The sequence below is a fragment of the Actinoplanes sp. ATCC 53533 genome (assembly GCF_003947245.1).
In genome coordinates this window covers 1-57,161 of the sequence record NZ_QHHV01000025.1, presented here as the reverse complement: position 1 = coordinate 57,161, position 57,161 = coordinate 1, and the positions used below count along the sequence as shown (strand labels likewise).

At 71.8% G+C, this 57,161-nt stretch carries 49 protein-coding genes and 2 pseudogenes; 30 read left to right on the top strand and 21 right to left on the bottom strand.

The genetic code is table 11. The annotated features are described in order from the left end of the window. The first annotated feature begins 16 nt into the window (after positions 1-16). Positions 17-487: a hypothetical protein gene (locus tag DMB66_RS09785; protein ID WP_125803710.1), complete on the top strand. Its 471-nt coding sequence runs from the start codon at positions 17-19 to the stop codon at positions 485-487. 318 nt (positions 488-805) lie between these two features. Here DMB66_RS09785 and DMB66_RS09780 read toward each other — a convergent pair whose 3' ends face one another. Next, positions 806-2,023: a serine hydrolase domain-containing protein gene (locus DMB66_RS09780; RefSeq protein WP_158647188.1), complete on the bottom strand. Its 1,218-nt coding sequence runs from the start codon at positions 2,021-2,023 to the stop codon at positions 806-808. A 29-nt stretch (positions 2,024-2,052) separates the two neighbouring features. Between DMB66_RS09780 and DMB66_RS09775 the strand changes: the two genes are divergently transcribed. From DMB66_RS09775 to DMB66_RS09765, 3 genes are all read left to right on the top strand, one after another. Beyond that, on the top strand, positions 2,053-2,658 hold the full coding sequence (locus tag DMB66_RS09775; protein ID WP_125803708.1) for a TetR/AcrR family transcriptional regulator: 606 nt from the start codon (positions 2,053-2,055) through the stop codon (positions 2,656-2,658). 427 nt (positions 2,659-3,085) lie between these two features. Continuing rightward, on the top strand, positions 3,086-3,568 hold the full coding sequence (locus DMB66_RS09770; RefSeq protein WP_125803707.1) for a hypothetical protein: 483 nt from the start codon (positions 3,086-3,088) through the stop codon (positions 3,566-3,568). Positions 3,569-3,640: 72 nt separating this feature from the next. Beyond that, entirely contained in the window at positions 3,641-4,417 is a 777-nt protein-coding gene (locus tag DMB66_RS09765) for an aminoglycoside phosphotransferase family protein (protein ID WP_158647187.1), read from the top strand. A gap of 353 nt (positions 4,418-4,770) precedes the next feature. Here the strand turns inward: DMB66_RS09765 and DMB66_RS09760 are convergent, their stop codons facing one another. Continuing rightward, a complete protein-coding gene (locus DMB66_RS09760) occupies positions 4,771-5,292 on the bottom strand; it encodes a GNAT family N-acetyltransferase (protein WP_125803705.1) in 522 nt (173 codons plus the stop codon). A 94-nt stretch (positions 5,293-5,386) separates the two neighbouring features. On the opposite strand from DMB66_RS09760, the gene add reads away from it, so the two are divergent. After that, positions 5,387-6,439, top strand: coding sequence for an adenosine deaminase (add, locus tag DMB66_RS09755; protein ID WP_125803704.1), 1,053 nt, complete (start codon positions 5,387-5,389; stop codon positions 6,437-6,439). A 12-nt stretch (positions 6,440-6,451) separates the two neighbouring features. Here add and DMB66_RS65795 read toward each other — a convergent pair whose 3' ends face one another. Next, positions 6,452-7,060 carry a biotin/lipoyl-containing protein gene (locus tag DMB66_RS65795; protein WP_370318352.1) on the bottom strand — a complete coding sequence of 203 codons (609 nt, stop codon included), beginning with the start codon at positions 7,058-7,060 and terminating at the stop codon, positions 6,452-6,454. 254 nt (positions 7,061-7,314) lie between these two features. On the opposite strand from DMB66_RS65795, the gene DMB66_RS09745 reads away from it, so the two are divergent. Further along, positions 7,315-7,989, top strand: a complete 675-nt coding sequence (locus tag DMB66_RS09745) for a hypothetical protein (protein ID WP_125803703.1) — start codon at positions 7,315-7,317, stop codon at positions 7,987-7,989. On the opposite strand, the gene DMB66_RS09740 is transcribed toward DMB66_RS09745, so the two are convergent. After that, positions 7,986-9,167 carry an alginate lyase family protein gene (locus DMB66_RS09740; protein WP_125803702.1) on the bottom strand — a complete coding sequence of 394 codons (1,182 nt, stop codon included), beginning with the start codon at positions 9,165-9,167 and terminating at the stop codon, positions 7,986-7,988. The genes DMB66_RS09745 and DMB66_RS09740 overlap by 4 nt on opposite strands. Before the next feature lie 559 nt (positions 9,168-9,726). On the opposite strand from DMB66_RS09740, the gene DMB66_RS09735 reads away from it, so the two are divergent. From DMB66_RS09735 to DMB66_RS62485, 3 genes are all read left to right on the top strand, one after another. Further along, positions 9,727-10,626: an MFS transporter gene (locus DMB66_RS09735; RefSeq protein ID WP_125803701.1), complete on the top strand. Its 900-nt coding sequence runs from the start codon at positions 9,727-9,729 to the stop codon at positions 10,624-10,626. An 88-nt stretch (positions 10,627-10,714) separates the two neighbouring features. Then, positions 10,715-11,560: an FAD-dependent oxidoreductase gene (locus DMB66_RS09730; protein WP_199752182.1), complete on the top strand. Its 846-nt coding sequence runs from the start codon at positions 10,715-10,717 to the stop codon at positions 11,558-11,560. Beyond that, a complete protein-coding gene (locus DMB66_RS62485; RefSeq protein WP_199752180.1) occupies positions 11,560-11,898 on the top strand; it encodes a hypothetical protein in 339 nt (112 codons plus the stop codon). The genes DMB66_RS09730 and DMB66_RS62485 overlap by 1 nt, the downstream gene beginning before the upstream one ends. Before the next feature lie 6 nt (positions 11,899-11,904). Here DMB66_RS62485 and DMB66_RS09725 read toward each other — a convergent pair whose 3' ends face one another. From DMB66_RS09725 to DMB66_RS09705, 5 genes are all read right to left on the bottom strand, one after another. Beyond that, positions 11,905-12,747 carry a hypothetical protein gene (locus DMB66_RS09725; RefSeq protein WP_125803700.1) on the bottom strand — a complete coding sequence of 281 codons (843 nt, stop codon included), beginning with the start codon at positions 12,745-12,747 and terminating at the stop codon, positions 11,905-11,907. A 16-nt stretch (positions 12,748-12,763) separates the two neighbouring features. Beyond that, entirely contained in the window at positions 12,764-14,362 is a 1,599-nt protein-coding gene (locus DMB66_RS09720; protein ID WP_233624427.1) for an alkaline phosphatase, read from the bottom strand. Between the two features lie 114 nt (positions 14,363-14,476). Further along, on the bottom strand, positions 14,477-15,190 hold the full coding sequence (locus tag DMB66_RS09715) for a hypothetical protein (RefSeq protein WP_125803699.1): 714 nt from the start codon (positions 15,188-15,190) through the stop codon (positions 14,477-14,479). Positions 15,191-15,259: 69 nt separating this feature from the next. After that, positions 15,260-15,679: a hypothetical protein gene (locus DMB66_RS09710; RefSeq protein WP_199752178.1), complete on the bottom strand. Its 420-nt coding sequence runs from the start codon at positions 15,677-15,679 to the stop codon at positions 15,260-15,262. A gap of 178 nt (positions 15,680-15,857) precedes the next feature. Continuing rightward, a complete protein-coding gene (locus DMB66_RS09705) occupies positions 15,858-18,944 on the bottom strand; it encodes an AAA family ATPase (protein WP_158647186.1) in 3,087 nt (1,028 codons plus the stop codon). 119 nt (positions 18,945-19,063) lie between these two features. Here DMB66_RS09705 and DMB66_RS09700 point away from each other — a divergent pair, with 119 nt between their 5' ends. Beyond that, a complete protein-coding gene (locus DMB66_RS09700; protein WP_125803697.1) occupies positions 19,064-19,918 on the top strand; it encodes a class I SAM-dependent methyltransferase in 855 nt (284 codons plus the stop codon). A 91-nt stretch (positions 19,919-20,009) separates the two neighbouring features. Here DMB66_RS09700 and DMB66_RS09695 read toward each other — a convergent pair whose 3' ends face one another. Further along, the gene (locus DMB66_RS09695; protein WP_233624426.1) at positions 20,010-22,550 is read right to left on the bottom strand and encodes an HAD-IC family P-type ATPase; all 2,541 of its coding nucleotides are present in this window, start codon (positions 22,548-22,550) and stop codon (positions 20,010-20,012) included. Between the two features lie 51 nt (positions 22,551-22,601). Continuing rightward, positions 22,602-23,399: a DeoR/GlpR family DNA-binding transcription regulator gene (locus DMB66_RS09690; protein ID WP_125803696.1), complete on the bottom strand. Its 798-nt coding sequence runs from the start codon at positions 23,397-23,399 to the stop codon at positions 22,602-22,604. A 110-nt stretch (positions 23,400-23,509) separates the two neighbouring features. Between DMB66_RS09690 and DMB66_RS09685 the strand changes: the two genes are divergently transcribed. The 5 genes from DMB66_RS09685 to DMB66_RS09665 all read left to right on the top strand — a co-directional run bounded on the left by DMB66_RS09685 (position 23,510) and on the right by DMB66_RS09665 (position 28,880). Then, positions 23,510-24,802, top strand: a complete 1,293-nt coding sequence (locus DMB66_RS09685) for an alpha-glucosidase/alpha-galactosidase (RefSeq protein WP_125803695.1) — start codon at positions 23,510-23,512, stop codon at positions 24,800-24,802. 82 nt (positions 24,803-24,884) lie between these two features. Next, on the top strand, positions 24,885-25,772 hold the full coding sequence (locus tag DMB66_RS09680; protein ID WP_125803694.1) for an SIS domain-containing protein: 888 nt from the start codon (positions 24,885-24,887) through the stop codon (positions 25,770-25,772). A gap of 17 nt (positions 25,773-25,789) precedes the next feature. Next, the gene (locus DMB66_RS09675) at positions 25,790-27,118 is read left to right on the top strand and encodes an ABC transporter substrate-binding protein (protein WP_125803693.1); all 1,329 of its coding nucleotides are present in this window, start codon (positions 25,790-25,792) and stop codon (positions 27,116-27,118) included. Then, entirely contained in the window at positions 27,118-28,062 is a 945-nt protein-coding gene (locus tag DMB66_RS09670; protein WP_125803692.1) for a carbohydrate ABC transporter permease, read from the top strand. Before DMB66_RS09675 ends, DMB66_RS09670 begins: the two co-directional genes overlap by 1 nt. Continuing rightward, entirely contained in the window at positions 28,062-28,880 is an 819-nt protein-coding gene (locus tag DMB66_RS09665; RefSeq protein WP_125803691.1) for a carbohydrate ABC transporter permease, read from the top strand. Before DMB66_RS09670 ends, DMB66_RS09665 begins: the two co-directional genes overlap by 1 nt. 35 nt (positions 28,881-28,915) lie before the next feature. Here the strand turns inward: DMB66_RS09665 and DMB66_RS09660 are convergent, their stop codons facing one another. Beyond that, a complete protein-coding gene (locus tag DMB66_RS09660) occupies positions 28,916-29,827 on the bottom strand; it encodes a carbohydrate kinase family protein (protein WP_125803690.1) in 912 nt (303 codons plus the stop codon). A 317-nt stretch (positions 29,828-30,144) separates the two neighbouring features. On the opposite strand from DMB66_RS09660, the gene DMB66_RS09655 reads away from it, so the two are divergent. The 4 genes from DMB66_RS09655 to DMB66_RS09640 are packed head-to-tail and all read left to right on the top strand — an operon-like array spanning position 30,145 to position 33,938. Next, positions 30,145-30,912, top strand: coding sequence for an endo alpha-1,4 polygalactosaminidase (locus DMB66_RS09655; protein ID WP_125803740.1), 768 nt, complete (start codon positions 30,145-30,147; stop codon positions 30,910-30,912). Positions 30,913-30,915: 3 nt separating this feature from the next. Next, positions 30,916-31,833, top strand: a complete 918-nt coding sequence (locus DMB66_RS09650; protein ID WP_125803689.1) for a 1-phosphofructokinase family hexose kinase — start codon at positions 30,916-30,918, stop codon at positions 31,831-31,833. Positions 31,834-31,844: 11 nt separating this feature from the next. Next, positions 31,845-32,696, top strand: a complete 852-nt coding sequence (locus DMB66_RS09645) for a class II fructose-bisphosphate aldolase (RefSeq protein ID WP_125803688.1) — start codon at positions 31,845-31,847, stop codon at positions 32,694-32,696. Continuing rightward, positions 32,697-33,938, top strand: coding sequence for a Gfo/Idh/MocA family protein (locus DMB66_RS09640; protein WP_125803687.1), 1,242 nt, complete (start codon positions 32,697-32,699; stop codon positions 33,936-33,938). 20 nt (positions 33,939-33,958) lie between these two features. Here DMB66_RS09640 and DMB66_RS09635 read toward each other — a convergent pair whose 3' ends face one another. After that, positions 33,959-34,687, bottom strand: coding sequence for a TetR/AcrR family transcriptional regulator (locus tag DMB66_RS09635; protein WP_125803686.1), 729 nt, complete (start codon positions 34,685-34,687; stop codon positions 33,959-33,961). 92 nt (positions 34,688-34,779) lie between these two features. Between DMB66_RS09635 and DMB66_RS09630 the strand changes: the two genes are divergently transcribed. Continuing rightward, positions 34,780-35,736, top strand: coding sequence for an ATP-binding cassette domain-containing protein (locus DMB66_RS09630; protein ID WP_305025138.1), 957 nt, complete (start codon positions 34,780-34,782; stop codon positions 35,734-35,736). 1 nt (position 35,737) lies between these two features. Further along, positions 35,738-36,502 (top strand): ABC transporter permease, encoded by a 765-nt coding sequence (locus DMB66_RS09625; RefSeq protein WP_233624424.1) that lies wholly within the window; start codon positions 35,738-35,740, stop codon positions 36,500-36,502. Here DMB66_RS09625 and DMB66_RS09620 read toward each other — a convergent pair. Further along, entirely contained in the window at positions 36,497-37,177 is a 681-nt protein-coding gene (locus DMB66_RS09620; RefSeq protein WP_199752177.1) for a TetR/AcrR family transcriptional regulator, read from the bottom strand. The two genes, DMB66_RS09625 and DMB66_RS09620, sit on opposite strands and share 6 nt — an antisense overlap. Positions 37,178-37,236: 59 nt before the next feature. Here DMB66_RS09620 and DMB66_RS09615 point away from each other — a divergent pair, with 59 nt between their 5' ends. From DMB66_RS09615 to DMB66_RS09595, 5 genes are all read left to right on the top strand, one after another. Continuing rightward, positions 37,237-38,718: an FAD-dependent monooxygenase gene (locus DMB66_RS09615; RefSeq protein ID WP_125803684.1), complete on the top strand. Its 1,482-nt coding sequence runs from the start codon at positions 37,237-37,239 to the stop codon at positions 38,716-38,718. Positions 38,719-38,847: 129 nt separating this feature from the next. Then, positions 38,848-39,693 (top strand): SMP-30/gluconolactonase/LRE family protein, encoded by an 846-nt coding sequence (locus DMB66_RS09610; RefSeq protein WP_199752190.1) that lies wholly within the window; start codon positions 38,848-38,850, stop codon positions 39,691-39,693. 188 nt (positions 39,694-39,881) lie between these two features. Further along, a complete protein-coding gene (locus tag DMB66_RS09605) occupies positions 39,882-40,313 on the top strand; it encodes a helix-turn-helix transcriptional regulator (RefSeq protein WP_199752175.1) in 432 nt (143 codons plus the stop codon). Next, positions 40,310-40,663: a hypothetical protein gene (locus DMB66_RS09600; RefSeq protein ID WP_125803682.1), complete on the top strand. Its 354-nt coding sequence runs from the start codon at positions 40,310-40,312 to the stop codon at positions 40,661-40,663. The genes DMB66_RS09605 and DMB66_RS09600 overlap by 4 nt, the downstream gene beginning before the upstream one ends. 38 nt (positions 40,664-40,701) lie before the next feature. Then, a complete protein-coding gene (locus DMB66_RS09595; RefSeq protein ID WP_125803681.1) occupies positions 40,702-41,175 on the top strand; it encodes an SRPBCC family protein in 474 nt (157 codons plus the stop codon). A gap of 39 nt (positions 41,176-41,214) precedes the next feature. Here DMB66_RS09595 and DMB66_RS09590 read toward each other — a convergent pair whose 3' ends face one another. Both DMB66_RS09590 and DMB66_RS09575 read right to left on the bottom strand, forming a co-directional pair. Beyond that, complete coding sequence (locus tag DMB66_RS09590; protein WP_125803680.1) at positions 41,215-42,219, bottom strand: NADP-dependent oxidoreductase; 1,005 nt, start codon at positions 42,217-42,219, stop codon at positions 41,215-41,217. Positions 42,220-42,606: 387 nt separating this feature from the next. Then, on the bottom strand, positions 42,607-43,065 hold the full coding sequence (locus DMB66_RS09575) for a hypothetical protein (RefSeq protein ID WP_199752173.1): 459 nt from the start codon (positions 43,063-43,065) through the stop codon (positions 42,607-42,609). Between the two features lie 40 nt (positions 43,066-43,105). On the opposite strand from DMB66_RS09575, the gene DMB66_RS09570 reads away from it, so the two are divergent. Continuing rightward, positions 43,106-44,323 carry a PP2C family protein-serine/threonine phosphatase gene (locus DMB66_RS09570; protein WP_125803679.1) on the top strand — a complete coding sequence of 406 codons (1,218 nt, stop codon included), beginning with the start codon at positions 43,106-43,108 and terminating at the stop codon, positions 44,321-44,323. 75 nt (positions 44,324-44,398) lie between these two features. On the opposite strand, the gene DMB66_RS09565 is transcribed toward DMB66_RS09570, so the two are convergent. Further along, complete coding sequence (locus tag DMB66_RS09565) at positions 44,399-46,660, bottom strand: catalase (RefSeq protein ID WP_125803678.1); 2,262 nt, start codon at positions 46,658-46,660, stop codon at positions 44,399-44,401. A gap of 153 nt (positions 46,661-46,813) precedes the next feature. Between DMB66_RS09565 and DMB66_RS09560 the strand changes: the two genes are divergently transcribed. Next, a complete protein-coding gene (locus DMB66_RS09560) occupies positions 46,814-47,665 on the top strand; it encodes a hypothetical protein (protein WP_158647185.1) in 852 nt (283 codons plus the stop codon). A gap of 4 nt (positions 47,666-47,669) precedes the next feature. On the opposite strand, the pseudogene DMB66_RS09555 reads toward DMB66_RS09560, so the two are convergent. The 4 genes and pseudogenes from DMB66_RS09555 to DMB66_RS09540 all read right to left on the bottom strand — a co-directional run. Beyond that, a pseudogene (locus DMB66_RS09555) lies at positions 47,670-48,353 on the bottom strand (alpha/beta hydrolase fold domain-containing protein); the annotation flags it as partial. Positions 48,354-48,586: 233 nt separating this feature from the next. Beyond that, positions 48,587-49,576, bottom strand: coding sequence for a DUF1152 domain-containing protein (locus tag DMB66_RS09550; protein ID WP_233624423.1), 990 nt, complete (start codon positions 49,574-49,576; stop codon positions 48,587-48,589). Between the two features lie 51 nt (positions 49,577-49,627). Then, positions 49,628-53,497 (bottom strand): ATP-binding protein, encoded by a 3,870-nt coding sequence (locus tag DMB66_RS09545; protein ID WP_233624422.1) that lies wholly within the window; start codon positions 53,495-53,497, stop codon positions 49,628-49,630. Positions 53,498-53,912: 415 nt separating this feature from the next. Then, positions 53,913-55,241: pseudogene (locus DMB66_RS09540) on the bottom strand (AAA family ATPase); the annotation flags it as partial. Positions 55,242-55,323: 82 nt separating this feature from the next. Here DMB66_RS09540 and DMB66_RS09535 point away from each other — a divergent pair. Further along, on the top strand, positions 55,324-55,758 hold the full coding sequence (locus DMB66_RS09535; RefSeq protein WP_233624421.1) for a PPOX class F420-dependent oxidoreductase: 435 nt from the start codon (positions 55,324-55,326) through the stop codon (positions 55,756-55,758). Between the two features lie 1,051 nt (positions 55,759-56,809). After that, on the top strand, positions 56,810-57,161 hold a 352-nt coding region (locus DMB66_RS09530), incomplete at its 3' end, for a hypothetical protein (RefSeq protein ID WP_199752171.1).

Below are 57,161 nucleotides of genomic sequence, written 5' to 3'. Positions count from 1 at the left end.
GGACTACCGTGCACGCGTGCCCAAGCCTGTGGACCTGTCGAGTCCGGCTTCGCGCCGGGAAGCGCTCCGGATGGTGGACGTCGGTGACCCCCGTCCCCACCACGCGATGCTGCGGGAGATCTTCGACCTCGAAAGGACCTGGCGCGAAGGCCGGGACAGTGGCGAGAGCGACGAGTACGAGCAGATCTACGTGACAGCCTTCCTGCTGTTCCTGATCGGTGATCCCGCAGACTCGCCCCGCCTGTACGCCGCGAAATTCCGCACCGGTGACATGGACTTGGGCATCGGCTTTGACGCCCAAGCCATCTTCGGTGCCGGCCGGCACGGAACGCTGCGGTGGCTCTCGGAGAACGGGTACACCGACGAGCGCGCACATCTTTCCGAGTGGTTGTCGCAGGCAGAAGACCCGAAGATCGAAGACTGGGCTCGGCAGGTACGCGACTACTTCTACTCACCGAATGGCGTTCTCCTTCTGGATGAGCTCTGATTGCGAATCCCGTAGCCTGGTGCAGCCGTCCTGCAGCGCGCCAAGCGCATGCTCTTCTGCCGCTGTCATCGCACGACGGCCAGCGTGGCAGTCGCTGTCCGTGCCGGCCGGGTTGATGATCGCGTGTACGACTTTGCCGAGAAGAGTTAATCCAAATAGCCGCGGGGGAATATGACGGCCTACCAGAATGCAATGGCAGCGAAGTGTGATAGCTGCCTGCGCATCATCGCGCAGGTCATGAACATAGAGGTGCCGGCCTGCTGGTGAGGTGCGTTGCCGTCCGCACCATTGCGCCGGTTCGGAGAAGATCGCGGACCATCAGCGTGCTGGCCATCGCCGAATGCCAGCGGCCGCGTAGACGGCTTCGGTGAGCGCCGTGAATCGGAATTGCGGTTGCCGGCCGGTGTGGCTGAGTTCGTTCCAGTAGTTCGGTGTGTAACCGAAGGCGAGCTCGTGTTCGGCGTCGGCGAAGGCGAGGGAACCGCTGGCTCCAGTGTGGCCGAATAGGCCGGCGATGCCGACGCTGGGCCACATGGGGCCGCCGGGGAGCTGGAATCCGAGGCCCCAGTCGGTGCGCATCCGGAGCACCTCGTCGCGTCCGCTGGCTTGCGGTTGGCGGGCGGTATTCATGAGATCGGCGGAGATGAGCTGGTTCCCGTCGACCGGTCCGATCAGCGCCGCGTAGAGGCGGGCGAGGGCGATGCCCCTGCCGACACCGCCGGCGGAGGCATCCTCCACCTCGTAGCGGATGAGTTCGGCGTGGTCGTTGAAGCCGGTGTCGCTGCCGCCGAAGGTGGCGTGGTAGGAGACCGACCGGCGGTCGAGCACGCCGAGCGCGTAGGGCAGCCACATAGGGTTGAGCAGCGATCGGAACGCCTGGCCCTGGGAGGGCCCGATCATGGGGGCGACCCGGTCGTGCTGGTCGACGGGCAGGCCGAGGTGGAGATCGAGTTGGTAAGGAGCGGCGACTTCCTCGGCGAAGAATCGCCCGACGGTACGTCCGGTGACGGCTCTCACGAGCCCGCTGAGGATGTAGCCATAGGTGACGGCGTGGTATCCGTGCCGGTTGCCGGGGTTCCACCACAGCCGTTGCCGCTCGAGCCGGCGCAGCACCGTGTCCAGCGCGACCGCATCGTCGTTGCTCACCGACCGATCCAGGGCGGCGAGGCCGGAACGATGCGCGAGCACCAGGTGCACCGGGATCTCGGCCTTGCCTGCCTGTCCGAAGTCAGGCCAATACTCGGCGACGGGTCGTTCCAGGTCGATGACGCCGCGCTCGATCAGCAGCAGCACGGCCGCGGTCGCCAGCGACTTGCTGATCGAGGCGATCGGCGTCACCGTGTCCCGTTCCCAGGGCCGGGTTCGTTCACGGTCGACGTGACCGCCCCATATCTCCACCACCGGCCGGCCACCTCGATAGACGCCCAGTGACGCACCGATCTCCCGCCCCGAGTTCAGGAAGCCGGCGAAGAGGTCCCCAACCGGCCCGAAGCCATCCTCGCAATGTCCCTGAACCACACTGCTGCTGATAGTCACTATCAAAAGATAGCAGGTATCATTGCGGCATGGAAACGAGGGACCACCGCGACCCGACGACGAAGAGGGACGGACTTCGGGCTCGCAAACGACGACAGGCCGAGCGCCGCATCCAGACCGCCGCACTCGACCTGTTCGAGCGGCATGGATTTGACGCCGTCACCGTCGAGCAGGTCGCGGCCGAGGCCAGCGTCTCGGTCATAACGATCTATCGATACTTCGGCACGAAGGAGAACCTGGTCCTCCAGGACCCCTCGGAGGGCGAGCTGACCGATGCCATCATCGAAGCGATCCGTACCGGCTACGACATCCCCGCGGCGGTCGAACACGTCCTCGAGCGGCTGCCCGCGGAGCGCGCGGAAGACGCCGAGCGGGATGCCCGGGTTCGCATCCGCCTCGCCAGTGAGATCCCCGCGATCGCAGGCGCAGCACACATCCGTGCCCGTGCCCGCGCTACGCAACTCGTCGAGGCGCTCCCCGCCGGGCGAGCGGACAGACTGGACGCACGAGTACAAGCCCTCGCGACCCTCGCCGCACTCGAAGCTGCCACCGATCACTGGAACGACGCCCCGAATGCGGGCACATTACGCGACGTCTCCTTAACAGCTGTACGAACGCTGCGCACGGCGCGGTAAAGCCAGAACTCCTTCGCCGGATGTCCACAGCATCGCACCTCTATTTCGCGCCCAGTTCGGCACTACTCACGGAATCTAACTCATCTGTCGCAATGTTCGCGCGGCGCGTGCCGGCGGGCTTACGCGGCGCACGTGTCAGCCGGCGTCCGCGCAGCCATCGGTTGGCCGCGTTGCCGCCGGCTCACGGCGGAGTTCGACCTGGGAGATCCAAGCCTGGTGTAGTTCATGGTCGACCGGACCGGCGCGGGCGCTGCAGGTGTCAACCGAGGTAAGGCCCGTACTCCCGGATCAGGGCGGGCGAGGTCGGCCTCGGCCACGGTGGTTGCCGGGCGCAGTCTTGGACGCGGTCGCCGGAACTTGAAATTGCCATACGCGGAATCAACGTCACACCTCCGACGGTCGTCGCTGGTTTGGCTATGGTTCTCGCATGCTGTTCAAACCGTCCGTTGCCGTCGCTGCCGCCTTTGTCGCGGACGGACCAGCTGAGGGTGTCGACCTCAGCCTGTTCGGACAGTTCGCCGGGTCCTGGGTGCTGGACTGTACGGAGTACGACCTCGACGGGTCCACGAGTGTCCGCCGAGGTGAGTGGCACTTCGGGTATGCGTTGGGTGGGCGGGCGACCACCGATGTCTGGATCCTGCCCGAGGTCGAACACGGTGTCAGCGTGCGGTTTCCCGATCCCGCTGCCGGTCCGGGCGGATGGCGCTCGACGTGGGTGGGACCGGGCCGGCGTCGGACGCACACGTTTCTGGCCTCTCCCATCGGAGGGGAGATCGTGCTCGACGGCGGCGATCTGCGCTGGACCTTCTCCGACATTGAGGCTGACGCCTTCCGTTGGCGTAACGAGGCACGGCAGCCCGACGGCACGTGGTCGCTGCAACAGACATTCCGGGTCTGGCGTCAGACCTGATCTCCCGCTCGCCGTCGCTCCGGTTAGGCCTCGAACCGCGGCGTTGTCGCGGGCTATGGCTACATTCGCCGGGTGGCACATACCCACGAGCTTGAGGTTGACGGGCGCCTGGTGAGGAAGCGCTACACGTCATGGAGCCGCGATGAACACCGCCGCGAGTGGTCCGTGCTGCAACGCGTTCATCGCCACTGCCCCGGCTTGGGCCCTGAGCCGATCTCGGCCGATCTCCTCGCCGACCCACCTGTTGTGACGATGACGGTCATCGACGGCGAACCACTCGCGGGCGTCCTGAGCCCGCAGGAGACGAAGTGCCTGGCCGTCGCCATCACCACGCTGTGGTCAGTATCCCAGGCCGGACCACCGGCGCTGGATGCCTGGCGAGACGACCTGGGATATGCCCAGAAGTTGGTCAGGTCACCGTGGCCGGACGCCGATGGTGATGTCGCGGCTGCCCGTGAAGCTGCTCTGCAATGGTGGCGTGGCCCGGATCCTGTCCTGCTGCGGCAGCCTCCCACGCTGACCGTGCTCGGCCATGGTGATCCCAACTTGTCCAATTACCTCTGGGATGGCCGCCGGGTGCGGATCGTCGACTTCGAGGATGCGGGCATATCTGATCCGGCAGCCGAACTGGCGCGTCTCGCGGAGCATCTCTCGGCCCGGAGCCTGGACGTCGACAGCTTCTGCGCGCGGTTCGAGGTGGACCCGATCCGGCTGCGAGCGGCGCGGCGGGTGTGGGCGATGTTCTGGTTGTGGCTGTTCCGTCCTGGCGGACCAGCGGAATCGCGAAATCCGCCGGGCACCGCGAATGCCCAGGCACGGCGACTCCTCGAACTCCTTTCCGAACCGTAGATCCCCCGACGGGGCACGACGCGAAAGGCGCGCGACTCATCAAGCCCCTACGCGCTTCCAAGGCCGAGGGCCCCTACCTGCCGCCGATGAAGGCCGAGGGCCCCTACCTGCCGCCGATGGGAGAGCCGAACCGTATGACGTCCCATCCGGATCGACTACGGCACCCTCGTGCTGCCCCCACTCGGTGTCCTGCGGCCCGTGAACGTCCACTCCCGAAGCGCGCCATTGCCCCGCGAGCTCGTCGGCGTCATCGACGAACAGGTACGCCGAGCCCGTTAGGCGGGTAAGAAGGAGATCGAGGCCCTGGCAAGAAAGAGCTCGAGGCGCCATCCCGGCGAGCATGTTGTCCGGTCTCACCCGGGGTGGTCGGCGCGCTCGATCAGGTACAGCGCGAACGGCTGGTCGTTGACGGTGATGTTCTTGCTGTATCGGAATCCCAGCCGCTCCATGACGGCCCGCGACCGATGGTTGTGCACCTCCGTGAAGGAGACGACTTCGCCGGCGCCGAGTTCGTGGAACGCGAACGCCAGACCCGCCCGCCCGATCTCGGTGGCGTAGCCCTGCCCCCACATTCCGCGGTGCAGCACCCACCCGATTTCAAGCCGCTCACGGCCGTCGACATGCTGGCGTGACAAGCCTCCGCGTCCGACGGATTCGCCGGTCACCCTGTCGTAGGCCATCCATTTGTGGACGCCGTCGACGAGCCACCCATCGGCGATCCTGGCGACCTCCTGCTCCACCTGGTCGCGCGTCCATTCGCCATACCACTCCGCCACGGCTGGGTCCCGATAGAGCGCGAGCAGGTCGTCCGCGTGCCTGGCATCGATCGGCTCCAGGCGAAGACGATCCGTGAGGCGGCTCCGTGCCTGCGACATCGGTCCATCTCATCGTAGGTCGGCCGCCGACGCATACCCCATTGCCACATCGGTCTCAGGTTGACCTCAGCGTCACGACGACAGAATCAACAGCGTGCACGACAACGTAGGGCCGCCCACGCCGAAGATCGAGCTGCACGTTCATCTTGAGGGAACCGTGCGCCCGCCGACGTTGTTCGCCATCGCCCACCGGAACCGCCAGCCGCTGCCCGTGGAGTCCCCGCGCGAGCTGGCCGAGCTGTTCCGGTTTCGCGATCTGTCCCACTTCATCGACGTATGGAACCTCACCACCGCTTGTCTGCGTACCGCCGATGACTTTCGGCGCATCGTGGTGGACTACGCGGGCGAGGCCAAGCGGCACGGTGCGGCGTACCTGGAGGGCATCTTCACCCCGGAGCCGGCCGTCGCGACGGCGATCGGGCTCACGCGGATCTTCGAGGGTTTCTGCGATGGCGCCGCCGAGGCCGAGCAGACCCACGGGGTGATCGTCCGGCTCACGCCGGAGCAGTGCCGTGGCTGCGACCCGGACTTCGGGGCGGCGGTGGCCCGGGCCGCGGTGCGGTATCGCGGCCGTGGCGTGGTCGGCTTCGGTCTGGCCGGCCGCGAGGGCCGCTACCCGGACGCGCCCCACGTCGCGGCCATGCGCCTGGCCGCGGATGGTGGGTTGGGCCTGGTGCCACACGCGGGCGAGGCGGCCGGTCCCGGCTCGGTCCGGTCGGCGTTGAGCATGGGCGTGGCCAGGATCCGGCATGGGGTGCGCGCCGTCGAGGATCCCGACCTGGTCGCCGAACTCGCCGAGCGGCGAGTGGTGCTCGACGTCTGCCCGACATCCAACCTCCGCCTGCGGGTCGCCACCGCCGTTGACCACCCGCTGCGCCGGCTGGCCGCGGCCGGGGTCGCCTGCTCGATCTCCACCGATGATCCCGCGATGTTCGACACCGACCTCAGCACCGAGTACGCCCTCGCGGCAACACTCGGCGTCGGCCCGCCCGCCGCATACCGGGCCGGGCTCGCGGGCGCCCTGTGCGACGAAGCCACCCGCGCCCGGCTGGCGGCCCTCGCCCCACTTGACCGGGGCGCCCAGGACCCGTACCGGACGGCGGGCGCGCCGTTCCAGGGTGCCTCGACCTCGTCCTCGGACAGGTAGGCGAAGTGCGGCTCAGGCGCCAGGGCCCGGGCCACCGTCGTCCACGTCGGCGAGAGGCTCGATCACGGCGATGGGGGTGCCTACCGGCGCGGTCCTTCCCGCCGGGACCCGGATCTCGTGCAGCTCGCCGGAGGCCTCGGCGGGGATCTCGGTGTCGACCTTGTCGGTCGAGACTTCCACCAGCGGCTCGCCGGCCTCGACCCGGTCGCCGACCTGCTTGAGCCAGCGAATCACCGTACCCTCGACGATGTCCTCCCCGAGCGCCGGCATCGTGACGAGGACGGCCAGATCGCTGCGGGGTTTGGGCCGGCCGAGGGCTGGCCGATCCCGCGAAGCCAGGGCCGGTTCGCGACGGTAGCGCTTCCACAGGTGAATGACTCCGGACAGGGCGAGGAGCACCGCCGCGGCGCCCTTCCACTGCCGTTCGAACACCGGACGCTGGTCACCGAATGCGGCCTCGCCGGCAAGCCTCAGCCAGACAAGCACGACGAACGCGGCGACCAGACGCGAGACGGGTGCGGGCTTACCCCGGGAACGAACTGCCGACACCAGCACGAGAGCACTACTGGCGAGCACGACAAGGGGCAGCCCGATTCGCCACACGGAGTCAGGGAGCTGCACGGAAGGAGTATGGGGCAGGGACCGCCGGTTCACCCACGGAGCCGGGTCCTCGGGCGAGAGCTGCGTCGCCAGGTCGCTGGCGGGCGAGCAGTCGCCACGCGGTCGAGATCATGGTCGAAGCTGCAAACCTCCGGACCGTGGATCGAGCGTTGAGCCATAGGATCGCGGGGTGGACGACCGGCGGCGGGCCGCCGCGTTCCCCGCCTGGCTTGGTCTTTGACCTGTACGGCACGGCAAGGAGGCGAGTCGACGGCATGGATCCACGGCTTCGCACCGCGGTGGACGCGAGCCTCGGGTGGTACGACGACCTCTGTGCGCTGCACGGCGTCGGATCGGTGCTGGCCGACGGGCTCTGGAGCGCGCTCGGCGCCCCGCCCCCGCTGCATTCCGATGCCGTGGTCGTCGAGCCGGCGGTGACCGCCGGCCAGGTCCTGGCGCGCCTCGACGGCCGGGTGCGCTGCGGGGCGAAGGACAGCTTCGCTGCCCTGGACCTGTCGGGCGAGGGGATGAGTCTGCTGTTCTCGGCCACCTGGATCTATCGCGACAGCCTGCCGCCGGGGCGTGGCGTGCCCGCCGGGTGGGCGCCGGTGACCAGCGCGACCGAGCTGAACGCGTGGACCGCCAACCACGATACCGGCGACGTCCTGCTGCCACCGCTGCTGCGCCGTGCGCACTTCCGCATCCTGGCCCGGTACGTCGACGACCGCATCGTGGCGGGGGCGGTCGCCCGGTTGGGCAGCGGCGTCGTCGACGTGTCCAACGTGTACGCGGTCGATGGGCATCCACTGGACTGGGCGGAGTTGGCCGCGGTGATCGGCGGGCACTTCCCGGGCCGGCCGCTTGTCGGCTACGAGCGCGGGGAGGCACTGACCGCGGCGCGCGCCGGTGGGTTCGTGCCCACCGGCGACCTCAGGGTCTGGTTCCGCTAGCTGGGGTTGTTCGCGTGGGTGAGGGTTTCCCAGGCGAGGAAGTAGTTCGCGCCGGCCGGCCGCTTGGCCTCGGTGTATCGCTGGGTGGTCGGCATGTCGTAGCCGCGCCGGTTGTGGAAGTGGTTGAACACCACCTCGGTGGTGGCGCCCAGCCCGAGGCTGACGTCGCCGCCGCACAGCCAGGACGGCGCCGCCGTCCCCGACTCGTACCGGGTGTGGAAATAGGCACCGTCCGTCAGCCGTTCGCTCTGCTCGGCGTAGAGGTCGATGCCCTGGTGCCAGGCCGTCTCCGCGACGTGGGCGGCCGCCGCCAGTCCCCAGCCGGTGTGGCCGAAGTCGCGGCATGTCTCCTGGGCCAGGCCGTCGGCAAAGGTGTCCTGACCCTGCCAGTACGCGACCAGCTCCGCGCGGGTGTCCTTGCCCGGACAGGTCGGCGGCGTCCTGGGCTGGGCGCCGTCGGCGGCCTGATAGACGTACGCGGGCAGGCGGCCCCGCCAGATCGCGATCGCCTTGTCGAACGAGGTGCGGTCGTCGAGGAACACCGCGATGCCGGTGGCGGCGTCCGTCATGATGAGTTCCCAGTTGCCGTTCTTGCAGCCGGCGCCGTTGATGATCTCCGGCAGGTAGACGGTGCGCAGCATCGTCGCGAACCTGTTCATGGTCGACCAGCCGGGATAGCTGTACCGGATCACCTCGGCGGCACGCGCGAAGGAACTGCCGGCCCAGCCGGTCTGCAGCGGCGCGTTGGAGTTCGTGTGGTCCTGGAGCACGGCCGACCACGCGTCCATGATCTGGACGGACTTCTGGGCGTGCCGGATGTCCTGGGTGATGTACCACATCAACGCGTGGGTGTACGCGGCGATGGCGTCGCCGCGCTCGTCCGAGCAGCCGTTGTTCGGGTTCGACGACGATCCGCACTCGACGATCGCGCGCGGTTTCGGGTTCCAGGACAACGCGGCGTAGCTGCTGGCCCGCATCGCGTCGTATGCGGCCTTCCAGGGCTGGGTGCCGGCGAGCGCGTTCCGCCGGGCGAGGTCGAGTTGGCCCCGGCTGACCAGAACGCCGGGGTGCTGGAACGCGGCGGCCGCGGTGGGTCCTCCGGCGGTGGCGGCGCGTGCCGGAACCAGCAGGGCGGCGGCCACCAGCACGGCGGCCAGCAGGCGTGAGGTGCGGGGCATGGCTCCTCCGGGGAAAGAGCTTTTAGGTTTGTTTCCCGTGAGCCTGCCCAAGGAATCCATCGAAGTCAATGGCTGCAGGTGATCCGATGTTCGGTGCGACGAATCGGCCGATCACCGCCAAGGTCCGGCTGGGTGGCGCGGACAGGTCGGATGAATCATGGACCGGTCGCTCAGTCGTGGTCGTAGACGGGTCGGGTCGCACCTGGACCAACCGGGTAGCGCCCAGGGCGAAGTCGTTGCCGGAGCGCTGAGCCCGGCTCGCGAAATCGCCTTTTCCGGCCCGTTCGCCGGCGGCTAGGGTCGGGCGGCGAGACCACGAAAGCGGAGTGACCCCACGAGGAGCTGAGGCATGCCCGGTCGTCCGAGCGCGCGCTGACGTCGTAGGCCGTTTCCGGCCCGTCATCGCGTGCTGCCCTTGCTGGCGCGGCACAGCGAGCCTTTCCCTGCCCACGATCCGGGCGGGTCCTGTCCGCGGCAACCCAAGGGGCCTCTGTGCTGTCCGAATCCGTCTCGCCGAGCCTGTGGCGCAATCCCGATTTTCGCAGACTCTGGGCCGGCCATGTCCGTGTTCTTCGACGTGGCCTACCAGGCCTCCGTCGTCCGGCTGCTGGCCCGCGATCAGCTGGGCCGGGGCAACAGCGTGATCGAGGGCAGCCGGAACGCGGCCCAGATGGCCGGACCGGCCCTCGGCGGGACGCTGGTGTCACTGCTGTCCGCGCCGATCGCCGTCGCGTCGAGCGCCCTGTTCTTCGTACTGTCGTTCCTGTCGATCGCGCGGATCCGCCACCGCGAGTACGGCCCGCCGCGAGGCGGCCGTGTTCCCGGGGTCTGGCGGCAGATCCACGAGGGCCTGCGCTTTGTCGCCGGCGACGTCTCGCTGCGGACCGTGGGACTGGCGTCGGCGGCGTACCAGTTCTCCTTCGCCACCACGATGACCGCCTATCTGGTCTTCCTGACGCGGGAGCTGCACCTGTCCGGCACCGCCGTCGGGCTGGCGCTCGCGGCGACGGGGCCGGGCGCGCTCGTCGGCTCGCTGCTCGCCGCCCGCCTGCCGGGCCGGTTCGGGTACGGCGTGGTGCTCGTGTCGGCGGCGGCAGTCGGCGACGGCGTGATGCTGTGCGTGCCCGCGCTGCACGGCCCGCCCGCGGTGACGGTTCCGCTGCTCGTGGCGGTCAACTTCGTGTTCGGCACCTTCGGCCAGCTGGTCAACGTCACGGTCATGGTCATCCGGCAGGCCCTGACCCCGGACAGGATGCAGGGCCGCGTCGCCGCGACGATCAACTTCGCCGGCATGGGCATGCTGCCACTCGGATCGCTGCTCGGCGGCCTCCTCGCCCAGGAGTGGGGGTTGCGCGTCAGCCTCCTGGTGACGGCCGCCGGCATGTTGCTGTCTCCCGTCCTGCTGGGCCTGTCCCCGCTCGCCCGCCTGGGACGGGACCTGCCGGCTCCGACACGGTGAGGCCCGCGTCACATCGACCCCATGTCACGAACGAGCGCGCGGCTTGCATCTGGTGGTCGTCAGCAGGCACCCGGAGAAGGGCGAAACGATGAGCACACAGCACGAGGCCGGCGCGGCGAGCACCCACCGCGTCCTGATCGTCGGGGCGGGTTACGCGGGCATGTCCGCGGCCGTGCAACTCGCGGCCCGGGTCAAGGGGCGCGGCGACGTGGAGGTGACACTGGTGAACGCTCAGGAGCGGTTCACCGAGCGGCTGCACATGACGGCGACCGGGCAGCACCTCGCCGAGCTGAGCATCCCGCGGTTGCTGGAGGGCACGGGTGCGTGGTTCGTCCGCGGCTGGGTGACGGCGGTGGACGCGGGCGCGAAGACCGTGCGGATCGACGACGACCGGGATCTGCGCTACGACACGCTGGTGTACGGGCTGGGCAGCGTCGCCGACCCGGCGGTGCCGGGGGTCGAGGACTACGCGTACACCCTGAACAGCGCCCAGGACGCCGAGGCGCTGGCCGACCGGCTGGCCCGGCTCGGCGGCGGTACGGTGGTCGTCGTCGGCAGCGGGCTGACCGGCGTCGAGTCGGCCGCGGAGATCGCCGAGCGGCACCCGCAGCTGACGGTCGTGCTGCTGGGCCGGCGGGAGCCCGGGGTGGCGATGAGCCCGAAGGCCAGGGCATACCTGCGCTGGCCCGCCTGGGAATCCAGGTGCGAAGCGGGGTCGAGGTGGCGAAGGTGCTGCCCAGTGCGGTCGAACTGGTGGGCGGCGGGAGCATCGCGGCGGGGGAGCGTTCCGAAGCCGCCGTACGGCAGACCGCGCACCGCGCTCGTGACCACGTCCGGGCCCGGCGGCCGCGCTTCACCGCGGACCGGTCGCGGCAGCGCGAGGTCACGGGGCTGTTCTTCGCGGCCGCGACGGGTGGCGACGTCAACGCCCTGATGGAGCTGCTGTCCCCGGACGTCACACTGTGGACCGACGGAGGCGGCAAGGTCCGTCAGGCCCTGCGCCCGGTCATCGGCGCGCGACCGGTCGCCGCCTGGTTCGCCGCCATCGGCACCGTCACCTACCAGGGCGTCGATCCCGCCGACCGGAGCGCCCGGCTCGTCGAGATCAACGGCGGGCCGGGCCTGCTGTTCAGCGGGCCGGGCCGGGTGATCGCCACCGTCACCTTCGACTTCGCCGCCGACGGCCGGATCACCGCCGTTCACAACGTGGCCAACCCGGACAAACTCTCCGCCGTCGCCGATGGCGCCGTCCACGACCTCGGGACCCGGTGAGGCGGCCTACCCGACGGTGAGCTCCACGATCCGGGACTGGTCGTTCGCGGTGTTGGCGGCGTAGGTGACGATGCGCAGCGCGTCGGTGTGCTGCGTCGGGAAGGTGCTGCTGACCGTGGCGGCGGTGTTGCCGCGCACCTCGGCCACGGTGTGCCAGCCGGCGGCGGTGGCGAGCTGGACGTCCCAGTCGCGCAGCCCGTAGCGCGCGGTGGGGAATTCCGCCGAGTCGACCGTGGCGATGTCGACCCGGCTCAGCCGCTGCGGGGTGTCCCAGGTGAGCTGGTACCAGTCCGGCCACTGCCGGCCGGTGCCGTCGGCCCAGCCGGTGCCGTAGCCCCAGTGGGCGGGGTCGGCGTCGCCGTCGACCGCGCCGCACACGAGGAAGCCGGCCCGCGACGAGGACGCGCTGACCCGCGCCGCGGCCCGGGCCAGGTTGGGCGAGGGCTGGGGCGGCGAGACGGTGACCGGTACGTCGACCCGCTGCTCGCCGCTGGTCACCGAGACGGTGTAGGCGCCGGCCGCGGTTCCGGTGGCGGCGACGACCGGGACCCCGACGGTACGGGTGTAGCCGACCGGCAGCCACGTCGAGATCAGCCGCCGGGGCAGGCGCAGGGCCGGGGAGGAGGTGAGCACGGCGTCGGCGTAGACCGGGGCCGGGCCGCGGTTGGTCAGCCGTACGAGAAGCTGCCCGCCGTTGCACTGCCCGGTGGCGATCGGCAGGGTCTGGGGATCCACCGTCAGCTGCACCCCGGTGGTGGGCGGTTCGGCGGCGGCGGGAGCCGCGCCGCCTACCGCGACGGCGACGACGGCGAGCAGGGCGGCCAGGCGGCGCGCTGGGGTGTGGTCCATGAGTTCCGTCGTCCCCTCAGGCCGGGCCCAGGCCCGGGCGGTCGCGGTGGGATACGAACGAGGCCCGGGTGGCGATGGGCGCGCCGGGACGGGTGACGTAGGGCAGCACCCGGTAGTCGGCGCGCAGGGTGTCGCGGGTCAGTTCGCAGCGGATGTATCCGCGCTGGGCGTTGGCGAACCGCAGGTGCGGGTTGTCGCGCCGCTGCTGCTCCAGGCCGGGGGTGCTGTCGGTGCCGTCGCTGGCGCTGGAGACGGACGTGCCGACCAGTTCCACCGCCACGGCGGCCGAGGCCGGCGCCGCGAAGTCCACCCGCAGGTCGGCGGCGTAGTTGAAGTGGACGTCCCCGGTGAGGACGACGGTGCCGGGGACCCGGCCGGCCGTCTGGAGGAGCTTGCGGCGGTCGGCCGCGTAGCCATCCCACTTGTCCATGTCGAGGCGGGGCGGTTGCCCGCCGTAGCGGACCTCGGCCATCATCACCTGCTGCGCCAGGATGTTCCAGCGGGTGCCGGAACGGGCGATGCCGTCGAGCAGCCAGCTGCGCTGGGCGGTGCCGAGCAGGGAGCGGCGCGGGTCGTCGCGGTCGGCGCAGCCGGCCCGCAGGCCGTCGCCGCAGGCCTGGTCGGAGCGGTACTGCCGGGTGTCGAGGACGTGCGCCTCGGCCAGGTCGCCGAACCGGATCCGGCGGTGCAGCCGCAGGTCAGCGCCGGTCGGCCGCTGCGGGCTGCGCAACGGCAGATTCTCCCAGTACGCGCGGTAGGCGTTGGCCCGCTGGACCAGGAAGTCGCCGGCCGGGATGTCGAAGCGCGGCACCCCGGCGGCATAGTTGTCCTGGACCTCGTGATCGTCCCAGGTCAGCACCCACGGGAAGGCGGCGTGCGCGGCCTGCAGATCCGGATCGGAGTGGTACAGCGCGTACCGCAGCCGGTAGAGGTCGAGCGTGTCGGTCGCCAGTTCGAACACGTCCGGAAGCTGGAGCCCGGTGTCCATCCGGATGCCGCCCACGCTGTTGACGGCGCCCTCGTACATGTAGTCGCCGAGGAAGAAGACCACGTCGAGGTCCTCCGCGGCCAGGTGCCGGTAGGCGCTGAAGTATCCGTCGGTGTAGGACTGGCAGGACGCGACCGCGAAGCGCAGCGCGCGCGGCGACGCCGACGCCGCCGGCGCGGTCCGGGTCCGGCCCACCCGGCTCAGATGCGCACCGGCACGGAACCGGTAGAAGTAGTCCCGGCCTGGCTTCAGCCCGCGCACGTCGACGTGGACCGAGTGCCCGTAGTCCGCCCGCGCGGTCGCCGTGCCGGACCGCACCACCCGGGTGAACGCGAGGTCCTCCGCGACCTGCCACTGCACCGGGTAGCTGACGAACGGCAGGCCGCCCATGGGCTCGAACGGCCGCGGCGCGAGCCGGGTCCACAGCACCACGCCGTCGGGCAGGGGGTCGCCCGAGGCGACACCCAGCAAGAATGGATCGGTACGCGGTGCCGCCGCGGTCACCGCCGCCGAAGCGGCGACCGGCGTGAGCGCCGTGACCAGCGCGGCACCACCGAGGGCGAACAGCGCGCGACGGGGCAGCGCCGCCACCCGGCAGTCCGGGGCAGGTCGGTGCGGTGGCAGCATGAGGGCTCCTTGCGGCGGCTACGCGTGAACGCCACTGGATCAACCTCGCAGCCTTCCGGCGGATACGCCCACGGAGCCGCCGGCTGGTCACCTGGTCGGGTGACCAGCCGGACCTCAGGCCAGCAGGGCCTCGCGCATCTCCTTGCCCGGGTTGATCCCGCCGACGATCCGACCGTCGGCGGGATCGTGCACGTCGACGGTCCTGTTGCGCCGCATCAGCTCGCGGACCGGCGGCGGCAGCGGGGGAGGGTCCGGCATGGCCGCGCGGAGCTCCCGGGCGGTGGAGATCAGCCCGCCGGCCAGGGCGGCGGCGTCGGTGTCCACCCGGACGCGGGCCCACTCCCAGCCGGCGAGCGTGAGGTCGAGCACCTCGAACAGGTGGGCCAGCAGGGGGTCCGGGTCGGTCACCCGTACGGTCCGGCGCGCCTGGCCGCCGATCACCGTGACGGCCGCGCTGACCTGCACGTACGGGTGCAGGCCGCCGGGCAGCGCGAACAGCGGCCACCGCAGTTCCGGCCCGGCCGCCCGCCACAGCGGCCGGTAGTTCGCCCGGTCGACGGCGAAGCCGTGGCCGGTGCGCCGGTGCAGGTCGGCGGCCTGGGCGAGCAGGTCGGCGTGGGCCGCGTCCGCGAACATGCCCAGCATGCCGGCCGCCACGAGCAGGCCGTCGTCACCGTCGAGCAGCCGGGCGACCGCGCCGGCCTGGTCGGCGAACCGGACCCGGACGTGCGCGCCGAACTGCTGCCGGGCCTCCGTGAGGAGTCGCTCCTGCCGGTCCGGGTCATGCTGGACCTGTCGCCTGCCCAGCCCGAGCCGGAACCACCGCATGTCGCCTCGTTTCGCCGGGCAGATGAAAGGACGCCGCCATGCTAGTGGAGGGCGCGATGCCCCGTTCGTTCAGGAATCGTGCCGCTCGCTCGCGGGGACGGGCGTCCGGCGGTTGGTGCGTGCCGCGGGCACGGCGGCGAGGACGAAGGCGATCACTCCGAGGAGTGCGGTGGCCGGGTTGACGTAGCCCGGCACGGTCGAGGTGGTGTACGCGCCGCCATCGCTGAGCTGGCAGTCGAAGCGAAGCCACCCGTAGCCGACGTCGTACCCGACGACCTGGCTCGCGATCTGGTCGCCCGCCTCACGACACGGCCCGAGCGGAGCGGAGGCTGTTCCACCGTCCTCCGCCTGCGATACCGCCCCCAGCACGTGAAGCATCCCCCACACGTACAGGGAAACGGTGCCCGAGCAGGCCAGGAGAACTGCCATGCGCTGCCAGCCGCGCTGTGCCTGTCCCCTGTTCTTGCGCAGCGCCAAGAGCGCACGCACCGCGAGAACCACTGCGGCGACTGCTCCGGCCAGCGATGCGCCTGCTAGAACGAGAAAGTGCACAGTGCCCCCGTGGTAGTCGGGCGGGAGTGTCATGGAGCAGGTCGCACCGGCCGCCTCAACATACAGTCCGCATTCCAGTGCTGGTGCCGGTGACCGTGCCTCCGAAGGGAACGGGTCACGGTCGCGCGGCGGGTTCGCCGTCGTAGCGGCAGGCGTGGCCGGTCCGTACGCTTCGGTCCAGATGGGTGCCCAGGGCCGGGAGCACGGCACCGATCCGCCGGATGGCGTCCCGGATCCGGGCGGTGACCGCTTTGCGGGCACGTTCCGCCGCGGTCGGGCCCAACGTGCGGACGGCGCCGCCGGGGCGGGTGGCGTGGCGCACCTCGGCGAGCAGCCGTTCCCGCTCGTCGCTGGCCCGCTGCCGCCGGGCCAGGTCCGCACCGGCTTCGGCCTCCGCCAGCTCGTCGTCGAGGTCGGCCAGCCGCCGCCGGTATGCCCGCAGTCCGGCCCGGTCCAGCACCGGCTCGTCCGCGACCCGGTCCACCACCGACGGGCCGCCCTCGGCCGCCAGCTCCATCGCGGTCACGTCGGTGCCGGGACGGGCCAGCAGTACGGCCAGATCGCGCAGGCCCTTCGCGTCCCGCAGGTAAGCGGTCTCGCCGTGGTAGCCGACCTGCCACAGGTCACCGACGCGGCGCAGGGTGGCGCCGCTGGTGGGCGCGGGCACGCCGAGGCCGGCCAGGGCGCGGCGACTCTCGTCCTCCCAGATCCGGGCACCCAGCCGCCGGTGCACGTCGAGCGCCTGGGACAGCGACTGGGCGGCCCGCGCCGGGTCACCGAGCGCGGCCTGGAGCAGCCCGACGCGGTGCGCGTGCGCACCCATGAAGCAGACCAGTGCGCCGTTGACCGCGCAGGTGTCCGCCAGCGGCAGCAGGTCGTTGAGCAGCAGCTCGCAGAGTGCCCGGTCGCGCAGCGCGATGGCGGCGGCGGTGAGCTCGCCCACGAAGACCGACCAGAGGTACGAACGGTCGGCGCGCCAGTCGTCCAACGCCAGTACGGTGTCGACCTCGCGCCGGGCCGCGACCAGATCACCGGCCCGGGCCAGGAAGCCGGCGGCGACCGCGTGGGCGTGCGCCGGGGCGCCGATCCACCATCGCACCGCCTCGGCGGCGGTCCGGCGCAGTTCGCCGGGGTCGGCGCGGGCCCGGACGATCTCCAGGCGCTGCGACATCCGGACGTTGCCGGTGTCGCTGTCACCCACCGCGTCGCCGATCGCCGCCGCCTCGCGGCTGAGCCGGTCGCCGTTCTCGATGTCGCCTTCCAGCAGCGCGAGCGCGGCCAGCCGGGTGCGCAGCAGGTAGTCATGCCGCGGCTGGCGCAGCTCGCCGGTCACATGGGCGTACTCGGCGAAGGCGGCTCGGAAAGCGGCCGAGCCGTTCTCCAGATGCGCCGTCGCCGACAGCAGCAGCGCCTGGGCGTGTCGCTCAGGGTCGCCGGCCCGCCGCGCGGCGGCGGCGATCTCGGCGGCGATCTCCGTGCGTCGCGCGCCGGTGCCGGGCGTCCACATCGTGTCGTGCTGGGCGAGCAGGCAACTGGCCAGAGTGGCCGAGTCGTCGAGGCGGCGGGCGATCGCCACCGCCCGCTCGGCGTGCGGCCCGGCCCGCGGGCGGTCGGCCGGCACGGAGTGCTGCAACTGGCGGGCCAGCGCCGCGGTCACCTGAGCCTCGGCGGGGCTGCCCCGCCCGTCGAGCGCCACCCGCGCGGCTTCCAGCACGGCGATCAGATCGGTACGCGGCATGGCGAACCGGGCGCCGACCCGGTCCAGGCCCAACGCCACCGCGCCGAGCAGATCGCCGTCGCCGGTCGCCGCGGCCGTCTGCCGGGCGGTGTCCAGCAGGGCCCTCGCCTCCAGCGCGTCCCCGGCCCGCAGCAGCAGGTCGGCCTCCCGGGTCAGGAGATGGACCTGGTCGGCATCGGTCAGCCGGCGACCGGCGTCGGCGACTGCGGCGCGTACCCGGCTCAGGTGCCCGGCCGCCTCGGCGAACGCGTACCGGGCGGTGTCCGCGTCGGCCGCGGCGTGCGCCCAGGCGACTGCCGGCCCGGGTCCGGACTGCCCGATCGCGGCGGCGAAGTGCCGGGCCAGTTCGGCCGGGAACACCGGGCCGCCGCGCTCGCGCCGGCGCTGCAACGCCTGCGCGACCCGGTCGTGCAGGTCGAGCCGGCGCGCCGCGGGCAGGGCCGCGTAGATCGTCTCGCGGTACAGATCGTGGGCGAAGCGCACCGGATCCCCGTCCGCGCCGTCGACCAGCACCCCGGCGGCCCGCGCCCAGTCGATCCGGTCGGCGACCACGGCCACCGGCTCGGCGCAGACGTCGCTCAACACGTCCGGCAGGAGCGCGGCGCCCGCGACCGCGGCCGCGTCGAGCAGCGCCGCGCAGCCGTCCGGAAGCCGGGCCAGGCGGCTTCCGATGGCGTCGCGCACCGCGGCCGGCACGCCGGCGGCACTACCGCCGGCCCGCAGCAGGTGACACAGCTCGCGCGCGAAGAACGGGTGCCCGGCGCTGCGCTGATGCACCAGGGCGGCCCAGCGCGCCGCCGCCTCGACGCCGGACTCCGTTCGCACCAGGTCCGCCACCTCTTCCGGGGCCAGCCCGCGAAGATTGATCAGCTCGGCCGCGATGGCGAGATCGGCGAGCGCCGCGGCGACCCCGGCCGGCGGCTCACCGGGCCGGTACGCGCCGACCAGCAACAGCCCGCCGGGCCCGGCTTGCCGGGCGAGGAAACGCAGCAGATCCACCGACGAGGCGTCGGCCCACTGAAGGTCGTCCAGGACCACCACCACCGGCCCGGCGGACACGGCCCGGGACAGCAGCCCGCCCACCGCGTCGAAGATGCGCACCCGGTTGACGTCGTCGGGCCCGGCTCGGGGCGACGGGCCGGCCAACTCCGGAACGATCGCAGCGAGGGCCGGGTCGGCGTCCCGCCGGAGGTCCGCGCGGGCGAGCAGCAGGCCACGCAGCGCCTGGGTCCACGGCCACCAGGCCGGCGCGCGGTCGTCGTCCCAGCAGGTGCCGCGCAGGATCGCGCCGGATCCCGCGACCGTCTCGGCCGCGAACCGGCTCAGCAGCGCGGTCTTGCCGATCCCTGCCTCGCCGGTGACCAGGACCAGCCCGGACCACCGCGGGTCCGGCCCGGCGGCGCACGCCCGGTGGGCGGCGAGCAGCCGGCCCAGCGGTTCGGTCCGGCCGACGAAGCGTGACACCACCGCATTGTGGCCCGGCCGGGGCGGGTTCGGGAAATGCCAGCCCGGTTCTGGCAGATGCGGACGAACTTCTGGCGCGTACCGGGTGACTACCGATCCGACCGACTCCGGAGGACACGATGACCAGCACATTCGATCCGATCCGCTACAAGACCACCACCCGGGCCCAGTGGGAGGAGGCCGCCGAGGCGTGGCACCGGTGGGGCCCCACCATCGAGGGGTGGCTGGGCGACGCCACCGCACGGATGCTCGACGCGGCCCGGATCACCGACGGCAGCCGGGTGCTGGACGTCGCCGCGGGCGCCGGCGGACAGAGTCTCGCGGCGGCCCGTCGCGTCGGCCCGTCCGGCCACGTGCTGGCCACCGACATCTCGCCGACGATCCTCGAGTACACAGCCAAGGCGGCCACCGACGCCGGCCTGACCACGGTCGCCACCCGCGAACTCGACGGCGAGCAGCTCACCGTCGACGCCGGCACGTTCGACGCGGTCATCTCGCGAGTCGGCCTCATCTACTTCCCGGACCAGCAAGCCGCCCTGGCCGGCATGCACGCCGCGCTGCGTCCCGACGGACGGATCTCCGCGGTGGTCTACTCGACCGCGGACCGCAACGGGTTCTTCTCGATCCCGATCGGCATCATTCGCCGCCGGGCCCAACTTCCGCCGCCGCAGCCGGGCCAGCCGGGACCGTTCAGCCTCGGCGGCCCGGGAGTCGCCGAACGGGTCCTGACCGAGGCCGGTTTCCGCGACGTCGACGTCGAACGGGTCTCGTCGCCGGTCCGGATGGCTTCCGCCGCGGACTGCGTCCGGTTCGAGCGGGAGTCCTTCGGCGCGCTGCAGCAAATGCTGCTCGGCCTGGCCCCGGCCGAGCGGGAGGCGGCCTGGACCGAGATCGAGGACGCGCTGCGGCAGTTCGAGGGCCCGGACGGATTCACCGGACCGTGCGAGATGCTGGTCGTCTCGGCCACCCGCTGACCCGGCCGTAGCCGTCCCGGCCGGGCCCGGAGCTGCGGAAACGCGGTCTCGGGCGCCGCCACGTCCGGGTCCGACGGGAATCCGGACGTGGTCATGGCTCGTCGTGGAGGCCGAGCACCCGTTCCAGCAGGTGGTATCGCCAGAACAGGCGCAGGGTGCAGAACCATGGTGGGAACGCCGCGCCCACGGCGAGGAACGCCGCCGGGTCGCGGATGAGGCTGAAGTAGTTCGCCAGCGGCGGTGCGATGAGGATGACGACGAAGATCGCCATCAGGACGGCCACGAGTGCGGCGGGTCGCTTGTCCGGCTGGACCGTGGTCCAGCCGGCGAACATCCGCCAGGGTGGCACCAGGAACAGGATGAGGGCGAAGGCCGACACGGAGGTGAAGACGCTCAGGCCCGTCTGCGCCACGATCGTGGCCGCCTGATCGGTGAACGCGGTGTCGGACCGTACCAGCCCGAACTGCTCGAAGCGTGCCAGCAGGCCGACGGGCACCTGGGTGGAGGGCAGCACCGCGCGCACCAGCTGGTAGAGCCCGGCGTAGACGGCGACGCCGAATATCGACGTCACCAGGGCGGCGGGCACGACGAACCGGGCCAGCGAGCCGATCATGCCGGGCTCCGGCGCCGTCGGCGGCGCCCACGCGGTGAGCACCATGGTGGGCAGGCCGACGGTGAACAGGACCAGAGCGACCTGGGCGGGCTCGTACGGGAAGCCGAGCCCGAGGATGGCGACGCCGATGATGACCAGGATGGACGTGCTCACCCGGGCCAGGTAGAGGTACATCGAGGTGGTGATGCCGGAGATGATGCGCCGGCCCTCGCGCTGGGCCGGGGCGATCGCCTCGAAGGCGTCGTCGAGCAGGATCACGTCCGCGACGTCGCGGGCGACGCTGTTGCCGCTGCCCATGGCGATGCCGACGTTGGCCGTCTTCAGCGACGGTATGTCGTTGACCCCGTTGCCGATCATGGCGGTGTACCGGCCCTGTCCGCGCAGCGCCGCCAGCATGCGTTCCTTCAGCCGCGGCGTCACCCGGCCGAACACGACCCCGTGCGCCACCGCCTCGCCGAACGCTTCCGGCGTCATGGCCTCCAGGTCGGCGCCGGTGCGCGCCTCGGGCCCCTCGATCCCGATCCGGCGCGCCAGCGCCGCCACCGTCCGGGGATCGTCACCCGAGATGATTTTCACCGCGACGCCGCGGCTGCGCAGCTCACCGAGGGTCTCGGCGACCCCGGACCGGATCTCCTCGACCAGGGCGACCAGGGCGAGCGGCCGCAACGCGGGCAGCCGCGGCTCACCGTCGGCGGCCCGCAGATCCGCCTCCGGATCCGACGCGACGGCGAACAGCAGCACCCGCAGGCCCTGCCCGGCCAGCGTGGCCGCCTCGGCGTGCAACCGGCCACCGGAGGCCGCCGCGTCTGCCGGCAACGCTGCGCGCAGCGACTCGATCGCGCCCAGCACGTAGCAGCCCGGCGGCTCCCCGGCCGGGCCGGCGCCGCGCACGGCGCTCCAGCGGCGCTCGGGAGAGAACGGCACTTCCTCCTCCACCCGCAGGCGGGTGCCGGGGAGCGCGCCGGCGAGCGCGACGATGGTCGCGTTGCGGCTCGGTGTACTACTGCGGACCATCGCGCCCAGCAGGCGCCGGACCTCGGCCGGGTCGGCGCCGCCGAGGATCTCTATGTGCTCGAGCCGCAGCGCGCCGGTGGTCAGGGTGCCGGTCTTGTCGGTGCACAGCACGTCGACGTTGCACAGCGACTCCACGGCGTTGATCCGCTGGATCAGCGCGCCGCGCCGGGCGATGGTCGCGGCGCCGACCGCGTAGGAGATGGTGATCAGGAAGAACAACCCGTACGGGACGAGCCCGGACAGGACCGCGGCCGTCTGCACCACCCGCACCAGGGACAGCCCCTTGAGGGCGGCCTGCGCCAGGATCGCGGCGCTCATCAGCGCCACGGTGAGCATGATCAACCGCACGATGAAGTCGATGCGCCGCTGCAGCGGCGTGCGTTCGACGGTCCGCGCCCGGGCCGTCGTGGTCAGCGTTCCCACATTGCTGCGGGCACCGACCGCCTCGGCGATGTGGAAGCCCGTACCGCTCAGGCACAGGCTGCCCGAGAGCAGCCGGTCGCCGGACTGCTTGATGACCGGCTCGGCCTCGCCGGTCAGCAGCGACTCGTCGACCTCGAGCCGTCCGTCGCCGGCGACCGGCCCGTCGACGACGACCTGGTCGCCCGCGGTGATCCGGATCAGGTCGCCGCGGACCAGATCCTCCGGCGGCACCTGCTGCTCCAGGCCGTCGCGGATCACCGTGCAGGGCGCGCGGTCCAGCAGCCTGAGCCGGTCCAGCTTCTGCTTGGCCCGGATCTCCTGGACCGTGCCGATCAGCGAGTTGAGCAGGCCGAGCCCGACGCTGACCAGCGCGTCCTTCGTGCGGCCGAGGGACAGCAGGGTCAGGCCGATGGCGAAGAGAAAGTTGTTGAAGAGGGTGAACAGGTTTGCCCGCAGAATGCTGAGGTGACCACGGGACCCGGCCGCCGCGACGCGGTTGACCTCGCCGCGGGCGCGGGCCGCCGCGACCTCCGCCGACGTGAGCCCGGCCGCCGGGACGGACATGGCGGTGGTCGTCGTCATCGCAGTATCACCAGTCCGTCGTCCCGACGGACCGTCACCGTCACCCAGTGATCACCGTACGCCGTCCGGGGCGCTCGCGACGATGACCTCGGTGCCGGCCCGGCGGATCGCCTCGATGCCCGCCGGGTCCGCGCTCGCGTCCGTGACCAGCATGGCCACCTCCGTGATCGCGCAGATGCCGGCCAGGCAGACCTTGCCCACCTTCGAGCCGTCCGCCACCACGATCACCCTGTCCGCGCGCTTGATCATCACCGCGTTGGTGTTCGCCTCGATCTCGTCGTGGGTCGTCAGGCCGCCGCGGGCGCTGATGCCGTCCACGCCGACCACCGCGACCGCCATGTTCAGGCCGGCCAGCGCGTGGTCCGCGATCGGGCCCACCAGCTCGTAGGACTGGGTGCGGGAGACGCCGCCCGTCATGATCAGCTTGAGCCGGGGGCGCAGGGCCAGTTCGGCGGCGATGTTCAGCGCGTTCGTCACGACCGTCAGGTCGACCCGTTCGGCCAGCAGCCGGGCCAGCAGGTGGGTCGTGGTGCCGCCGGTCATGCCCAGGGTCAGCGGGCCCTTCGGCAGCAGCGCCGCGACCTTCCGCGCCACCAGGGCCTTCTCCTCGCGGCGCTGCCCCACCCGGTAGCGGACCGGCAGTTCGTACGCCACGTCGACGGCGACCGCGCCGCCGTGGGTGCGCGACAGCAGCCGCTGGTCCTCCAGGACCTGCAGGTCGCGGCGGATCGTGGCGGGGGAGACCCGGAACTCGTCGGCCAGCTGCCCGGCGTCGACCGAGCCGTGGCTGGCCACCCGCTCGAGGATGGCCGACACCCGGTCGGCCCGGCGCAGCGAACTCTGTGGCATGTGTCCTCATACAAAAAGGAATGATCAAACGCGCAGTCACTGTAGTTCGTTTCCAAGCGAAAGACGAGTTTTCCTTGCGCGCTTGGGACGTATCGGCCAAGAATCCCGCCATGACAGTGATCGCCTTCCTCGGCGCGGGCAGCGTCGTGTTCACCCGTGAGCTGCTCGCCGACATCCTCTCCTTCGACGAACTGCGCGGGGTCACCCTCGCCCTGCACGACATCGACGCCGAGCGCCTGGCGACGGCCGAGGCGATCGCCCGGCGCACGGCCGAGCAGCTCGGCGCCAAGCCGGTCGTCACCACCAGCCTGGACCGGCGGGCCGTGCTCGACGGCGCCGACTTCGTCATCAACGCCGTCCAGGTCGGGATGCACGCCGCCACCGTCCGCGACTTCGAGATTCCCGCGAAGTACGGGCTGCGCCAGACCATCGGCGACACGCTCGGCGTCGGCGGCATCTTCCGGGCGCTGCGCACGTTCCCGGTGCTCGACGGCATCGCCCGGGACATGCGGGAGCTGTGCCCGGACGCGCTCCTGCTCAACTACACCAACCCGATGGCGATGAACATCGGCTACCTCGCGGCCGTCGCCCCGCAGCTCAAGGCCGTCGGCCTGTGCCACTCGGTCTACTGGACCGTGCGCGATCTGAGCGAGCTGCTCGGCGTCCCGTACGGGGAAGTGGACTACACCGGCGCGGGAGTCAACCACCAGGCCTGGCTGCTGCGCTTCGAGCACCACGGCGAGAGCCTGTACCCGCGGCTGGACGACCTGCTCGCCCGCGAGCCCGGGTTGCGCCGCCGGGTCCGGATGGACATGTACGCCCGGCTGGGCTACTTCCCGACCGAGACCAGCGAGCACTCCTCGGAGTATCTGCCCTGGTATCTGCGCGACGACGCCGAGATCGCCCGGCTGCGCATCCCGGTCGGCGACTACCTCCGGATCAGCGCCGGCAACGTCGCGGAGTATCACGCCGTGCGCGAGTCACTGCTGGCCGGCGAGCCCCTCGACGTGAGCCGCGACGCCACCGAGTACGCCCCGCAGGTCATCCACAGCATGGTCACCGGGACGCTGCGCCGGATCCACGGCAACGTCGCCAACCACGGGCTGATCAGCAACCTGCCCGAGGGCTACGCCGTCGAGGTGCCGTGCGTGGTCGACGCCCTGGGCGTACGCCCGGAGCGGGTCGGCGCGCTGCCGCTGCAGTGCGCCGCGCTGAACCGCGGGTTCGTGAACGTCGGTCAGCTGACCGTGCGGGCGGCGGTCACCGGCGACAAGCGCATGGTCCGGCAGGCGGCGATGGTCGATCCGAACACCGCCGCCACGCTGTCCGTGGAGCGGATCTGGGCGTTGTGCGACGAGCTGACCGCCGCGCACGGCGACCTGATCCCCGAGTCGCTGCGATAGCCGAGCCGATACGTGCAGTGTGGAGTGCTCGTTTAGCCGGGAAACCTTGAGAAACGAAAACAAACGAGCATAATCCTCGATCATGAACGACACGTCGGAGGAAATCGCCAGCCAGCCCGCCGTCTGGGAGCGGGGCCTCGCGCTGACCGCCCAGGCCCGCCGCGAGCTCGCCGTGCCGGGGGAGCGGGTGCTCGTCCTCGGCTGCGGCACGTCGTGGTTCGTCGCCCAGAGCATCGCCGAGCTGCGCGAGAGCGCCGGCCTCGGCGAGACCGACGCGGTCTGTGCCTCGGAGTACGTGCCGCGCCGCCGCTACGACCGCGTCGTGGCGATCACCCGCTCGGGCACCTCCACCGAGGTGCTCGACGCGCTGCGCCAGGTGCCGGCCGGCACCCACCGGGTGGCGGTCACCGCCGTCGCCGGCGAGCCGGTCGACACGCTCGCCGAGACCCGGCTGCTGCTCGACTTCGCCGACGAGCGCAGCGTGGTGCAGACCCGCTTCCCGACCACGGTGCTGGCGCTGGCCCGCGCCGCGTTCGGCGCGGACCTGAGCCACCTGGCCGCGGACGGCGCGGCCGCGCTCGCCGCGCCGCTGCCGGCCGACCCGGCCGGCATCGACCACCTGGTCTTCCTCGGCACGGGCTGGACCGTCGGGCTCGCCCACGAGGCGGCCCTGAAGGTCCGCGAGGCCGCGCAGGCCCACTCCGAGTCGTACCCGGCGATGGACTTCCGGCACGGCCCGGTCGCGGTCGCCGGCGCGCGGAGCCTCATCTTCTCGTTCGGCGACGTGCCGCCCGGGCTCGACGAGGTCGGCCGTACGGCGGGAGCCACGACCTATCGCGACGACCGTGACCCGCTCGCCCAGCTGGTCCTCGCCCAGCGTTTCGCCCTGGCCCTGGCCGCGCACCGCGGCCTGGACCCCGACCGCCCCCGGCTGCTCACCAGATCCGTGGTCCTCACCGACGCGGTTTGACGAAAGTAGGTACAGGGATGACCTCCATTCGGCGCGGCCGGCGGACCCGGCTGCTGGCCGCCGCTAGCGCGATACTGTTTCTGACCGCGGCCTGCACGGGCGGCGGGACCGACGACGGTGACGACGGCAAGGACGCGGCCGCGGGCTACGACCCGGCGGCGGCCGTCACCCTCACCTGGTGGACCGGTCAGACCTCGGAGGCCGAGCAGGTCGCCGAGGGCCTGGCCGCGGAGTACCACGCCGCTCATCCCAACGTCACCATCAAGACCTCGGCGGGCGCGCCGACCACCGACGAGCTGCTGACGAAGCTCTCCGCCGGCTTCGCGGGCGGCAGCTACCCGGACATCTCGTACGCGTTCGGCAACTGGGCCGGCGACCTCGCCGCCAGCGGCAAGACCCAGGACCTCACCGCCTTCGTGGCCGATCCGTCGTTCGCCTGGACCGAGATCCCCGAGGCCGCCCGGACGGTGGCCACCTCGGGCGGCAAGGTGATCGGCATCCCGGCGCTGGTCGACAACCTGGCCCTGATCTACAACAAGAAGCTCTTCGACGCCGCCGGCGAGGCCTATCCCACCGACGACTGGACCTGGGAGCAGTTCCGGGCCGCCGCCAGGAAGCTGACGAACCCGGCGACCAGCACCTACGGGACCGCGTACTCGGTCTCCGGCAGCGAGGACACCACCTGGCACCTGTGGCCGCTGCTCTGGCAGCACGGCGGCAAGATCCTCGACGGCACCAAGCCGGCCTTCAACTCCGACGCCGGCGTCAGGGCCCTGGAGACGCTGCGGGCGATGGCCGTCGACGACAAGTCGATGTACCTCGACCAGACCGATGAGAAGTACGGCCCGCTGTTCAACAGCGGGCACGTCGCGATGATGCTCTCCGGCCCGTGGTCGCTGCTGGACATCAAGGACGCCAAGCTCGACTACGGCGTGGCCGCGCTGCCCGGTGTCAACGGCGACCACCAGACCGTCTCCGGCCCCGACCTGTGGGTGCTCTTCGACCACGACGACGCCAACCGGGCCGGCGCCGCCCGCGCCTTCATCAAGTGGCTGACCAGCGCGCAGATCGACGCCAGGTGGAACCTCAAGGTCGGCAACCTGCCGCTGCGCTCCGCCGAGCGGAGCACGCCCGAGTTCGCCGCGTACGTCAAGGAATACCCGGGCGGGCAGAAGTTCTTCGACAACCTGGCCAACGCCAAGCAGGCGCGGCCCACGGTGGCCGGCTACGAGGTGATGTCCCGCAACGTCGGCGACGGGATCGCCAAGGTGCTGCAGGGCGCGGCCACCCCGAAGGAGGCCCTCGACGAGGCCGCCCGCAAGTCGGCCGACGCCCTGGAGGAGTGATGGCGCTGACGTTCGCGGCGACGCCCCGTACCCCTCAGGTCGTCGCGCCCCGGCCACGCGGAAAGCGTGGCCGGGCCGCCCGGCGCTCGCTCACCGGGTGGGCGTTCGCCGGGCCGGCGACCCTGCTGGTGGTCGGGCTGTCGATCTTCCCGGCGGTCTGGGCGTTCTTCATCTCCCGCACCAAATGGAACGGGATCGCGCCGGCCACCGACGTCGGCTGGCGCAACTACCAGCGGATCGCGACCGACCCGGACGCGATCGCGGCGGCACAGCACACGCTGGTGCTCACCGTCCTGTTCGTGCCCGGCTCGATCCTGCTCGGCATCCTGATCGCGGTGGCGCTGAACCAGAAGATCCGGCTCATCGGCTTCTACCGCACCTGCATCTTCGTGCCCTACGTGGCGTCGGCCGCCGCGACCGGCATCCTGGCCAGCTTCGTCTTCAACCCGCAGTTCGGCGCGGCCAACGAGGCGCTGCGCCGGCTCGGCCTGCCCGCGCAGCAGTTCCTGGAGAGCCCGGGCCAGGCGCTGATCGTCATCTGCCTGATCGCGCTCTGGGGCGAGGTCGGCTTCTGCGCGGTCATCTACCTCGCCGCCCTGCAGGACATCCCGCGCGAGCTGGTCGAGGCGGCCACCGTGGACGGCGCGGGCAAGTGGCGGGTGTTCCGGCACATCACGCTGCCGGAGCTGCGCCCGGTCACCGTCTTCACCGCGATCTGGCAGACCATCACGGCGATGCAGTTGTTCGACCTGATCTACACCACCACCCGCGGCGGGCCGATGAACAGTACCCAGACCGTCGTCTACTACATCTACGAGCTGGCATTCCAGACCCAGAGACTGGGGTACGGCGCAGCCGTCGCCTACCTGCTCTTCGCGGTGACGATGCTGCTGACCGTCGGCGTCATCTGGTACAACCGGCGCTCGGGATCGGGGGCCTTCTGATGCGCCGCCTGCCGTTCAGCCCCTGGCACCTGCTGCTCATGCCGCTGGCCCTGGTCTTCGTCCTGCCGCTGGTGCAGATGGTCCTGACGTCGTTCATGAGCGCGCAGGAGATCAACCAGTTCCCGCCGAAGCTCATCCCGACCAGCCCGCATCTCGACGGCTACCGGGCGCTGCTGAGCGAGTCGCACATCATCCGCTGGTTCGCCAACACCGTCCTGGTGTCGGCGATCGCGGTCGTCTCGCACCTGATCCTGTGCTCGCTGGCCGGCTACGGCTTCGCCCGGCTCAAGTTCGCCGGCCGCGGCCTCGCCTTCCTGGCGGTCGTCGCCACGGTGATGATCCCGATGCAGCTGCTGATGATCCCGACCTACCTGATGTTCGCCCGGGCCGGCATCGTCGACACCCTGGCCGCCGCGTTCGTGCCGTGGCTGGCGTCGGCGTTCGGCATCTTCCTGATGCGGCAGTTCTTCCTGTCGCTGCCGGTCGAGCTGGAGGAGGCGGCCCGCCTCGACGGGTGCGGCACGCTGCGCACGTTCGTCAGCGTGGTGCTGCCGCTGGCCCGGCCGGCGCTGGCCACCCTGGCGATCTTCACCCTGCTGTCGAGCTGGAACGACCTGCTCTGGCCGCTGGTCGCGATCAGCGACGACAGCAAGTTCACGCTGCAGGTCGGGCTGGCCAGTTTCCAGGGCACCCGGCGCACGGAATGGTCGCAGCTGATGGCGGGCAACGTGATCGCCACCATGCCGCTGATCATCGCGTTCCTGGTGGCCCAGAAGCGATTCATCGCCACGATGACCTTCAGCGGGCTCAAAGGCTAGGCCGCCGCCGACAGCGGCCCAGCCTTCGGCGTGGATCAGGCCGGGACCGGGCTGAGCTCCGCGCGGGTGGCCTGGGCGGCCGTGCCGCCGGCCGCCCGGGTGCTCAGCGAGCCGGCCACGGCGGCCCAGCGGATCGCCTCGCCGAACGAGAGCCCGCCCAGCCGGGCGGCCAGGAAACCGGCGTTGAAGCTGTCGCCCGCGCCGGTGGTGTCGACGACGTCGACCGCCAGGCCCGGCGCCGAGCTCTCGTCGCCCGGCCACCACGCGCGGGCGCCCGCCGCGCCGTTCTTCATCACCACGGTCGTGCCGCCGGCGACGAGCTTGGCCGCGGCGGCGTCGACGTCCTGCTCGCCGGTGACCGCGCGCAGTTCGTTGGCGTTCGGCAGGAACACGTCGGTGTGCGAGAGGATGTCCGCGATCGACTCCCACTTCTCGGTGGGGTCCCAGTTGGTGTCCAGCGAGGTGGTCACGCCCTTGGCGCGGGCCCGCTCGAACACCGCGGCCAGCCCGGCCGCCAGTCGCGGCTGCAGGTAGAGCGACGCGACGTGCAGGTGCCGGGTGGCGGCCAGGTGCTCGTCGGTGATGTCCTCCGGCAGCAGCGTGGGGATGGTGCCCGGCAGCGTGAGGATCGCCCGGTCGTCCTCGCCGGGCGTCAGGATCACGCTCAGGCCGGTCGGCAGGCCGGTCGCCGTGCGGGGCAGGATCAGCGCGACGCCGCGCTCGCTGAGCCGCTCGCGGGTGATGTCGCCGAACACGTCGTCGCCGATGGCCGTCAGCAGCGACGTCGCGAGCCCCAGCCGGGCGCAGCCGGCGGCGGTGATCGCGGCGGAACCGCCGAGGACCAGGTCGGCCCCGGTCAGCAACTGCTCGGCCTGGCCGAAACGGGGGCGCACGTCCCCACGCAACACCAGATCCGGGTTGGCGTCGCCAACAACGAGCACGTCCATGATGTCCTCCGGCTGAACTCGAAACGGTGTCCAAATGTGCAACGGAAATTGCACACTTGCCCCTAACTACCCGACAGAAGTGGCCCCGGAGCACCATACGCGCACAAACGACTGTTGACACCTGAGCGTTCGATCAGTTGAATCGCTCACAACGATCGAGCCCAGCCGGTAGCCAGCCCGGCAACTCCATCGCCACGGTGCGCTCTCGACGCACCCGAGGCGGGGCAGATCCCTGAGCATCCCCAGGAGTCTCAGTGGTGGTCACCCGTACCCTCCGGCACGCCTGCGTCGCCGTCACCGCCGCCTTCGCCGTCGTCATGGGTTTCACCCTGCACGCGGACGCGGCCACCATCACCAGGACCGCGGCCTACTCGCTGCCGCCGGTCAACGCCCCGTTCGACTACCAGATCGGCCAGGCCTACACCCCGCCGTCCGGGGTGCGAGTGGTCAGCCGGGACCGCGAGGCCGCGCCGGCCGCGGGCCTCTACAACATCTGCTACGTCAACGCGTTCCAGGTGCAACCGCAGGAACTCGCCTGGTGGCAGCAGAACCACGACGACCTGCTGCTGCGCGACGCCGCCGGCGAGTACGTCGTCGACGGCGCCTGGGACGAGCTCGTCCTCGACATCCGCACCCCCGCCAAGCGCACCGCGCTGGCCGCGATCGTCAACGGCTGGATCGACGGCTGCGCCGCGAAGGGCTACCAGGCGGTCGAGCCGGACAACATCGACACCTACGACCGCTTCGACGACCTGCTCACCCGCGCCCAGGCGGTGGCCTACCTGGGGCTGCTGGCCCCGCACGCGCACGGCGCCGGCCTGGCCATCGCCCAGAAGAACACCACCTCGCTCGAGGGCCAGGGCAAGGCGGCCGGGCTCGACTTCGCGATCGCCGAGGAATGCGGGCGCTACGACGAGTGCGGCGACTTCACCGACGTCTACGGCGCCAACCTGATCGTCATCGAATACACCGACAGCGCCTACCGGAAGGCGTGCAGGGCGGTCGGCGCGACCGTCTCGGTGGTACGCCGCGACGTCGACGTCACCGCCCCGGGCAGCGGCACGTACGTCTACAACGCCTGCTGACCGATGATCGTCACGGTCACGCTGAACCCGGCGCTCGACCTCACGTACCGGGTCGACGCGCTGGTGCCGCACGGCACCCACCGGGTCGCGGCGGTCGCCGAGCGGCCCGGCGGCAAGGGGATCAACGTGGCGGCGGCGCTGCGCGCGCTCGGCGAACCGGTCCTGGCGACCGGTCTGCTGGGCGGCGCGACCGGCGGCCGGGTGACCGACCTGCTGGCCGGCGAGGGCCTGCCGGCCGCGTTCGTGCCGATCGCGGGCGAGACCCGGCGGACCGTCGTGGTCGCCGACCACGACGACGCGACAGGCTTCTGGGAGCCCGGCCCGCGGGTCACGGCGGGGGAGTGGGCGGCCTTCGTCGCCCGCTTCCGCGAGCTGCTGGGCCCGGCGTCGGTGGTGGCGCTCAGCGGTTCGCTCCCGCCCGGCGTCCCGGTCGACGGGTACGCCGTGCTGATCCGTCTCGCTGCGGCGGCGGGGGTGCGCACGGTGCTGGACAGCAGCGGCGAGGCCCTGCGGCACGGGCTCGCCGCCGGCCCCGACCTGGCCAAGCCCAACGCCGCCGAGCTGGGCGCCCTGCTGGAGGACGTGGCGGGCGATGGGGATCTCGCCGATGCGGGGGTGGCGCTGGCTCTCGGCGCGCGGGCCGTGGTCGTCTCGCGGGGCCCGCGCGGCGTCCTCGCCCTGACCCCGGACGGCGCCTGGCGCGGCGTACCCCCGGAGCGGATCGCCGGAAATCCCACCGGCGCGGGTGACGCCTGCGTCGCCGCGCTGGCCCGCGGCCTGCGCGACAAGACCCCCTGGCCCGGCCTGCTCGCCGACGCGGTGGCCCTGTCCGCCGCGGCGGTCGCCGCGCCGAGCGCCGGCGCCGTCGACCGGGACACCTACCGCCGCCTGCTGCCCGCCGTCCGGGTCAGCGCGGCCTGAGAGGACTCACCTTGTTCACACCCACCGGCGAGATCGTCGCGCGGGCCCGGTCCGCCGGCGGCGGCGCGGGCGCGTTCAACGTCATCACCGTCGAGCACGCCGAGGCGATCGTGACCGGCGCCGAGCGGGCCGGCCTGCCCGTGATCCTGCAGATCAGCGAGAACGCCGTCCGCTTCCACCACGGCCGGCTCGGCCCGATCGCGGCCGCCGCCCGCGCGATCGCCGAGGCCGCCGACGTGCCGGTCGGCCTGCACCTGGATCATGTGGAGAGCGACGACCTCTTCGATCAGGCCGCGGCCCACGGCTTCGGCTCCGTCATGTACGACGCGTCGAAGCTCAGCTACGCCGCGAACGTCGGGGCCACGGCGGCTGCCGTGCGGCGCGGCCACGCCCGGGGGCTCTGGGTCGAGAGCGAGCTGGGTGAGGTCGGCGGCAAGGACGGCGCGCACGCACCCGGTGCCCGTACCGATCCCGTCGAGGCCGCCGCCTACGTGGCGGCCACCGGCGTCGACGCACTCGCCGTCGCGGTCGGCTCCTCGCACGCGATGCACAGCCGCACGGCGCGCCTCGACCATGAGCTCATCGCCCGGCTGCGCGCGGCGGTGCCGGTGCCGTTGGTGCTGCACGGCTCCTCCGGCGTACCGGATGACGAACTGATCGCGGCGGTCCGCGGTGGAATGGTGAAGGTGAACATCGGCACGGCGCTGAACAGCGCCTTCACCGGCGCGGTCCGCGAGACCCTGGACGGCGACGCCACCCTGGTCGACCCGCGCGCATACCTGGCCTCGGCCCGCACGGCGATGGCCGCGACGGTCGCCGGCGCGCTGCGCCTGCTCGCCGCCACGACCACGGCGGCGCGCTAGATGGTCACCCTCGCCCTGGTCGGTGCCGGGCTGCGCGGCCAGACGTACGCCCGGCACGCGGTCGCCACCGGGCGGGGGCGGGTGGTGGCCGTCGCCGAGCCCGACGCGCATCGCCGCGAGAGCGCCGCGGCCGAGTTCGGGATCCCCGCCGGCCGGGTCTACCCGGGCTGGGCCGAACTGGCCGCCGAGGGCCGGCTGGCCGACGCCGCGGTCGTCGCGACCCAGGACCGCATGCACCGGGCGCCCGCCGTGGCGCTGGCCGACCTCGGCTATCACCTGCTGCTGGAGAAGCCGATGGCGCCCACCGAGCCGGAGGCGGCCGCGATCGCCGCCGCGGCGGAGCGCAACGGCGTCATCCTCGCGGTCTGCCACGTGCTCCGGTATACGCCGTACACCAGGCTGGTCAAGGGGCTGTTGGACGAGGGCCGGATCGGCCGGCTGGTCAGCGTCGACCACCTCGAACCGGTCGGCTGGTGGCACCACGCGCACTCGTTCGTCCGCGGCAACTGGAGCCGGCGGAGCGAATCCGGGCCGATGCTGCTGACCAAGTCGTGCCACGACGTCGACTGGCTGGTCCACCTCTTCGGCCGGCCGCCCGAGCGGGTCAGCTCATTCGGCAGCCGCACCCACTTCCGGGCCTCGCAACGCCCGGACGGCGCGACGGACCGCTGCCTGGACTGCCCGCTCGAAGCGACGTGCCCGTACTCGGCGAAGCGCCTCTACCTCGGCGCGCTCGCCGACCCGCGGCGGCGCTTCTGGCCGCTCGGTGCGGTCACCGGGGAGCCCACCGAGCAGGCGGTGCTGCGGGCGCTGCGCACCGGCCCGTACGGCCGCTGCGTCTACGCCGCGGACAACGACGTCGTGGACCACCAGGTGGTCATCATGGAATTCCCGGGCGGCGCGACATGCTCCTTCACGATGAGCGCCTTCACCCCGATGGAGCACCGGCGCACCCGCCTGATGGGCACCCACGGCTACCTCGACGGCGACGGCCGGAAGCTGCGCCACGTCGACTTCCGCACCGGCGAGGAGGCGACCCTGGACGCCGCGGCGGCCGGCGGCCCCTCCGCATCCGACGGTCACGGCGGCGGTGACGGGGGACTGGTGGAGGCGTTCCTGTCCGCGGTCGAGGCCGGCGACCCCACGCTGGTGTCGTCGGACGCGGCGCAGAGCCTGGCGACCCACCGGGTGGTCTGGGCGGCCGAAGAGGCCCGCCTGACCGGCGAGGTCGTCCGCCTCTGAGGGCTGTCGGCCGGGAGCCCTCAGCGCCCTGAGCCGGCCACCAGCCGGTCGATGCCGTCGAGGATCCGTAGCAGGCCGAATGCGAAGTCGGCGTCGGTGTAGTCGGTCGGCTCGTCGAGAATCCCGGACGCGAGGAGCCGGTGGATGGCGGGGTGGCTGTCCTCGGCGGTGACGAGGCGAAGCACCTGCCCGTAGGTGACGGTGGGCGGCGGCTGGTTCCGGGCAGCCCGCAGGAGCTCCGCTGAGAACTGGGCCTCGCCCCGCACGTACCCGTGAATGGTCTGGATCACCGCCAGCTTCTCGTCCTCGCGGAGCCCCGTGGCGGCCAGGTTGGCCAGGCCCGCCTCCATCCAGGAGAGCTGGCGGGGGCCGATGGGTGGGCCGGTGACCGGGAGTCGCGTCAGCCACGGATGGGCCCGATAGTTGGCCTGGATGCCGCGGGCCCACTGCTCCAGGCCGCCGCGCCAGTCTCGCGGGGTGGGCTCGGGCGGCACGTGGTTGGCCGCGTCGCCCATGTGGGTGAGCAGGTCGTCCTTGCTCTTCACATAGCGGTAGACGGCCATCGTGGTGAGGCCGAGCCGCTCGGAGACGCGGCTCATCGAGAGCTGGTCCAGCCCTTCGGCGTCGGCGAGCTCGATCGCGGCCAGCACGACGCTCTCCAGGCTCACGGCCGACTTGGGGCCCCGGCGTGGGCGGTCGCGCTGCTCCCAGAGCAGTCGCAGGTCGGCGGGGAGGTCGGACTCGTCCATGCGGGCCTTTCATTCGGGTACTTGACCCCCATCCTAGATCTGTGTACAACATACACAAGTAAGTGTATCTCATACACAGTTTGGGAGATGCCGTGGAAGTTCTGGCTGAGGGCATCGTGAAGTCGTTCGGCGAGGTGGAGGTGCTGCGCGGGGTCGACCTGCGGATCGCGAAGGGCACCGTGTTCGCGCTGCTCGGCCCGAACGGCGCGGGCAAGACAACGATGGTGCGGATCCTGTCGACGCTGCTGGCCCCCGACGCGGGGCGAGCGAGCGTCGCCGGCCACGACGTGGTGCGCGAGCCGGCGAAGGTCCGGGCCGCGATCAGCCTCACCGGGCAGTACGCGGCGGTGGACGAGCTGCTCACCGGCGAGGAGAACCTGCTCATGATGGGCCGCCTCGTCCGGCTCGACCGGGCCCGGTCCCGCCGGCGCGCGGCCGGGTTGCTGGCGCAGTTCGACCTGGTGGGGGCGGAGAAGCGCCGGGTCAGGACGTACTCCGGTGGCATGCGCCGCAGGCTCGACCTGGCCATGGGCCTCGTCGCCACCCCGTCGGTGATCTTTCTCGACGAGCCGACGACCGGTCTCGACCCGCGCAGCCGGCAGACCACCTGGGAGATGGTGCGCCGGCTCGTCGCGGACGGGGTGACGGTCGTGCTCACCACGCAGTACCTGGAGGAGGCCGACCAGCTCGCCGACCGGATCGCGCTCATCGACCACGGCGCGGTGATCGCCGAGGGCACGCCGGAGGAGCTGAAGTGGCGGCTGGCCGGTGAGCGGGTCGAGCTGCTGCTCGCCGATGACGAGCAGTTCACCCGGGCGGTGCGCCTCCTCGGCGCCGGCGTCGAATCCGACGACCGGGCACGGTACAGCGTCAGCGTCGCCACCGACGGCAGCGCCGACCAGGTGCGTGAACTGCTCGACCGGGTGGCCCGCGAGGGCATCCAGGTCCGCCGGATCTCCCTGCACCGGCCCACCCTCGACGACGTCTTCCTGGCCCTGACCTCGCCGTCGGCGAAGGCCCTGTCCTCGTCCGCCCGGAAAGGGGCCTGACGTGCGGTACGCGATCGACGACTCGCTGACCATGATCGGGCGCAGCCTCCGGCACGCCACCCGGGCCCTGGACTCGCTGCTGCTCGGCGTGCTGCTGCCGGTGTTCCTGCTGCTGCTCTTCGTCCACGTCTTCGGTGGTGCGATCGCCACCGGCACCGCGTACGTCAACTATGTGGTGCCCGGGATCGTCCTGCTGTGCGCGGGCTACGGCGCGGCGGGCACCGCGGTCAGCGTCGCCAGCGACATGGTGACCGGCGTCATCGACCGCTTCCGGTCGCTGCCGATCCTCAGCTCGGCGGTGCTCACCGGGCACGTGGTGGCCAGCCTGGCGCGCAATCTCTTTTCCACGCTGCTGGTGGTCTGCGTCGCCCTCGCGAGCGGCTTCCGCCCGTCGGCCGGCCCGCTGGAGTGGCTGGCCGCCTTCGGGGTGCTGACACTGTTCATCATCGCGATGTCCTGGCTGTCGGTGTGCTTCGGGCTGGTGGCCGGCAGCGTCGAGGGGGCGAGCTCGTTCGGCTTCTTCATCCTGTTCCTGCCGTACCTCAGCAGCGCCTTCGTGCCGGTGGACACGATGCCCGGGGCGCTGCGACTCTTCGCCGAGCACCAGCCGATCACCCCGGTCATCGAGACCCTGCGCGGGCTGCTGCTGGGCGGTGCTGTCGGCGACAGCGCCTGGCTGGCGATCGCCTGGTTCACCGGCCTGCTGGTGCTCTCGTACGCGACCGCGACAGCCCTCTTCAACCGCCGTGCCGGTGCGTCGTCATAGCTGGTCCATTCCCGGTGCCTCCTGCGTGGCGGGCGGGAATGGCCGCGCCGGCTGTTGACCGCCGATGGCCGCGTACGCGAATGAGGTGAGGGTTTCGATCGCCTCGTCGTCGTCGAGCGGGCGGCCCAGGTCGGGGCCCGCGCCCGACTGCCAGGTCGCCGCGAACGTCGACAACAGCTGGGTGAACGCCGTTGCCACCACCAGCGGATCGCCCGGCAGCGGCAAGCCCGCGTCGCGGGCGTGGATCAGGTGCTCCGCGATGTGGTGCAGGTCGGGTTCGATCATCGCTCGGCTGCGTTCCGCGAAGCGTTCGTCCACGATGGCTGCCTGCTGCAGGGCCGCCATGATCGGGCGGTGGGCGCGGTGGAAGTTCCAGAAGGCCGCGACGTGCCAGCGGACCGCCTCGCGATCGCTGAAGTCGTCGCTGTGCCCGGTGTCGACCGCGGCCGCGTCGCCCTCGGCCAGCAGGTCGGCGAGCAGCACCTCCAGCAGCGCCTCCTTGCTGGCGAAGTGCTTGTAGAACAAGCCCGTCGCCCGGCCCGCCTCGGTCGTGATGTCGGTGATCTTGGTGTTCAGGTAGCCCAGGCGGGCGAACGCGCGGACCGCTGCGGCTTTGAGCTCGACCTCGGTCTGCGCCGCCTGCTGCCTGCGCACCCCGGTGCCCACCGCCATCATGACCTCCCGTTTCGCCGTCGTGCTTGACGCGAGGCTATCAGCCGACCTACGGTGAATCCATGTTCACTGAATCCGAGTCCACCGAAGTCGCCATCGTCGGCGCCGGCCCCACCGGCCTGACCCTCGCCATCGAGCTTGCCCGGCGCGGCGTGCCGCACCGCCTGCTGGAGCAGTCGCCGGATCCGTTCGACGGCTCCCGGGGCAAGGGTCTGCAGCCGCGCACCCTGGAGGTCCTCGATGACCTCGGCGTGCTCGACGGCTTCCTGGCCAACGGCGCTCTCTATCCACCGATGAAGGTCCACCGCCCGGACGGCCAGGAGCTCGAGTGGCGGCTGGACGATCTGCGCGAGCCGACGCCCGACGTGCCGTACCCGAACGTCTGGATGGTCCCGCAGTGGCGGACCGGCGAGCTGCTCGCCGCCCGGCTGGCCGAGCTCGGCGGCCGTGTCGAGCTGGGCGTCGGCGTGACCGGAGTGACCCAGGACGACACCGGTGTGCACCTCACGCTCAGCACCGGCGAGACCGTCAACGCCCGCTACGTGGTCGGCGCGGACGGTGGCCGCAGCACGATCCGGCGAGCGCTGGGGATCGGCTTCGCCGGCGAGACCCACGAGACGCAGCGGGCGCTGATCGCCGACGTACGCCTGACGGGTCTTGATCGTGCGTCCTGGCATGTCTGGCCCGGCGCCGGGGCCGGGTCCTTCCGCCTCGGCCTGTGCCCGCTGCCCGGCACCGAGGACTTCCAGCTCACCGCCCAGCTCACCGACGACGACCCGGCGCCGACACTGGAATCCCTGCAGGCGTTGCTGCCCGCCGGAATCACGCTCACGCGGCTCGGCTGGAGCTCGCGATTCCGGGCCAACATCCGGATGGTCGACCGCTACCGGGTCGGCGCCGTCTTCCTGGCCGGCGATGCCGCGCACGTGCACTCCCCGGCCGGCGGCCAGGGTCTCAACACGGGCATCCAGGACGCCTACAACCTGGGCTGGAAGCTCGCGACCGGCGACGACGCGCTGCTCGACACCTACGAGGCCGAGCGCCTCCCCGTCGCGGCCGGCGTGCTCGGTATCAGCACGAAGCTGCACAACCGCCACGTCGACGGTGCCGAGGACGCGATGCGCCGCGACGACCCGATCCTGCGTCAGCTCTCCCTGGGCTACCGTGACGGCCCGCTCGCCGAGGACCGCCGTCCCCGCCCGGGCCTGGTCCGGGCCGGCGACCGCGCGCCCGACGCGCCGTGCGGCCCGGTCCGGATCTTCGACGTGCTGCGCGGCCCGCACCCGACCCTGCTGGCCTTCGACGCCCCGGAGATCACCTTCCCGGGCCTTCGAGTGGCGCACATCGCCGCGCCGGGCACATCCCCGGCGCCGGGCACGATCGTCGACGCGGAGGGTCACGCCCATCGCGCCTACGACATCACAAACCCAACCCTGCTTCTGGTACGCCCGGACAACTACATCGGCTGCGCGGCGCCCGCCACCGACCCGGCCGCCATCGACGCCTACCTGAACCGCATCGCCCCGCCGAGAATCCCGGCCTGAGCCTGATGGCAAAATCGTCAACGGGTCGCAGCTCGGTCAACGCATTCGGGAGTGAGAGACGTGAATCAGGTCAAGACCGAGTTCGTGGTGCTGGACGAGCGGTTCGCCGGCTGCGCCGGCGACGAGTGGATGCGGCGACTGCACACCGGGTGCCGCTGGACCGAGGGCCCAGCCTACTTCCCGGCCGGACGGTACCTCGTGTTCAGCGACATCCCGAACGATCGCACCCTGCGCTGGGACGAGACGACCGGCCAGGTCGGCGTGTTCCGGCAGCCTTCCGGCTATGCCAACGGGCACACCCGGGACCGGGCGGGCCGGCTGATCAGCTGCGAGCAGGGCAACCGCCGGATCACCCGCACCGAGCCGGACGGCACGGTGACCGTGCTCGCCGAACGCTATCGCGGTCGCCGGCTCAACAGCCCCAACGACGTCATCGAACGGTCCGACGGGTCGATCTGGTTCACCGACCCGAGTTACGGCATCGACAGCGACTACGAGGGTTACCGCGCCGAAAGCGAGATCGGCGCCTGCCACGTCTACCGGGTCGACCCGGCGGACGGGGAGGTCCGGATCGTCGCCGACGATTTCGAACGGCCCAACGGGCTCGCGTTCTCCGCTGACGAGAGCCGGCTCTACATCGCGGACACGCGGCAGAATCCCAGCCATATCAGGGTGTTCGACGTGGCCGACGACGGTGCGCTCAGCGGCGGCGAGGTGTTCGGCACCTGCGACAGCGGTGGGTTCGACGGGATCAGGGTGGACACGGCCGGACGGGTCTGGGCGGCCGCCCACGACGGCCTGCACTGCTTCGCACCCGACGGCACCCGCATCGGCAAGCTCCGGGTGCCCGAGATCTGCTCGAACCTGACCTTCGGCGGACCGCGTCGCAACGAGCTCTTCATCACCGCGTCGAGTTCGGTCTACTCCCTGCGCGTCAACTTCAACGGCGCCGAGCGGAGCGCGCCGAACGGGTAGCCGACAGCGGTCACCCGTCGGGTTCGAGGCGGGCTGTTCCCGCGGCGCTGGAGTGTCCGGCCCGCCGTCGGGGTCGACGCGGCCGAACGCGAGCGTGCCGATTTCGCTGGCCCGGATGCCGGCCTCGAGGTACAGCGCGCAGAGCAGCGCGTCGGGCACAACGTATTCGCGAAAGAGATAATCGGTAGGTGATCACGCTGCGCATGCCGCTCGTCGCGGCCGAGCATGTCAGCTTCGAGTTGTCTCCTCTCGCTGAGGCTGTGCACTCCTGGCACGTGCTGGTCACGCCGGGGCATCACGCCCTGCAACTGCCCTGGGTGCGCGGCTGCCGGCCCAGCTCGCACGCCCGCCGGCAGGAGCCCACCGAGCTGCTGGGCGGCCTGCGGGCGCTGGGTGCTCAACCCCGGCTGGAGATCGTCCGGCTGTTCGGCGCGCAACCACGCAGCACCCAGGAGCTCTCCGGCCTGCTCGGGCTCTCGGGCGCCGCCGTCTCCCGGCACCTCAGGCAGCTGCTCGACGCCGGGCTGGTTCGCACCCGCCGCGAGGGCTACTACGTCCTGTACGAGGTCGTCGCGCACCGCCTGGTCGCGCTGGGCCAGGCGATCCGGGGGCTGGGTTGACCGGGGGCGTTCACCGGGCCGGCGAGGTGTGGCAACTGCGGCGGGGCGACGAGGTGCTGGGCGACATCACGATCACCGACGCGGACTTTCCTTGGCTGAGCGGTCGTTTCGCGCCGCGGTCGGGGTTCGCCGCGGTCGCACCGTTGTTCGCCGAGGAACTGGCGCGATCGCGGGCGACCGAGGATGACGACAGCGCGGCGGCCGTCCAGGCCTGGGAGACGGCGTACGAGCGCATCGCCACCACCCTGACGCTGGTGGCCCCGTCCGGCCCGGCCGCCGAGTTTCTCCTGCACATCGACGGGAGTGAGGCGTGGTTCCGCTGGAGCGACGAGCCGTTCATCGACGAGTGACCCGGGCACCCGGGCACCCGGCGTCATACGCTGACGGGGTGTATTCGACGCAGATCTCTCGACACATCAATGCCCCGCGAAGCACCATCTACCGGGCCCTGCTCGACGCGGATGCGATCGCGAAGTGGCGGGTGCCCACCGGCATGAGTAGCCGCGTGCATGAGTTCGACGCTCGCGAGGGCGGTTCGTTCCGGGTCTCCCTCGTCTACGACGCTCCCGACGGCACCGGCAAGTCAGCGGCATCCACCGACACCTATCACGGCAGGTTCCTCAGGCTCGTGCCGGACGAGCAGGTGGTCGAGGTGCTGGAGTTCGAGACCGCGGATCCGGCGCTGCGCGGCGTGATGACGATGACCACCACGCTCGCCGCCGCCGGGGCCGGCACCGACGTCACGATCCTGCACGAGGGCATTCCCGACGTGATCCCCGCTGCCGACAACGAGGCCGGCACCAGCATGGCATTGGCCAACCTCGCCCGGCTCGTTCAGGCGGACGACGCCTCCGACGGCTGAGGCTCGGACCGCACCAGGCCCGCGGGCGCGCTCAGCCGGTCACTTCATCCGGATGACGACCTTGCCGGCCTTGGCATGCCCCTGCTCGACGTGCGCCAGGGCTTCGCGGGTCGACGCGAAGTCGAAGACCCGGTCCACGACCGGCCGGATGACTCCGGCGTCGATGAGGGCGGTGACTTCGCGCAGCTGGTCGCCGCTGGCCTTCATGAACAGGAACGAGTAGGTCACGTTCCGGCGGCGCGCACGCCGCCGGATGCGGAAGCTCAGCGCGGCCATGGCCAGCCGGATGACGGGATTGGCGCCGATCTCCCTGGCGAAGGTCGGATCGGGCGGCCCGGAGACGCTGATGACCTTTCCGCCCGGCTTCAGCACCCGCAGCGACTTGTCGAGGGTCGTACCACCGACGGTGTCGAGGACGACGTCGTAGTCGTGCAGGATCGTCTCGAACGCCTGGTTCCGGTAGTCGATGACGACATCCGCGCCCAGGCTCCGCACCAGGTCGATCTTCGGCGCGCTCGCGGTCGCGGCCACGGTGGCGCCCAGATGCTTCGCCAGCTGGATGGCGATGGTGCCGACGCCGCCGGCGCCGGCGTGGATGAGGACTTTCTGGCCGGGCTGCACGCTGGCGTGCTCGACCAGCGCCTGCCAGGCGGTCAGGCCGACCAGGGGGATGGAGGCGGCCTCCGCCATGGTGAGGGTGGCCGGTTTGGGCGCCAGGTCGTCCTGGTGGACCGCGATGAGTTCCGCGAACGCGCCGATCCGGTTCTGGGCCGGGCGCGTGTAGACCTCGTCGCCGACCGCGAACTGGGTGACCAGGGCCCCGGTCGCCACGACCCGGCCGGCGAGGTCGTTGCCGAGGACGAACGGCGCCCGGTACGGCAGGATCGCCTTGAGCGCCCCGTCGCGCGTCTTGAGGTCGAGGGGGTTGACGCTCGCCGCGTGAATCCCGACGAGGACGTCATAGTCGCCCACCTGCGGATCCGGCACATCGCTGGCGCGTACGGTGTCGGCGTCCCCGTAGCGCTCGACCACAAATGCCCTCATCGTGCTCTCCGTTCTCGTTGGCGGTCAGGCTTGCGCTGACCGGCCGGCCCGGCGGGGGAGCGAGCTGGGTCTCGATCGGCCGGTGGAGGCCGGCGCGAACGGCGTGGGTGAGATCGTCGGCCAGGACCTCCACGTCCCCATCCTCGACGCCGTCGAGGACCTGCCGGACCACATCGGCGGGATTCGACTTCGGTGACGGCCACGCCGACGCCCATATCGGCTTCGAGGGCAAGGCCTTCAGGAAATTAAATTATAGTCGTACTCTGAATGGGGTGCGGGATGCGGGCCGTCAGCTGGCCCGGTGGGTGAGGGGGCATGCGGTGCGGTACAGCAAGGAGCGCAAGCGGGAGATGCGGCAGCGGATCATCGAGGCCGCCGGCCGCCGGTTCAAGACCGACGGGCGTTCTCGATGCCGTGCGCGAGGACCTCGTCGGAGAGCTTCGGGTCGGACAGGGCGCGGGCCAGCTGCAGCGTTCCCGCCACCATCGTGAAGATCCCAACCGCCTTCCCGTACGCCGATCGCGGATCGCCCGGAGCCAGGCGGGTGGCTATCTCGTCCAGGATGGACCGGGTGCCCCCGGTGTAGGCGTCCTTGGTCGCGGTCGCGCAGCGGCCGATCTCGTCGAGCAGGGCGGCGGAGGGGCATCCGTCGGCGGGGCTGTCCCGATGCTCGGGCGACAGGTATTCCAGCAGGAACGCCTCCAGGCCCGCCCGTCCGGGCGGCAGGGCCGCTGCCCCGCACCCGTACCGACTATAGCCTGACGTATGTAATATGACGATCGGCGACGATGACGGTACTGCCGGGTCGAGGACTCCCTGGGGGTCCGAGTGGCGCTGACTGTGCACGTTGGGCACTAGGGTGAAGATCGTGGAGCACGCCGGGCGGATGAGCGATGACGAGCGGCTGCGCCGCCTCGAAGCCGTCACCGACGCCACGCTGTCCCGCCTCGAGGTCTCCGACATGCTCGACGAGTTGCTCGACCGCGTCCGCGACCTGCTGAACGCCGACACGGCCGCGATTCTCACGCTCGACGACCTCTCCCGCGAGCTGGTCGCCACCGCCGCCAGGGGCCTCGAGGAGGAAGTGCGGCAGGGAGTCCGGATACCGCTGGGCGAGGGGTTCGCCGGACGGATAGCCAAGTCCCGTCAGCCGCTGTTGCTGCCCACGGTGACGCCGGACGACGTGGTCAACCCCATCCTGATCGAGAAGGGCATCCGATCGCTGCTCGGGGTGCCGGTCTTCGCCGGCGGCGACGTCACCGGGGTGTTGCACGTCGGCACGCTCACCCCGCGGCAGTTCACCACCGACGATGTCGGCCTGCTGCAGCTGGCGGCCGACCGCGCCGGGATGGCCGGGCAGATCCGTTCCCGCAAGGTCGAGCAGGACGCCGCGCTGGCCCTGCAGCGCAGCCTGCTGCCCGCCACGCTGCCGACTCTGCCCGGCCTCACGATGGCCGCCCGCTACGTGCCGGGTCACGAGTTCGGGGTCGGCGGCGACTGGTACGACGTGTTCGCGCTCCCGTCGGGCTGGGTCGGGGTGGTCATCGGTGACGTCTCCGGCCACGGTCTCGCCTCCGCCGTGGTGATGGGCCGGGTGCGCAGCGCGCTGCGCGCCTACAGCTTGATCACCGACGATCCCGGGGAGGCGCTGACCCTGCTCGACCGCAAGGTGGGCCACTTCGAGGCGGGCAGCCTCACCACCGCCCTCTACGCGATGATCTCGCCCGACCGCACCACGCTGACGGTCTCGTCGGCCGGGCACCTGCTGCCCGTCCTGGCCGTGCCGAACAGGCCCGCGACGCTGCTCGACGTTCCGGTCGACGCTCCGCTCGGCGTGGGACGCCTGACCGGCCGCCGGCGCACGACGGCGGCGGCGTTTCCGCCGGGCGCCGTGCTGCTGTGCTACACCGACGGCCTCGTCGAGCGCCGCGACGAGATCATCGACGTCGGCATCAAGGCGCTGGTCGGCGTCGTCGAGCCGGACGACCCGGAGAGCGTGTGCGGTGCCGTCATGTCCCGCGTGGGCCTGCACCAGCCCACCGACGACATCGCCATCCTGGCGGTGCGCCGCGACGGCGAGCCTTCGCCGGCCGTGGCCGGCTGACAGCCCCGAAACCCGGCGGACCAGCCGCACGCTGCCGACCGCGCGCGGCTGGTCCGCCGGGTTTCGATCGGCCCGTCAGGCGGCGGAAGTGGGGAACCGCTGCCAGACCCGGTGGGTGGCGAGAAGCTGCCGCACGGTGTCGAACGCGCCCGGGCCGGAATCGGCGGTGACCACTCCGGGCGTGCCCGCTACACCGGCCCGCTGGAGCACGGCGTCGCCGGCGCCCCAGGCGCCGATCGCCTTGGCATGCCGCCACGCCTCGTCGACCATCAGCAGCACGCGCGGGTCCACGGTGGCCGGCGAGCCCGCGCCGGCCTTGGCGTCCCGGGCCGGCCCCGCGTCCGGCGCGGGTGCCGGCGCCGCGCCGACCAGCAGCGCGTCGAACTCGACGGAGCGGGCGGTGGCGAACGTCCGCTGCACGGTCAGGTCGCCCACCGTGCCGCCGTGCGGCGCGACGATCAGCGGCACCATGCCGGCGGCGAACACCGCCTCGCGCACCAGGGCCGCCCCATCGAGGCCGTCCTCGTCGCCGACCACGATGCCGATGATCCGGCCGTCGGCCGGCCACTCCGCGCCGACCTGGGACAGGGCCGGGCTGGGGGCGACCTCGCCGATCGGGAGCGTCGGCTCCGGCGCGGGCAGGCCCAGCGCGGCCGCGACCCGCTCGCATAGCACCGGGTCGATGTTCGCGAGGCAGCGCAGTTGCCGTTCCTTGATCGCCTCCTCGTAGCACTTGCCGAGCTCGAAGGCGTACGCGCCGACGATGTGCTCCCGCTCGACCGGCGACATGCTGCGCCAGAACAGGCGGACCTGGCTGTAGTGATCGGCGAAGGAGACCGGGCTCTCCCTGATCTTGGGTGCCGCCGTCACCCGTACCGGGATGTCCACGAATGCGTTCTCGGCGTCGCCGGCCGGGAACGGGTTGCCGCCGTCGAGCGAGTTCGGCCGGTACGGCGCCACTCCGGCGTGCACGGCATCCTGGTGGAAACCGTCGCGCAGCATGTCGTTGACCGGCGCGTGCGGCCGGTTGACCGGGATCTGCGAGAAGTTCGGCCCGCCGAGGCGGGTGAGCTGGGTGTCGACGTAGGAGAAGAGGCGCCCCTGCAGCAGCGGGTCGTTGGTCACGTCGATGCCCGGCGGCAGGTGCCCGAGATGGAAGGCGACCTGTTCGACCTCGGCGAAGAAGTTGGTCGGCACCCGGTTGAGCACGAGCCGGCCGACCGGTTGCACGGCGGCCAGTTCCTCCGGCACGAGCTTGGTGGGGTCGAGCAGGTCGATCCCGGCGAAGGTCTCCTCCGGGGTGTCCGGGAAGACCTGCAGGCCCAGCTCCCACTCGGGAAAGGCGCCGGCCTCGATCGCGTCGTAGAGGTCGCGGCGGTGGAAGTCCGGGTCCATGCCGCTGATCATCTGGGCTTCCTCCCAGGTCAGCGAGTGCACGCCCAGCTTCGGCTTCCAGTGGAACTTGACCAGGGCCGTCTCCCCGGCGTCGTTGATCAGCCGGAAGGTGTGTACGCCGAAGCCCTCCATCGTCCGGTACGAGCGCGGGATGCCCCGGTCGGACATGTTCCAGATGGTGTGGTGCTGCGCCTCGGTGTGCAGCGAGACGAAGTCCCAGAACGTGTCGTGCGCGCTCTGCGCCTGCGGGATCTCCCGGTCCGGGTGCGGCTTCGCGGCGTGGATGATGTCCGGAAACTTGATCGCGTCCTGGATGAAGAACACCGGCATGTTGTTGCCGACCAGGTCGAACGTCCCCTCGTCGGTGTAGAACTTGGTGGCGAAACCGCGGGTGTCCCGCACGGTGTCGGCCGATCCGCGCGACCCGAGCACGGTGGAGAACCGGACGAAGACGGGTGTCACGGCACCCTTCCGGAGGAAGCCCGCCCGGGTGATCTCCGCCGCGGTGCCGTACGCGGTGAACAGCCCGTGTGCGCCGGTGCCCCGGGCGTGCACGACCCGTTCCGGAATCCGCTCGTGGTCGAAGTGGGTGATCTTCTCGCGCAGGTGATGGTCCTGCAGCAGCACCGGGCCACGCGGGCCGGCCTTGAGGGAATGATCGGTGTCGCGCAGCCTCGCCCCCTGCGACGTGGTCAGATAGTCGCCCTGCTGGCCGTTGGCCGTGGGCGGCGCGCCCGTCTCGGTGCCGGTGGCGGTCCGGGTGTCCGGAGTGCCCTGCTCCCGCTTCGGCGGCAGCGGTTCCTGCGGGGCGGTCGGCTCCTCGACGGGCGGTGTGCCGCTGCCGGGCGCGCCGGGCACGGCCGGGCTCAGCGCCTCGGCCACCTTCGCCGCGGCGGTCTCCATCACTTGCTTGACCGCTTTCACGGGCTCGCGCGGGTCCATGGTCCAGCTCCCTCGATCGACGGGTGAGCCGGTCGGATACCCCTGCCAAAGGGGGCCAAACGCCGCGGACGACCGGAACCGGGACTTCGGCGCCGGCGCCGCCCAGGCCCACGGATGCGGGTGGCGCGGGCGGCGCGTGAGAGGATTCGGGCCATGGGAAATCAGCGCCTGGCTGGCAGCATCGATGCGCGGGTCGCCCTCGCACAGGACCGCAAGACCGCCCCCGGGGCGCTCTACGAGCTGGCTTCCGACTCGTCGGCCCTGGTGCGCGCGGCCGTCGCGGCCCGTCCGGATGCGCCGGCGGAGGCGCTGCGACCGCTCGCGCGTGACCGCGATCGCACAGTCCGTGAGGCAGTCGCGAGAAATCCCGCCACCTCCCAGGGAAACCTGCTGCGCCTCGTCGGCGACGCCGACCGGTGGGTGCGCTGGGCGGTCGCGGCCAATCCGGCCTGTGACGCCCGGGTGCGCCACCTGATGGTCAAGGCGCAGGACAAAGAGCTGCGCGGCCTGGCCGCGGAGATGTGGGAACTGGAACCCGACCTGGCGGCGATCCTCGTCGACGACGCCTCTCCGGAGGTCCGGGAGAGGCTCGCCAGCCACACCTACCACCCGGACGTCATCGCGGCCCTGCTGCGGGACCGCACGGTTCGGGTGCGCAAGGGCGTCGCCATCAACAAGCGGACCACCGCCGAGCAGCGGCACCTGCTGGCCCAGGACTCATCGCCCGACGTCCGCTCCGCGCTGGTGCGTGCGGTGCCACTGGAGGAGGCCGACCTGCGGCTCCTGCTGGACGACCGGTCGGTGGAGGTGCGGCGCTCGCTGGCCACCTCCGCCGTCACACCGCAGCACATCCGGCAGGCGCTGGAGAACGACGCCGACGAGACGGTGGCGGAGGACGCGCGCGGCTACCGCGGGCCGCAGGTCACCGGCGAGCCGGCGCCGGCACCGCGCGCCGGCCACCGCCGGACGCTCGGCAAGCGTTTCCCGGGCAAGCCCGCCCGGTAAGGCCTCACGGCCCGCGCAGATGCTCGCGGAAGAAGGGCAGCGCCAGCGCGCCGAAGGTGCCGGCCACCTCGCCGTCGCCGGTGCGCCCGGGGCGATCACCCCACTCATGGGGAGCGCCCTCGATCGGTGCCCACCGGACCTCGACGCCGGCCGCGCCGAGTGCGTCGCGCAACGCCAGGCCCTGGTCGAATGACACCACCTCGTCGCGGGTGCCGTGCGCGAGCAGGACGGGCGGCGCCGCCGGATGCACGTGGCAGACCGGGCTCGCCGCGGCGAGCGCGCCGGCCCCGGCATCCGGGCCCATCAGCCGGGCCACCTCGTTGCCGCTGTCCAGTCGCTCGGGACGCAGATCGGCGGGGCAGGCGCTGAGCGCCACCGCCTGGACCCGGTCCGGACCGGTCGCCGTCAGGGCGGCCACGGCCGCCAGGTGCGCTCCCGCGGAGTGACCCCACACCCCGATCCGGTACGGGTCCGCGCCGTACTCGCCCGCGTGCGCGCGTAGCCAGCGCAGGGCCGCCCGGACGTCGTGCAGCGGCACCGGCCAGTGCGCCTCGTCGCTCAGCCGGTACGTGATGCTGGCGGTGACGAATCCGTGCGTGACCAGCAGCGGATTGAGCCAGGGGTGCATGCCGGCGCCGCGATCGCCCTCGTGCCAGCCGCCGCCGTGCACGAACACCACCAGGGGGAGCCGGCTCCGGTGCGGCGGCCGGCCGCAGGACGTCGAGCAGGAGGCTGCGGGAGCCGTCGACCCGGTAGGTCAGCCCGCCCGTGAACACCGCATCGGCTCCCACGCCGGTAGTCAATCAGAGCGGCCGGGGCCGGCTGGCAGGGGATCGATACGGACCTGCGGGTGGTCGCCGTCGACGGCGAGCCGCTCTTCTGCACCTTCGCCGACCCGCTGCCGGAGTGATCGGCCACGGTTCAGTGCGGGAAGGCGTGCGGGATGCGGGTGGAGATCTCGTCGCGGAACGTCGCGATGCGCCCGATCACCTGACGCCGGCCCCAGGTGTTCTCAATCCGGTCGAGGTAGAGGCATCGGGCGGCGAGCTTGTCGAGGTCGACGGTGAAGTACATCGCCATCAGCGGGTTGACGAACAGCGTGCTGCCGCTGGTGCGCCGGGTGAACTGGACGTCGCCGAAGGCGCCGCTGGTGGCGGCGGCGATCTGGCCGTGGACGATGCTCGGCCGTTCCGGGGTGGCGGCCTGGGCGTCGGCGACGGCGTCGCGGTAGAGCTGCGCTTCCCGGCTGGCGCCGGGGATGGACAACGCGCCGAGGTAGCCGCCGTCGCGGTCGAGCGCGGCGATGTTCTCCAATACCTGTACGTGGTTGACGCCGTCGTGGGCATCGATACCGAAGCCGAGGCAGGTCACCAGCTTCACCGGCACGTCGAGGCCGGCCACGGCGGCGAGGCTGGTGATGTCCTCCACCGGCGTGCCGAGGTTGCTCTCGTCGCCGCGCAGCAGGATGTCGGTGCCGCCGTCGACCAGCACCACCGCGTCGATGGCCAGCTCGTCTATCAGATGCCGGTAGGCGGCCCGGAGCCGTTCGACACCGAGCGGCGGGAAGGCGTACACCGTCGCCGGCAGGTCGTGGGCCGCCAGCCACCGGGCGAGCGTCCGCTCGGGGAAGTACCAGTCCGTGCTGGTCGAATCGGGCGTCACCACCGCGACGTTCTCCGCGGCCCAGCTGTCGCTGTCGAGCAGGACCAGCTCGGAGAAGGACAGGTTGGCCAGGTGCACTCGCACGCCGCTGCGCCACAGCGCCAGGGCCAACGGCAGGCCGGCGTACACATCGAACCCGCCGCCCGCACCGGCGATCAGGACGTTGCGGGCCGGGGCCAGGGCGGCGAACAGCGGCGGGACGGTCAAGGACAACGTGCCGGGTTCCGCGGGCGCGGCAGGGTTCGTCACCGCCCCAATGATCATCGAACGACGGCCGAAACCCAAACCACCATCTCGGGATCAGTACGGCTGATCCGGTGCGTCCGACGCGGCCGCCGGCAGGGTCAGGATGAAGATCGAGCCGTGCGGTACGGCCGGCCGGTACTGGACGTCGCCGCCGTTGGCGCCGGCCAGCTCACGGACGATGTAGAGGCCGAGCCCGGTGCCGGCGACCGTGCCGGCCGTCGAGTCCGCCCGGGCGAACCGGTCGAAGAGGTGCACCCGGAAGTCGGGCGGCACGCCCGCGCCCTCGTCACGGACCTGGATGGCGACGGTACGCCCGGTGCGGTCGGCGATGATCGTGGTCGCGCCGCCGCCGTACTTCTCCGCGTTGCTGATCAGGTTGGTGAGGATGTGGTCGAGGTGCCCCGGCTGCACCACGGCCGCCAGTTCCGGCGGACAGTCCAGGGTCACGCCGGTGACGGCGGTGGCGGCCAGCGCCGCGTGGATGTGGTCGGCGACGCGGACCGGCCGCGGAGTGGCGGTGAGCCGGCCCGCGTCGATGCTGACCAGCGCGAGCACCTCCTGGACGATGACGGCGAGCCGGGAAGCGTTCCGGCCGACCTTGGCGATGAGGTCGTGCACGGGCGCCGGCGCGGTGTCGTCGCCGAGGGCCAGCTCGATGTGCCCGAGGATGATCGCCAGCGGATTGCTGATCTCGTGCCCGAGCATCCCGATCAGGTCGGCCTTGAGCCGGTTGGCGGCCTCCAGCTCGCTGTTGCGGTCGGCCAGTTCGATGGTGGCGGCGTCCCGCGCGACCTCGGCCGCCTTGCGGGAGCTGATGTCCTGGAAGATGCTGACGAGGTGTTCCGGCTGGCCGTCCGCGTGCCGGACGGCCGAGACGGTGACGTGCACGTCGAGCCGGTCACCGTCGGCGCGGAGCAGGACGAGCTCCCGGCTGATGAGCTTGCGCCGGCCGGCGATGACGGCGCTGAGCTCCCGGCGGTGCGCCGCCCGGTCGGCCGGGTCGAACTGGTCGGTGAGCTTCGTCCCGCCGAGGTCACGGGGCGCCGTGCCGGTCATCGTGGCGAAGGCCGGGTTGGCTTCCTCGATCCGGTCGTCCGTGCCGTGGATGACCTGGCCGACGGCGGCGTGTTCGAAGTGGGACCGCAGCCGGCGCTCGCTGTCGGCGAGGCGCTGGTTGGTCGCCGCCAGGTCGGCGGTGCGCAGCTTCACCGTGGTCTCGAGGGAGTCGTAGAGCAGCGCGTTGTCGATCGAGACGGCGAGCTGCCCGGCGATGAGCCGCACGGTCTCCAGGCGGTCGGTGGAGAAGACGTCGCTCTGCCGGCGGTTCTCCAGGATCAGCACGGCACGGGCGATGCTCCGGCAGGGGAGGGGGACCACCAGCAGCGCGCAGGTCTCGAGTCCCGCCAGGTAGGGATCGCGGGCGAAGCGGTCGTCGCGGGTGGCGTCCGCGACGAGGAGCGGCTCGTGGGTGCGCAGCACGTAGCGCACCGCTGACAGTGGCATGAGGCACTCGTCCTCCTCGGCCGTGCCGGCGTCGGCCGGCGCGGGGGCCTCGGGATCGGCCGCCCGGGCCGCGACGTCCGGGTGCCCCGGCCCGGTGCCGGCGAGCGCGGAGACGTACCAGTGGGCCGGCTCCTGGTGGCACAGCGCGACGTGCGCGTCGGTGGCCCCGGTCATCGCGCAGAGCACGGCACCGACCTGGGCCTGGAGTCCCGCCAGGGTGGTCTGCGAGCTGAGCGCCTGCGACGCTCGCAGGATCGCCATGAGGTCCATCCGCCGGGTTCCGCCCGCGGACCCGTCCCCCGGGCCGGCGGTCGCCGTGCCGCGCAGGAAGGCATGCTCGGCCTCCAACCGGGCGACCTTGCTGCCGGCACCCCAGCGGCGGTATCCGTCGCGGGCCTCGGTCAGCAGGTTGCGGCCGGCGTGCGGCAGGCCCTGTTCGAGGTGGAACCGTCCGGCCCGCTCGGCGAGCAGGGCCTGGTGCCAGGGGCGCCGGGCCACCTCGTGCAGGCCGGCGTCGAAGAGCCGGATCGCGGCGGCGAAGTCGCCCAGCGCCCAGGCCTGTTCGGCATCGACGAGGTGGAGCAGATGCCGGAAGTTGCCGGGTGCGTCGGCGGCCCGCCGGGCGAGCCATTGCCGGGTCACGGTCAGCTCGCCGACCAGGCCGGCGTCGCCGCCCGCGGTGCGCAGCCGCCGGGCGAGGCTGAGGCAGCGCAGCAGCCGGGCGAGCGCCGACAGATAGAACCCGCGCATGGCCCGGGCGCCGGCCATCGCCGCGGCGGAGTGCGCGTCCAGCGCCTCGGCGTCGTCGAAGAGCAGCGCGGTGATGCCGCAGTTGACGTGGTACGTCACCGCCGCCGGCTTGTTGGCCGTCACGTCGGCCAGGTAGGCGGCCTCGTCGAGGTCCGGTCCGGGGAACGCTTCCGGCCCGGGCGCCGGCCCGCGCAGGGCACCCAGGAGCCGCTGGTAGCCGACGAGGGTGAGGACGACGTACCGGTTGCCGGTCCGCGCGGCGAAGGCCAGGGCCGGCCGGACCTCGTCGGCGCACACCTCGAGCGATTCCGCGCTGTCGAACAGGATCGCCAGCAGCCGCATGGAGAGCAGGCAGGCCACCTGGACGTCGCCCGCGGCCAGCAGGTCGTCCCGGGTCTGCTGGGCGACCTCGACGATGTCCTCCAGCGGCTCGAACCAGGGCGCGGCCAGGCAGACGTACATGTACCGGGCCAGCGCCGTCTCCGCCTGGTAGCCGTGTTCCTGTCCCACGGCGACGACGTGCCGGGCCAGGAGATATCCGGTGCGGTAGTCGTCCCGTTGGTCGATCGTCACGCAGGCGGCGCATCCCAGCGTGCCGACCACGGGTGCGCACACGCCGTACCGGGTCCAGAGCCGCTGGGCCTGCAGCACCAGCCACGAGTGCAGGAGCGGGTCGAGGAGGTAGGAGGGCGGGAGCAGCCGATTGATCAAGCGGCCGGTCACCACGATGCGCGGGTCGTCCGTCTCGTGGGTCACCTCGCCGGGGAGGGCGCGCTCCGCGTCGTCGGGCGATCCGGGCAGGCGCAGCCCGGTGACCCACCGGTACAGCTCCGCGGTGGCCCGGCTGACGTCCGCTGCCAGGTCCCGGGGGAGGGTGACGTCGAGCCGTCGCAGCACCTCCAGCCCCAGGTCGACGGCGGCCTGCGCCCTGCCCCGCTGGGTGAGACTGTTGATCTGGGTGCAGGTCGCGGTCGCGAGGGTGATCAGGCCGGGGCGGCGGCCGGCGAGCTCCCGGTAGACCTCGTCGGTCTCGTCGAGGCGCCCGAGGCAATGCAGCACGACGTGCAGGTCCACGGTGACCGCGTCGAGGGCCGGCGGGTCCGTGCCGTCCGCCGCCAGCAGCGCAGCGGCGGCGGCGAGGAACTCCTCGGCCGCGCCGTAGTTGGTCAGGCCGGCGGCGTTTCGCCCGGCGGCGTGCAGCAGCGCCGCCGCGGTCCGGCGCTCCCGCGGCTCCTCGAGCAGGCCGACGACCGCGAGGTACTGCTCGGCCGCCTGGTGGTGGCTCTCCACGCGCCCGGCGAGCCGGCGGGCCATGGTCAGCCGGAGCCGGTCACGCTCGCCGGTGTCCAGGCTCTGCCGGGCGGCCTGCTGGACGAGGTCGTGCCGGAAGCGGACCGCGCCTTCCGCCGGCCCGGCCCGCTCCGTGGCGATCAGGCCGTCGGCGATCGCGGGCGCCAGGTGGGGGATGAGGTCCGACTCCCGCAGCCCGGCACCGGTGGCGAGCAATGCCGGATGGACGTCACCGCCGAGGCAGGCCAGCGTGGCCAGCAGGCGGCGGGTCACCTCCGCTTGCTGGCCCAGCCGGGCCGCGAGCAGCTGCGGGACGCGCTGGCGGCCGGCAAACGCACGTACCGCCGCCGCGTCCCAGCTCCAGCCATCCTCGGACAGCACCAGCAGTCCGTCCGCCCGCAGCGCGTTGAGCAGCTCGACTGTCTCGTACGGGTTGCCGGTATTGTCTTGGTTTTTTGTGCGGGTTTCTGGCGTTGTCTTGGCCTTCGTGCGGGTTGCTGTCGCTGTCCTGGCCCTCGTATGGGTTGCCGGCACAGCCCTCGCCGAGCAGATCCGCCAGGCCGGACACCGCGGGGGCCGGCATCCGCAGGATCGCGCCGATCAGCTCGGCCGGCCCGGCACCGGCGAGGCCGGCCAGCCGGACGGGCGGGTCGACCGCGCCGTCGCGCTCCCAGCGCGCGACCATCGGTGCCAGCGGATGGTCCTCGCCGACCTCCCGATCCCGGTAGGCGCCGACCAGGAAGAGCCCGGGCACCGGCCCGGAATCCAGGATGGCGTCCAGCACCCGCAAGGAGGAACTGCCCGCCCATTGCAGGTCGTCCAGGACGAACACGACCGGGCGGTGCGCGGCGACGGCCCGCAGCAGAGCGACGACGGCGGCGCTGATCCGTCCCGGCGCGGTCGCCGGGTCGGTGGCCGCGGGCGCCACGGCGGTCCCCAGCAGCACCGCCAGCTCCGGGACGGCGGAGGCGGCCAGCGCGACGTTGGGCCCGAGCGCCGCGGTGAGCCGCTGCCGGTGGCCGGCCACGTCCGGCTCGGGCTCGGCGAGCAGCAGCTGCGCCAGCCGCCGCAGCGCGCGGGTGATCGCGCGGCCGCCCGTGTCGGAGCCGAACTGGTCGTACTTGCCCGTGACGAACCACCCGCCGCGCGCGGTGATGGCGGGTCGCAGCGTGTGCACCAGCGCGGTCTTGCCGATTCCGGGTGGGCCCGTGACGAGCACGGCGGGACCGCCGCCGGCCCGGACCCGGTCCAAGGCGCCGGCCAGCCGGCGTACCTCTCGGTCCCGGCCGACCAGCGCGGCCGGAGCGGACAGGAACGCCGGGAAGTCGCGCAGCCCCGGTCGCCATGGTTCGCCCGGGCCGGCGCCGAACCTGGCCAGGTCGTAGGCCAGGCCCTCGGCGCTCTGGTACCGCCGGTCCGGGTCCTTCTCCAGCAGCCGCATGACGATCTCACCGAAGCGGGACGGCAGCCGCGGATTCAGGTCTGCCGGGAACGCGGGCACGCGGACCAGAGTGTCGCGAATCAGCTCCAGCGGGTCGTCTCCCGAGAAGGGCGGGACCCCGGTCGCCAACGCGTACAGGGTGGCACCCAGGCCGTAGAGGTCGGACCGATGGTCCACCGCGAGCCTGATCCGGCCGGTCTGCTCCGGCGCCAGATAGCCCAGCGTGCCCACCGGTTCCTCCGGCGGCGGCGCGCCGGACCGTGCCGCGCGACCGATCAGCGCGAGGTCGTAGTCGATCAGGACCGCCGGTCCCGAGCCCGCCAGGACCAGATTGGCGGGCGTGATGTCCCGGTGCACGATGCCGGCCCGGTGCGCACCGGCCACCGTGGCCGCCAGGGCCCCGGCGACCTCGATCAGCCGGGGCACTGGCAGCCGGGTGCCGGCCGCTGACCGGCCGTGGTCATCGCGGAGGATCAGGACCTGCCGGGCCTGCCGATCCGCCAGCCCCGGCGCCCCGACGACGCCGGCGAGCCGCCGCAGGGCAGCCCGTTCGTGCTCGATCCGGCGCACCGCGCCGGAGCCGCTGGCGCGCTTGCACACCACACTCCCGGAGCCGTCCGACGCGGGCTGGCGGGAGACGTGCGTCCGCTCGTTGTGGTACAGCACCTCTTCTCCGTTGCCCATACCCCGGAATCTTGCCACTTTTATGGCGATCCTCGCCGTTTCACCCTATATGTCGAGGCAGGCGCACCCGTACTTTTGATCCATGACCGCGTTACCCAAGGAACTCCGCGATCTGATCGCGACCGGCCCGCTGGCCCACCTCGCCACCATCAACGCCGACGGAAGCCCGCAGGTCTCCGTCATCTGGCTCGGACAAGACGGCGACGACCTCGTCAGCGGTCATCTGGCGTGGTACACCAAGCTGCGCAACATCGAACGCGACCCGCGCGTCGTGCTGTCGTTCGACGCTCCCCGGACGCCCGGCGTCGTGATGGCCGAACACGCCATCCTGAAGGCGACGGCCGCCATCGAGCCGAGCGACCAGACCTGGGATCTGCTCAACCGCCTGTGCAAGGTATATGTGGCCCCGGACGCCGAGTTTTCCGGCGCCGAGGAAGCCCGGCCACATCGTCCGCTACCGCATAGACCGAGTCGGCGGTGTCGGCCCGTGGGCCGCCGCCTGAGGAGGTCTGGCTAGATCGTCGGCTGGCGGCCGGATATTGGTCAAGCGAGGGGCCGTGACCAGGGCCGGCCGTTCGGGAGCCACTGAGAGTGTCGCGGCGCCGCTACCGGCTGAGGCGTCGCCGCGCGGCGGACCGGAAGGCTGTCCACCGCTTCGGCGGAGCGACGGCTTGTGGTTCGTCGGCCAGCGAGATTCGGCTTGCCGTGTGGTGCCGTGGCCGTCGGCATGAACGCCTGTCGGGCAGGAGTGCTTCGGGCAGAGGTGCGAATGTCTTTGGGACGTCAGTTCTGATGGAATCCCGCGCTGCGCCTCGCGTGGACGGCAAGCGGAGACTCCGCCAAACGACGGGGACGCGCGGCGGGCATCCGTCGAGCGGCTGCCCGGACACCGCAGCCATTGTCTGCCTGGCCTGCTGTAGGTCCTCGCTCGCCATCCCGCGGATGCCTAGGTCACCGAACGATCGACACCACCGTAGCGGGACAGCATGTGACCGCAGTGGTTCAAGCCGGGCAGCCACAGAGGACGGCGGCATGATTACGTCAGGTTCCACCAGGCTCCATGTGAACGGGTATGGGTCGCGCGCGCCATCCATCACGCACCGCACCCTTGATCACGGTGGACCTCGACGATCCGGTGCGATCATTTGCCTATGAGTCATCCTGCCGCGAGGCGATGCCGCCACGGATGGAAGGTTGGGAATATCGGTTCTGAGTGGGCCTGTCTCCCAGTCGAAATACTCCGTATCCAAGGGTCCAGCGGCAGGGAAACGACGATTCAGGGTGGGATCTGCCGACAATATCGTCGGGGGTTTAGGCGCGGATTCGATATGTTCGTGGGAAACGCCGGGCTCGCCTTCCGTGTGGTGTTCTGGTCGTCGGATGTTTGGTGGCGGGGATTTGCTGCGTAGCGGGGTCGCTGCCGGTCGGGCCGGGCCCGGTCTGGTGTTCGCCGGTCCGGTCCGGGGCGGCGTGGTCTGGCGGGCGGGTGTGGGGTTGGCGACTCCGGCCGTTCCGCGGTCGACGGGTAGGCGCCGTGGGATACCTGCCCCCAGCAAGGGCGGGGGTGGGTGCCGGGCGGCAGCCGTGACTTGATTGTGGCGGGCATGGCTCGGCGATGGCGGGCTGTCCGATCCGCAGCGGGACGCCACTACCGGTCCGACCTGCTCGACTGGTTCGGCTTGCTCGACCGGTCCGGCCTGTTCGACCGGTTCGGCTTGTTCGGCCGGTTCGGCTTGCTCGACCGGTCCGGCCTGTTCGACCGGCTCGGCCTGTTCGGCTTGCTCGACCGGTCCGGCCTGTTCGACCGGTTCGGCTTGCTCGGCCTGTTCGGCTTGCTCGACCTGCTCGACCGGCCCGGCTTGCTCGGCCTGTTCGGCTTGCTCGGCCTGTTCGGCTTGCCCGGCTGGCCCGGCTTGCTCG

Bases quoted from the DNA above. Each gene is read 5' to 3' on its own strand.
- DMB66_RS09775 (WP_125803708.1), top strand. From the start codon at position 2,053: ATGGAAACGAGGGACCACCGCGACCCGACGACGAAGAGGGACGGACTT.
- DMB66_RS09770 (WP_125803707.1), top strand. From the start codon at position 3,086: ATGCTGTTCAAACCGTCCGTTGCCGTCGCTGCCGCCTTTGTCGCGGAC.
- DMB66_RS09760 (WP_125803705.1), bottom strand. From the start codon at position 5,292: ATGTCGCAGGCACGGAGCCGCCTCACGGATCGTCTTCGCCTGGAGCCG.
- DMB66_RS09745 (WP_125803703.1), top strand. From the start codon at position 7,315: ATGGATCCACGGCTTCGCACCGCGGTGGACGCGAGCCTCGGGTGGTAC.
- DMB66_RS09740 (WP_125803702.1), bottom strand. From the start codon at position 9,167: ATGCCCCGCACCTCACGCCTGCTGGCCGCCGTGCTGGTGGCCGCCGCC.
- DMB66_RS09735 (WP_125803701.1), top strand. From the start codon at position 9,727: ATGTCCGTGTTCTTCGACGTGGCCTACCAGGCCTCCGTCGTCCGGCTG.
- DMB66_RS09730 (WP_199752182.1), top strand. From the start codon at position 10,715: ATGAGCACACAGCACGAGGCCGGCGCGGCGAGCACCCACCGCGTCCTG.
- DMB66_RS62485 (WP_199752180.1), top strand. From the start codon at position 11,560: ATGGAGCTGCTGTCCCCGGACGTCACACTGTGGACCGACGGAGGCGGC.
- DMB66_RS09725 (WP_125803700.1), bottom strand. From the start codon at position 12,747: ATGGACCACACCCCAGCGCGCCGCCTGGCCGCCCTGCTCGCCGTCGTC.
- DMB66_RS09720 (WP_233624427.1), bottom strand. From the start codon at position 14,362: ATGCTGCCACCGCACCGACCTGCCCCGGACTGCCGGGTGGCGGCGCTG.
- DMB66_RS09715 (WP_125803699.1), bottom strand. From the start codon at position 15,190: ATGCGGTGGTTCCGGCTCGGGCTGGGCAGGCGACAGGTCCAGCATGAC.
- DMB66_RS09700 (WP_125803697.1), top strand. From the start codon at position 19,064: ATGACCAGCACATTCGATCCGATCCGCTACAAGACCACCACCCGGGCC.
- DMB66_RS09695 (WP_233624426.1), bottom strand. From the start codon at position 22,550: ATGACGACGACCACCGCCATGTCCGTCCCGGCGGCCGGGCTCACGTCG.
- DMB66_RS09690 (WP_125803696.1), bottom strand. From the start codon at position 23,399: ATGCCACAGAGTTCGCTGCGCCGGGCCGACCGGGTGTCGGCCATCCTC.
- DMB66_RS09685 (WP_125803695.1), top strand. From the start codon at position 23,510: ATGACAGTGATCGCCTTCCTCGGCGCGGGCAGCGTCGTGTTCACCCGT.
- DMB66_RS09680 (WP_125803694.1), top strand. From the start codon at position 24,885: ATGAACGACACGTCGGAGGAAATCGCCAGCCAGCCCGCCGTCTGGGAG.
- DMB66_RS09675 (WP_125803693.1), top strand. From the start codon at position 25,790: ATGACCTCCATTCGGCGCGGCCGGCGGACCCGGCTGCTGGCCGCCGCT.
- DMB66_RS09670 (WP_125803692.1), top strand. From the start codon at position 27,118: ATGGCGCTGACGTTCGCGGCGACGCCCCGTACCCCTCAGGTCGTCGCG.
- DMB66_RS09665 (WP_125803691.1), top strand. From the start codon at position 28,062: ATGCGCCGCCTGCCGTTCAGCCCCTGGCACCTGCTGCTCATGCCGCTG.
- DMB66_RS09660 (WP_125803690.1), bottom strand. From the start codon at position 29,827: ATGGACGTGCTCGTTGTTGGCGACGCCAACCCGGATCTGGTGTTGCGT.
- DMB66_RS09655 (WP_125803740.1), top strand. From the start codon at position 30,145: ATGGGTTTCACCCTGCACGCGGACGCGGCCACCATCACCAGGACCGCG.
- DMB66_RS09650 (WP_125803689.1), top strand. From the start codon at position 30,916: ATGATCGTCACGGTCACGCTGAACCCGGCGCTCGACCTCACGTACCGG.
- DMB66_RS09640 (WP_125803687.1), top strand. From the start codon at position 32,697: ATGGTCACCCTCGCCCTGGTCGGTGCCGGGCTGCGCGGCCAGACGTAC.
- DMB66_RS09635 (WP_125803686.1), bottom strand. From the start codon at position 34,687: ATGGACGAGTCCGACCTCCCCGCCGACCTGCGACTGCTCTGGGAGCAG.
- DMB66_RS09620 (WP_199752177.1), bottom strand. From the start codon at position 37,177: ATGATGGCGGTGGGCACCGGGGTGCGCAGGCAGCAGGCGGCGCAGACC.
- DMB66_RS09615 (WP_125803684.1), top strand. From the start codon at position 37,237: ATGTTCACTGAATCCGAGTCCACCGAAGTCGCCATCGTCGGCGCCGGC.
- DMB66_RS09610 (WP_199752190.1), top strand. From the start codon at position 38,848: ATGCGGCGACTGCACACCGGGTGCCGCTGGACCGAGGGCCCAGCCTAC.
- DMB66_RS09590 (WP_125803680.1), bottom strand. From the start codon at position 42,219: ATGAGGGCATTTGTGGTCGAGCGCTACGGGGACGCCGACACCGTACGC.
- DMB66_RS09570 (WP_125803679.1), top strand. From the start codon at position 43,106: ATGAGCGATGACGAGCGGCTGCGCCGCCTCGAAGCCGTCACCGACGCC.
- DMB66_RS09565 (WP_125803678.1), bottom strand. From the start codon at position 46,660: ATGGACCCGCGCGAGCCCGTGAAAGCGGTCAAGCAAGTGATGGAGACC.
- DMB66_RS09560 (WP_158647185.1), top strand. From the start codon at position 46,814: ATGGGAAATCAGCGCCTGGCTGGCAGCATCGATGCGCGGGTCGCCCTC.
- DMB66_RS09535 (WP_233624421.1), top strand. From the start codon at position 55,324: ATGACCGCGTTACCCAAGGAACTCCGCGATCTGATCGCGACCGGCCCG.